Below are 56,854 nucleotides of genomic sequence, written 5' to 3'. Positions count from 1 at the left end.
TAGGTCTTGTCCACCGTGCGCTCCTTGAAGGCGCGCTTGAGCACGGAATACGCGGGCACGCTGGCCGCCACGATCATCACGCCGGAGGTGCCCACGTCTAAGCGCTGCACGATGCCTTGGCGCTCCGGGGGCCCTGCGTCCGGCAGGGTGAAGCCCATCGCCTGCAACCCGCCGACCACGTCCGGGCCCTCCCAGCCCAGCGTCGGGTGCGCTGCCACGCCCACCGGCTTGTCCACGGCGATGACGTCCGCGTCCTGGTAGAGAATCTCCAGGCCCTCCACCAGCTCGGTCACTGGCTGCGGGGCGCGCTTCGGCTCAGGCAGGGTGACTTCCAGCATCGCGCCTGCGGTGACGCGGTCGGATTTTTGGGCGGCAGCTCCGTCGACAAGCACATCGCCCTCCGCCGCCATCTCGGAGGCGACGGAGCGGGACACGCCGAAGAGCTTGGAAATCGCCGCGTCCACCCGCATGCCCTCAAGCCCCTCGGGCACGGGCAGGGCCCTGAACTCACCGCCCATCGTCGCCCCCTTTCAGCTCGCCCGTGAGCGCTGAGATGAAATACACCACCACGCCGACGGTGATCGCCGCATCGGCCAGGTTGAACACCGCGAAATTGCCCACAGAGATGTAGTCCACCACGTGCCCGAACCAGAAGCCCGGATCCCGGAACAGCCGATCGATCAGGTTGCCCAGTGCCCCGCCTGCGATCATCGCGACGCCGAGCGCCTCCCACTTCGAGGTCATGCGTGGTCCAAACCACAGCGCCCCCAGCACGAACGCCAGCTGAATCGCGGTGAACACCCACGTGAGGTTTTCCCCCATGGAAAACGCCGCGCCGGAGTTGAACAGCAGGTAGAAGCGGAACCAGTCCCCGATCACCGGCTGCGGCACGCCGGGCTCCAGCCAGTTCAGCATCAGCTGTTTGACTCCCTGATCCACCGCGCCGATAGCGAGCATGACGGCCACCACCAGTCCGAGGTATCGGGGGGTGCGTTGTGCTGTCGTGTCCTGCTTCATCGCCAAACCACTTTAGCCGGTCGCACACGGCCTGCCTGTATTCCGCTGCGCGGGCCAGGTAGCTTGAGAAGAATGTTCCGCACCCTCCGCAGTATCGCCGCCGCAGCCACCCTCACCCTCGCGCTCACCGCCTGCTCCTCCGCCGAGGACGATCCGATGGCAGGGGTGCCAGCATTTCCTCTCGACGCTCCTTCGGTCACCCTGGTCAACCCCGGCGAGAACCCGGAGGAAGTGCGCTACTCACCGGGCGAGGAGTGGGACACCGCCGTCGCAGTGTCCGCCGGCGTGGATCAGCACGTGGCCGTCCCCGGCGAAGCCGAGGTCGCGGACGCCCCCGCCGGCGGCGATGTGAACAAAACCACCTTGCCGCTGACCGCGACAGCCGGCGAGGCCCCCGCCCCGGGCGACGGCGAGGAGGACGCCGATTCCCGCATCGACTTCGTGGTCGGCTCCGGCAAGCACTCGGACTTGGACATCGGTCAGGACGTCGCCGCTTCCGAGGGGTTCCGCATGAGCTGGCGCACCGACGACACCGGCCGCATCTCCACCCTGAAACTGCTCGCTCCCGCCGACGCGCCGCAGCGCGGCCTCCAGCTTGTCGAGCCCACCCTGATCACCCTGATCAACAACTCCGTCGTCTTCCCCGACGAGCCCATCGGCCCCGGCGCGACCTGGACCGTGGAAAGCCGCGTCGCGGGAGACACCTCGATGACGCGCACCACCACCTACACCCTGCTCTCCCGCGAAGGCGACACACTGACGCTGGACACGAAAGTTGAGGAGCGCCCCCAGAACAACACCCTCACTATCGACGGCCCCGGCGAGCTCGAGGGCGAAAGCGTGCAGGTGGATTCCTCCCGCACCACCTCCGAGGGCCAGATCGTGGTGGACCTCCACCGCCCGCTGCCGGTGTCCGGCCAGACCGCCTGGACCACCCGCCTGATCTACGGCGGAGACGACAAAGCGCGGGTGGTCCAAGACATCACCCGCGCTGTGGAGTTTGGCGTTTAGAGGGCCGGCGCCTGTTCCGCCGGCGCCTGCTCTGCTGGAGCCTGCTCAGCCGGCGCTTCGGCCGGTGCCTCAGGGGCGGCCGGTGCACCGGTCTTGCACATGTCCGGCACCTGCTCCGGGGCGAGGGTGTTGCTGACCAGGAAGCAGGCCCAGCTCTGGGAGATCTTCCACTGGCCGCCTTCGTTGATGAACTCCACGTCCTCCGCCAGCTGGGACTCCGCGTTCGGGCGGGTGAAGTTCACGGTGGCCAGCACCGAGTTGGCGGTGTAGCCCGGCAGCACCGGGTCGACCACCTGGAAGTTCGCGCCGGATTCCTGCTGCGACTGCGTCATCAGGTCGAACAACTCCGGCGTGGTTTCGCCACCCTGCACGGTGTTCGCACGCTCGGCGATGGGCAGGTTCGGGTCAGCGGCGCGCTGCAGCACAGCGTTGAGCTCTTCCGCCGTCGGCATTTCGGCCACCGGCGCAGCCTCGGAGGAGGCCGCCTGGGATGCGGCGGTGGTTTCGGTCGTGTCCGAATCCTCGGAGCAGGCCGTCAAGCTCAGTGCGAGGCCAGCGACAGCTGCGGCTGCGACAAGTTTCGGTGCTTTCACGTGTTCTCCTTGCGTAGCGTAAATCTCTCGCTTCACGTTACTGCACACCCGCAACTTTCTGGCACTCTGTGTGCATGAACGTGTTAGTCATCTCAACCGGCGGCACGATCGCCTCCACCACAAACGACCGTGGCGCGCTCGTGCCCACGCTCACCGGCGACGAGCTCGTCGCCCGCTGCGGCACCACTCGCCAGGTGCGCGCCATCGATGTGGCCAGCCTCGACTCCTCGTCCATGGGCTTGGCTGAGATCGACATGCTGCGCGAAACCGTGCGCACTTCGCTTCTCGACGACTCCGCCTCCCTCGTCATCACCCACGGCACCGACTCCATGGCCGAGACCGCCCTCGCGCTGGACCTCGTCCACGCCGATCCCCGCCCCGTTGTGCTCACCGGCGCGATGCGCTCCGCCGACCACGCCTCCCCCGACGGCCCCGCCAACCTGCGCGGCGCGATCGAGGTGGCCGCCACCCGGCGCGACTGCGGCGTGCTCGTCCATTTCGCGGGCGAGACCCTCCCGGCGCGCGGGTTGATGAAGACGCAAACCACCGCCGAGCACGCCTTCACCCTCACCAGCGACACGCCCCTGCCCCGCCCCATGGCGGTGCCTGCCGCGCCGTTGGCCGGGTTGAACATCCCCATCATCCGCGCGTGGGCAGGCGCCGATGACGCCCTCATCCGCACACTCGGGCCCATCGACGGGCTCGTCTTAGAGGCCCTCGGCTCCGGCAATGTGTCTGCGTGCATGGGCAGCGCCGTCGCAAAGCTGCTGCGCCGCGGGGTGCCTGTGGTCGTCGCAACGTCGGTGCCCTACGGCGAGGTGTCGTTCGCCTACGGCGGCGCCGGCGGCGGCTCCACCCTCGGCGACCTGGGCGCGTTGCCCGCCGGCTACCTCAGCGCCGGGCAGGCCCGCATCGCGCTGGCCACCGCGCTGGCCACCGGCGTGGACCCGCGCTCACTGCTGTGAGAACCATTCCTCCCACGCCAACGAATCCAGCGGGTCAGCTTGCTGGAGCTGCGGATCATCCGCTCGAAGGCTTTTGATCCTGCCTGGCCCCGTCGCCCGCGTTTCAAACCGCACCGTCACCCACCCCTTGCCGGCCCCCTGGACCCAGCCGTGCCCGTAATCCGGGTGGTAGACGTCCTGCGTCGCGCGCCACACGCCGCGCTCCGGAGCGGTCTCCTGGTGCACCTCCGTGTCGAATTGCGTTTCGTGGTCGCTGACGCCGGTTTCATAGTCTGCCGACATCGGCGAAGGCTTCACAATCGCCTGATCCAACTCCGGAAACAGCACGTCCTGCAGCGTCTCCTCCAGGCCGGAGTACGACACACCCACCAGCCGAATCGGGCCCACCTCGTCGGGGTAGCGCACGATCCGGAACGCGGTGGCCAGCAGCGTCTCCGCGTCGTCGGTGGCGTACGGCAGCGTCGCCGAACGCGACTCGATGCGGAAGTCTGCCATCCGCAGCTTCACCGTCACGGTGCGTGCTCCGCGCCCATCCTTGCGCAGCCTGCGGTGTGATTCCGCAGCCGCTCGTTCCAACGCCGCGTCCACCTCCGGCGGGGTGGTCAAATCTTGCGGGTACGTGTGTTCCGAGGAGATCTGTTTCGACTCCGCCCTCGGCGCCACCGGCCGCTCATCCACCCCGCGCGCCAACCACCACAGCTGCCTGCCCACCGCGCCTCCGATGGCAATGTCCAGCTCTTTCTCGCTGAGGTTTGCTAGATCCCCGATCGTTTCAATCCCGGCACTAAGCAACTTCGACTCAGTCACAGGTCCCACACCCCACAACTCGCTGACCGGCATCGGGTGCAGGATCTCTAGTTGCCGGTCGTGCGGAATGACAAAGACCCCGTCCGGCTTCGCCCGGCCCGAGCCGATCTTGGCGTACTGCTTTCCTGGACCCGCGCCGATCGAACTGGGCAGGCCTGTTTCTTCCTTGATCGCCGCCCGCAGCTCGTTCGCCCATTGCTCCACGTCTTCCGGACTCGCCCCGATCAAGTTCTCCGGTTCCATGAACGCCTCGTCGATGGACAGCTGCTCCACCACGTCCACGTATCTGCCGATGATCTCGAACACCCGGCGCGACGCGACCGCGTAAACCGGCCTGCGCGGCGCCACCAGCACCGCTTTTGAACCCACCAGCCGTGCGGCCCGATGCGTCGGCATCGCCGAGTGCGCCCCGTACTTGCGCGCCTCGTAACTGGCGCCTGCGACCACGCCGCGGCCGGACACTCCCGCCACCAGCACGGGGCGCCCCTTGAGCGTTGGGCGGGTCAGCTGCTCGCACGATGCGTAGAACGCATCCATGTCGATGTGCAGCACCCAACGGTTCATGTCCACCACTGTGCACCACCGGTACCACCATGTTCCAATCCGATCACACGGCGAACGAATCTCCGGTGACATACTCCATCCGCCTCGGCAGTCCTCTGTTGCGCGAGACGAACCGGGCACCGTTTTTGAACGTGAAGAACAGGTCAGCTCCTTGGCGCTCGATGGCAATCACTCCGTGGCTCACCTGAGAGTGGCAGCTCGAGCACAGTGGGATCAGGTTGTCTAGATCAGTCATACCTCCGTGCTCCCACTCCTTTATGTGGTGCATTTCTATGAAGCGCCTATGCGAACATCCAGGCATGGCGCATTGATACCCCCAGACTGCCAACAGTGCCTGCACTTGGCCGTCGGTGGCGAACCGCCGCGAACGGCCAACGTGGATCGTCAGTCCCGTGTCATCCAGCAAGTGCAAACGCACCATCGCGTTGGCGAGGTAGCTGCGCACGTCCTCAGAACTGGCCGAGCGGTTTTCCGGCATCCAACATTGGCCAAACTGGTTGACCATGAGGTTGACCTGCACGCCTGGACTGCGAAGCGGACTCTTTGGGTTCGCGCGAACCATATCGATCATCGCCAACAACGCCCCGTAAACGTCCTGTTTTTCCGGAGGCCCGTACCGCGACACCGAACGCACGATGTCGTCCATGGTGATCTTCGTGCGCTTTCGCGGAGCGCGGTCTTGCTCTGATGGGACGGCGTCTTCGGCGGCAGCTGCGTCGTCGATAAGCTTCTGCACCTTCTCCGGATCCTGCAGATCATCTGGGTCCACATCCTCGAGACCGAAACTGGCAAGCTGGGCCACCTTTAACGCGGTCAGAAGCTTTTGGCCAGCTACCGCCGGAAGCCGCGCCTCGAAAGCAAGCATGCCGTCGTCGCACTCGCGGGCGCGCGCATACGGCTCAGTCGGGTCCTCCTCTTTGGGTCTTGCCCCGGCAAGCACAAGCTGGAGATCGGCAAACGACATGCTCAGCGCGAGTTGGACGTATTGCTCCTCGTTGCACTCCTCCAAATACTGGAGAAGGAAGCGAACCGTCGAATACGGCATCACCCCCGATTCAAATGCGTCGAACAAGAGCCTGAACTTTCTCAGCCCTCGCGCCACGCGCACGTACTCGAATGCCGTGGCCTGCGGGAGGTTGAGCTCGCTGCGCAACCACGTTGCCGTCGACTTCTCCCCGTACTGTTCCGCAAGCCCCTGCTCATCGAACTGCCCCACCGCATCGAGCATCCGCGCCCGGTGGTGGTTCGCCGACAATTGATTGCACTTGATCTGATCCTCGAGCACCTCTGCCGACAGGTCACTCGTTCGATCTTCTGTCCGTTCGTCCACCGCAATTGTCATGGTTGATCCCCTTACTCATGAGCATTGACACCTTTATAGAACGCTCGTGTGTTCGAGTCAAGGGTTTTGCGGAAAATGTCCATTGAAGTGGACAACGCATGCGGTTTCGCTTTCCCAGAAGTCGAACATAAAATCTATTCGCTATGCAGCTGCATAGTCAGCGCCCCACACAAACACCCCCAAAAAACTATGCAGCTGCATAGTGGGTGCCGACCCAGTATTGGCCAGAAAAACTATGCAGCTGCATAGTCAGCACCCCACACGAACGCCCCAAAAACTATGCCGCTGCATAGTGGGTGTCACCCCAATATTGGTTCGAAAAACTATGCAGCTGCATAGTGCGCATCATCGAACGACGGTGCGCCGCCCCCGCTGAGCAGCCAAAAAGGGGCCCCACTCTGCACGAGTGAGACCCCAGCCCGAGAGAACCTAGCTGTTCTTACGAACAGTGGCGGTCACACCATCGATGACGTCGTGACCCTCGACCGGCTCGGTGACCACGTCGAAGGATGTCGCCAGGGTTTCGGCCGCGATGTGGTCGGCGTGGGTGCGGGCCCACGCTTCCTTCTCTGCAGGCACGGCCAGCACCACAGCGATACGGTCGGAAACGTCGAAGCCCTCGCGCTTGCGGGCGTCCTGCAGCCCGCGGATCACGTCGGCAGCCCAGCCCTCAGCCTCGAGTTCCTCGGTGACCTCGGTGTCGAGGACGACCAGGCCGACGGTGCCGTCGGCGTCGACACGCGCGGTGCTCTCCGGGTTCTCCGCCACCAGACGCTCGGTGTAAAGCTCCGGGGTGAGCACGATGTCGCCGTCGACCACCACATCGTCGCCGCGGCGCTCGTAGTTGCCGGCCTTGACGTTCTTGATGGCGCGCTGCACGTCCCTACCCAGCGACGGGCCAGCCACCTTCGCGTTAACGACGACTTCGAAGGATCCGGCCGCGTCGACGTCGTCAGTCAAAGCGACGTCCTTCACGTTTACCTCGTCGCGGATGGTGGAGCGGAACGCCTCAAGCTTGGCCGAATCCGGCAGGGCGACGGTGAGCTTCGGCAGCGGCAGGCGGTTGCGCAGCTTGTTCGCCTTGCGCACTGACGACGCCGCAGAGCACACCGCACGGGTCGCATCCATGGCGGCGACCAGCTCGCCATCCGCCGGCAACTCGGAGGCCTGCGGGTAGTCCGTCAGATGCACCGAACGACCGCCGGTGAGCCCGCGCCAGATGACCTCGGAGACGTACGGCAGCAGCGGCGCCACTGCGCGGGAGACGACCTCCAGCACCGTGTAGAGCGTATTAAACGCCTCCGGGTGCGCCTCCTGGCCCTCCCAGAAACGGTCGCGGGAGCGGCGCACGTACCAGTTGGTCAGCGTGTCGGCGAAGCGACGCACCACGTCGCAGGCGTCGGCGATGCGGGTGTCGTCGAGCGCCTCGCCCACAGCTGCCACCATGTCGTGGGTCTTGGCCAGGATGTAGCGGTCGAGCACGTTATCCGAGCCCACGGACCACTGGGCATCCGACGACGAGTACAGCTGCAGGAACGTGTACGCGTTCCAGATCGGCAGCAGCGCTTGGCGCACGCCCTCGCGGATGCCCTGCTCGGTGACGATCAGGTTGCCACCTCGCAGGATCGGCGAGGACATGAGGAACCAGCGCATCGCGTCGGAGCCGTCGCGGTCGAAGACCTCCATCACGTTCGGGTAGTTGCCCTTGGACTTGGACATCTTCTGCCCGTCCGAGCCCAGCACGATGCCGTGGGCGACGACCTTCTTGTACGCCACACGGTCGAACAGTGCGGTGGACAGCACGTGCTGCACGTAGAACCAGCCGCGGGTTTGGCCGGAGTACTCCACAATGAAGTCCGCGGGCTGGCGGGTGTCGAACTCCTCACGGTTCTCAAACGGGTAGTGGTACTGCGCGAACGGCATAGAGCCGGACTCGAACCAGCAGTCCAGAACGTCCGGCACGCGGCGCATCATGGACTTGCCGGTCGGGTCGTCCGGGTTCGGGCGCACCAGCTCGTCGATGTGCGGGCGGTGCAGGGACTTCGGGCGGGTGCCGAAGTCGCGCTCCAACTCATCCAGGGAGCCGTAGACGTCCACGCGCGGGTAGTCCGGGTTGTCGGAAACCCACGCCGGCACAGGCGAACCCCAGTAGCGGGTGCGCGAGATGTTCCAGTCGCGAGCACCTTCGAGCCACTTGCCAAACTGGCCGTCGCGGATGTGCGACGGGATCCACTCGATTTCCTGGTTTAGCTCCACCATGCGGTCGCGGATGTCGGTGACCTTCACAAACCACGCCGGCAGCGCCATGTAGATCAGCGGCTCGCCGGAGCGCCAGGAGTGCGGGTAGGAGTGCACGATGGTCTGGTCGCGCACGACGCGGCCCTTGGCGCGCAGGTCGCGGATGATGTCGCGGTTCGCGTCGAAGACGAGCTTGCCCTCGTACTCCGGCACCAGCGAGGTGAACTTGCCGTCGGCGTCGACGGGGATAACCAGGTCGATGCCGTACTCCTGGCAGGTGAGCATATCGTCCTCACCGAAGGCGGGAGCCTGGTGCACAACGCCGGTGCCGTCCTCGGTGGTCACGTAGTCCGCGTTGAGGATCATGAACGCGTTGTCGTGGTCGCGGAAGTATTCGAAGACCGGCTCGTACTCCAGGCCCTCCAGTTGCGCGCCCTCAAAGGTAGCCACTACCTCGTACTCACCGAGCTCCTTCGCGTAGGCGCCCAGCAGGGTCGAGGCAAGAAGCAATTGCTTATCGACGAACCCTTCGGCCCCATCCGCACCGACCTTGACAAGCGAGTACTCCACCTCGGGGTGGACAGCCAGAGCCAGGTTGGACGGCAGGGTCCACGGGGTCGTGGTCCAGGCGATAGCTGCGGCGTCGTGAAGCTCAGGATGCTCGGCCCACGTCTTTTCCGCCGCGTAGCCTGCGCGTCCACCGGTGAACGGCAAGGTGACCGTGACGGTGGGGTCCTGGCGGTCACGGTAGGAATCGTCCAGGCGGGTCTCCTGGTTAGACAGCGGAGTGTGCTCGGCCCAGGAGTACGGCAGGACGCGGAAGCCCTGGTAGATCAGGCCCTTGTCGTAGAGCTCCTTGAACGCCCACATGACGGACTCCATGTACTCCGGGTCCATCGTCTTGTAGCCGTTTTCGAAGTCCACCCAGCGGGCCTGACGGGTGACGTAGTCCTCCCACTCGCCCGCGTAGTGCATGACGGACTTGGCGCAGTACTCGTTGAACTGCTCCAGGCCCATATCCTCGATCTGGGCCTTATCGGTGATGCCGAGCTGCTTTTCCGCCTCAAGCTCTGCGGGCAGGCCGTGGCAATCCCAGCCGAACACGCGCGGCACGTGGTAACCAGACATGGTGCGGAAACGCGGCACGATGTCCTTGACATAGCCGGTGAGGAGATGGCCGTAGTGAGGCATGCCGTTGGCGAACGGCGGGCCGTCGTTGAACACGTACTCCTCGCAGCCCTCGCGCTGCTCCAGGGACGCCTTGAACGTGCCGTCCGTGTTCCAATAATCAAGGACGACGCGTTCCATCTCCGGGAAGCGGTCGCTGCCGCCGGTCATGTCCACTTTGGGGTAAACGTTGCCAACCATGACATCACTCCTTCAGCCGTGCAGGGACGCATTGCTGCGCGGTACCACCCTGCTTGGGGCGCGCGATGCGCCCCCACTTCATTGCGGTGAAGGAAGTTACGTCTTCCGTGTGTGACGTCCGGGTCTATTAAGCACAAGCCGTTCTTCCGGATACGCTCCCCGGTGATGGCCGGATCGTTGCGTGTTACGAGTAACGCCCAGCATCCTACAGGGATGCTGAGCGTTTGTGAAGAGCCAGGAACTACTTCTCGTTCGGCGCGGTGCTGGAGCGCGACTCCAGCTCTTCCAGCTGGGATTCCAGCAGCGTCTTCAGGCGTGTGCGGTACTCGCGCTCGAAGGTGCGCAGCTCAGCGATGCGGTTCTCCAGCGCGGTCTGCTGCTGCTTCACCGTGTTCATGATCTCGGTGTGCTTGCGCTCGGCGTCAGCCTTGAGCTTGTTCGCCTGCTCCTCAGCCTGGCGGATCTGCGCCTCAGCACGGGAGTTTGCCTCGTTGGTGGTCTCCTCGGCCTTCTTCTGCGCGTCGGTGACCAGCTGCTTGGAGCGGGTCTCCGCGTCCTGCAGCTGGGTGCGGGAACGGGTCTGTGCGTCCTCGATCTGCTTCTTGGACTTGGACTCGGCCTCGGCGATCTCGCGCTCTGCAGCGGCACGAGCGTCTGCCAGCATGGAGGAAGCCTCGGCCTGCGCGTCGCTGGTCAGGCGGTCCGCCATCTCCTGCGCGAGGCCGAGCACCTTGGCCGCCTGCACGTGGGTGTCAGCGGAGACATCGCTGCGGGCCGGCTCGGACACGGCAGCGGCCGGAGCGGTCGCCTGCTTCGGAGCCTTCGCGGCCTCCTCAGCCTGCTTGCGGGCCTTGGCGGCCTCGTCCTTGGCGGAGCGGGCCTCAGCTTCAGCCTTCTCCTGCGCCTGCTTCGCGGAACGCAGCTGCGCCTCGAAGTCAGCGCGGACCTTCTGCTCCACCTCGCGGCGGATGGCAGCCTCGTCGACCTTCGCGGAATCATCGGAACGCTTCACCGGCGCTGCAGCAACTGCGTCCGTGCCGCCTTCCTCAAGACGGGAACGCAGCTCGTCGTTCTCATCCTGCAGCTGTGCAAGCGTGTCCTCGACGAGGTCGAGGAACTGGTCAACCTCGTCCTCGTTGTAGCCTCGCTTGCCAATCGGCGGCTTGCTGAAAGCGACATTGTGCACGTCAGCTGGTGTCAGCGGCATTTGCGTTCCCTTCGATAATCGTGTGAGTACTCGCTAGCGCGAAGCATTGTTTGCTGAATTGTAACGGTTTCGCTCGACGAGTGTAGCCCAGCCTAGCTGTAAAGCCGGGTTAAAGCTCAAGTAAAGCTACCGCAGTGCCGGATTAATCAGCACGGCGCCAACGAACATCTGGATGAGCATGAGGATGAAAAACAGGACAATGACACTCACATCCAGGCCCACCCCGCTACCGCCGAGCTTTAGCGGCGGGATGAGTTTGCGCAGCGCATTCACTGGCGGGTCCGTCATCCGGAAGATGGGCTCGGCCACCATGATGAACCAGTGCGGCGGGTCGAACTGCTTGGAAAACGCCTGCACCATCTCAATGATGATGCGCACGATAACCAATAGCGAGTACAGCCCCACAAGGGCGTAGATGATTGCTCCGAAAAGTGCCACGCCGAACCACCCTACCGGCTAGCGCAAGCCAGCAGCACGCTTGAGGTCGTCTTTCTCCAGGTTCGCGTTCTCCGGCACGATGGCGAACATCCGCTTGCGCGTCTCAACGCCGCGGGAGAGGTTGTGCATGCTGCCGCGCAGGGCGAAGCACAGGCCAGCGGCGAAGTCCACGATGCGCTTCGCGTCGGCGGTGTCCAGGTCGGTCAGGTCCATGACCACAGCGTCGCCGTCGCGGAACGGCTCGCCGATCTCCTTAGCGTCGTTGTAGTTGCGCGGCGCGGCGGTCACGATATGCGGAGTGGAGCGGTAGCTCGGGCGCACAGCGTCGCGGCCGTAATCGCGGGGGGCGGGGCGATCCATGCGGGATGGGCGCTCGGCGCGCGGGGTGCGGTCATACGCGGTAGAACCGGCGGTGTGTGAGTTGTACTGCGGATCGTCGTAGTACGCGTCGTCCTCGGCGTTTTCCACGGGGCCGAGGCCGAAAAAGTCTTTAGCACTGTCGAAGAAGGACATGCAGGCGGCTCCTTTTATGGGGTGATTCGCGGTGGATTTCAGACTACGGGCCGGGGCCCGAGCAGCGCTGTTCCGACACGCACGATATCGGATCCGCAGGCGATGGCGTCGGCGAAATCACCGCTCATACCTGCGGAAAGTCTCAAGTTACGGTTGAGCTTGGCGGCGTAGTCGTCCGTCAACGAGCGCGCCTGAGCAAACACCTCGCGCGGCTGCGAATCCAGCGGCGGCACGACCATGAAACCGGCCATTTCAAGGTGCTCGGACTCCTCCACAGCTTCCACGATTGCGGGCACATCGTCGAGGTGGGCGCCGCCGCGGGCAGAGTCGCCGTCGTAAGACAGCTGCACCATGCACGGCAGGATCTCGCCTGTACGGTCGCCGCGCTCGAGCGCGAGCGCCATGCCTCGCTCGAGCCCGTGGGCCAACTTGAGCGAATCCAGCGAGTGCACCTCGGAGGCCCAGCGCGCCACCGAGTTAGCCTTCTTGGATTGAATCTGGCCGATCATGGCGATGCCGCAGCGGCCTTCAAGCTCGGCTGCCTTGTCGCGGGCCTCCTGCTCGCGGTTCTCCCCCACCAGCGCAATGCCGAGCGAGGCGAGTTCTTCGATGCGCTCCACCGGGTGGAATTTCGTCACCGGCAACAACGCCACGCTGCCTTCTTCGCGGCCGGCGGCACGCTCCGCGTCGCGGATCTGTTGGCGGACAGTGTCAAGGTTTTTTGCGAGATCAGACATTAGGCATCCAAATTACGCCAGCCTGCCGCCCGGTTACACCTTCGCGGCGGTGGGAGAAGAAATCCTTGTCGGTGATGGTGTCGCGCGGGTCCGCGTCGATGTGGGTCACGCCCAGGCTGAGCAGCTGGCGAACCAGCCCGGCGCGCACGTCGATGCCAGGGGTGCCCTTCTTTGTGCGGGTGCGGGAGCCGGGCAAATGCTTCTCGACGTCTAAAGCCATCCCCTCCGGGACCTCATACGACTCCCCAGCGGCGGCCGGCCCCAGCAGTACTTGGATGCGCGAGGGCTCGGCGCCGAGTTCCACCATCGCCTCGACGGTGTTTTTCACGATCCCGTTGCGCGCGCCCATGCGCCCGGCGTGCGCCGCGCCGATGACGCCGGCGGTGTGGTCGGATAGCAAAACCGGGGTGCAATCCGCCACGAGCACGCACAGCGCCAGGTCTTTTTGCCTGGTGACAAGGGCGTCGGTGGCTTCCACGGGGGCGGCCGAAGGTCCGTCGACAAGTGTGACGGTGTTGGTGTGCAGCTGCTCCATCCACACGAAGCGCTCCTCGGGCAGGCCGAGCACTTGAGCGAGCCGGGCGCGGTTCGCTGCGACGTCAGCGGCGTCGTCGCCGACGTGGGCGCCTAGGTTGAACGAGTCGTAGGGGGCAGCAGAAACCCCGCCTGCACGGGAAGTGAACACCATGCGGACGGGGCGAGTGGAAAGATCTGGCATGTCTGCCAGCTTAACTAGCGCATGAAGTCCGGCACATCGACGTCATCGAAACCGCCGTCAAAGCCGCCGTCGCGGGGCTCGCGGGGCTCACGGTCGCGCTCGGTGAACAGGCCGCTGCGGGTGGACGGCTCGTAGCGGTGGCGCGGCTGGTACTCCTCCTTCTTGACCGGCTCGGCCTCGACGACCTTGGTGGATGTCTGCTCCGGCTGCGGCGCTTCCTGTTCCGCCGGTTCAGCCGTGCGGGCGTTGGCCTTCTCATCGAAACCGGTGGCAATGATGGTCACGCGGACCTCGTCGCCCAGGTTGTCGTCGATGATCGTGCCGAAGATGATGTTGGCGTCCTCGTCGGCCTTCTCCTCCACGATCGAGGCTGCGTTGTTGACCTCCATCAGGCCCAGGTCGGAGCCGCCGGCGACGGAGATAAGCACGCCCTTGGCGCCCTCCATGGTGGTTTCCAGCAGCGGGGAGTTGATGGCCTGCTCGGTAGCCGTCATCACGCGGTTGTCGCCGCGGGCGGAACCGACGCCCATCAGCGCGGAGCCAGCGTCGGCCATGACGGAGCGAACATCCGCGAAGTCGACGTTGATCATGCCCGGGATGGTGATGAGGTTGGTGATGCCCTGAACACCGTTGTAAAGCACCTCATCCGCCGCGCGGAAGGCCTCCATCATGGACAGCTCGGCGTCGCCCAGCTGCAGCAGACGGTCGTTCGGGATGACGATGACGGTGTCGCAGACTTCCTTGAGGTTCTCGATGCCCTCGAGCGCCTGCCGGGTGCGGCGCTTGCCTTCGAAGGTGAACGGGCGGGTGACCACGCCGATGGTCAGCGCGCCCATCTTCTTGGCAATGCCGGCTACCACCGGGGCGGCGCCGGTGCCGGTGCCGCCACCCTCGCCGGCGGTGACGAAGACCATGTCGGAGCCCTTCAGGGATTCCTCGATCTCTTGCTTGTGGTCCTCAGCGGAAGTGCGGCCTACCTCAGGGTTCGCGCCCGCGCCGAGGCCGCGGGTGGCCTCGCGCCCAATGTCGAGCTTCGTGTCGGCATCGGTGAACAGCAGTGCCTGGGAGTCCGTGTTGATGGCAACGAACTCAACGCCCTTCAGGCCTTCCTCGATCATGCGGTTGACGGCGTTGACGCCGCCGCCGCCGACACCGACGACGCGGATCATGGCGAGGTAGTTGGCGGGAGAGGTCATAGTGGTGGTCTCGCCTTTCACAAGTTGGTGTTTTTGAAGTTGCTTCCCATCTTGTGCGAAAGTGCGCGGTTTTTTGTTTTCTAGGTCGGCGTGTCACAACCCTAAACCTGTACTTTAGGGTTGTGACCTGCGGTTTTAGCGCGACGTGACCAGTTCCGGGTTGGAAATGTTGAATGTTTTTCCGTCCAGCTGCAGCACCGTCTCAAGCGCAAGCGCCTTGTTCCGGTTGTCCTCGGACGCACCCCACGTAACTGTCCTGTCGCCGTCGAGCTTGAGCACGAAACTGTGGTCCCCGTCGCGGGTCAGCTCGCGGACCTGTGGGCGGGCCACGTCCGTGATCGCGGAGGCGACCTCCACCGCCTTGGGCAGCTGCTCTTCGCTGATGCCGACGAGCTGCACTGCCCCGACCGGCGGCTGGGCCACGACGAAATCCTTGCCCTCGCTGTTGATCAGGTGCGGCTCTCCGCCCTGGTCGATCCAGGCCACCGGGGTGTGCTCCACCACCGTGACATTTACCGCGTTGGGCCAGTTGCGCTTCACCGTCACCGAGTCCACCCACGGGTTGGCGGCCACGTCCTGAGCGGCCCTGCGCACATCCACCCGCCCCATCGGGGTGCCCGGCTCCACGCCGGAAAGCGACGTCACCTCCTCGGCAGGCAGGTTCACCGCCCCCTCGACGTTGACGTCGTCGACGGGCATGGCCGGGGTAAACGGCAGCGCCGCCACAACCGCGAGCACAAGTGCGACGCAGCCGGCGACAATCGCGATGGCGCGGCGCGACATCCTACGCCTCCTGCAGGGCGGCGAGGATCTCGTCCGCAAGCATGGTCACGCTGCCCGCCCCCATGGTCAGCACCAGGTCGCCGGGTTTTACTAGCGACGCCACAGTCGCGGGCGCCACCGAGAAGTCCGGCTCCAGATGCACCGGCACGGTCATCTTCTCGGCGATGATCCGGGAGGTCACGCCCTCCACCGGTGTTTCACGGGCGGCGAAAATGTCCAGCAGCACGCATTCGTCGCTCAACGAAAGTGCTTCGGCGAACTCTTCGGCGAATTCCTGGGTGCGCGAGTACAGGTGGGGCTGGAAGCAGACCACCACGCGGGCGCCGCTGCCCTCGGCCTCAACCTTGTCGCGCGCGGCGGTGAGCACGGCGTCGACTTCCGTCGGGTGGTGCGCGTAGTCGTCGTAGACGCGGGTTCCGCCCACCTCGCCTTTGAACTCGAAACGGCGGCGCACGCCTGTGAACTCGCTCAGCCCTTGGGCGAGTTTCTCCGGGTCGGCGCCCACGAGCGCGCCCGCAAGCAGGGCGGCGGCGGAGTTGAGCACCATGTGGCGGCCCGGAATCGCCAGCGTGTACATCACGTCGCCGGAGATGTGGTCGGTGCGAAGCTGCGCCTCGACCACGGTGTGCTCGCCCTCCTGGCGCTCGTTGGTGACCACGGCGCCTGCCTGGATCTTCGGGTGGCGTGCGGCTGCCTCCGCGGTGCCGTATCCGGTAACCGTCAGCCCGCGCTCTAGGGCGCGTTCGCCGCAGGCGGCTGCGTTGTCGTCGTCAAGGCAGACAACCACGTGCTTGGCAATGTCCGCGAAGTCATCGAAAACCTGGAAGTACTTCTCGCGGGTGCCGTAGAAATCCAGGTGGTCCGGTTCAATGTTGGTGATCACCGCGACGTCCGGTGAGTAGCGCAGCAGCGAGGCGTCGGACTCGTCGGCCTCCGCCACGAACACGTTGCCGTGGCCGTGGTGCGCATTGGTGCCGGCCCGGTTGAGCTGGCCGCCGATGGCGAACGAGGGGTCCTCCCCCGCCGCCTGCAGCGCCACCACCGCCATCGAAGTCGTGGACGTCTTGCCGTGCGTGCCTGCGAGCAGCAGCTGGGTCGATCCCTCCATCAGCTCCGCGAGCAGGTCGGAGCGGCGCAGCAGCGGAATGCCTTCACGCTTGGCGCGCACCAGCTCCGGGTTGTCCTGCGGGATGGCGGCGAAGCTGGTCACCACTGCGGTGGGCAACTCGCCGGACAGCTCGAGGTTCGCCTCTTCGTGGCCGAGCGCGACCTTGGCGCCCTTGGCTTTCAGCGCGCGCACCGGGCGGGAGTCCTTGGCGTCGGAACCGGTCACGGTGGCGCCGCGGTCTAACAGGATGTGCGCCACGCCGGACATGCCGGACCCGCCGATGCCGATGAGGTGGACGCGGGAGAGATCTGTCATTTTGTGTCCTTTCCAGCAGCCGCGGCGATGCGCGCGGCAAGGTCCTCGGCAACACTGCCAGCTCCTGAATCCTTAAGCGCCGCGCGCATCGTCGCGCGTGCCTCTGGCGAAACCAGGGGCAGCAGCTTATCGACGAGCACGTCGCCGCTCAGCACCGCATCGTCGATACGCAGGGCCGCCCCGGCGTCGACGAGGTGGGCGGAGTTGAGCCCCTGCTCGCCGTTGCCGTGTGGCAGAGGGATGTAAATGGCGGGGATGCCGGCGGCGGAGTTTTCCGCGACCGTCATCGCGCCGGAGCGGCACACAACCACGTCGGCGACGGCGTAGGCAGCCTCCATGTCGTCGATGTAGGGCACGGCCGTGTAGTGGTCGTGTGCTGCGGGCGCGTCGTTTTTGCGGCCGTAGGCGTGCAGGATCTGAAACCCGGCGCCGGTGAGCCGCTCGACGGCCTCTGCCAGTGCAGCGTTAATGCTCACTGCGCCTTGGGAGCCGCCAGTGACCAGAATGGTCGGCCGGCCCTCCTGAAGGTTCCACGTGCGCAGGCCCAGCTCGCGCTTCGCGCCGTCCGGGTCCACGCCCACGCCGGGGCGCACCGGCACGCCGACGACCTCGCCGTCCATGCCGGAATTCGGCACCGCGTTGAACCCGGTGCCGCCAATTTTGACGCCCAACTTGTTGGCCATGCCGGCCAGCGCGTTGGTCTCCAGCACGAAAAACGGCAGGCCCAGCTGCTTCGCGGCCAGGTACGCCGGGCCGGAAACGTAGCCGCCGGTGCCGAAGACGACGGCAGCACCGCAGCGCTTCATCGCCTGCTTGGCTTGGCGCACGCTGCGCGCCAGCCTGAACGGCACGGATGCAAGCTTCCACGGCTTTTTGCGCGGGATCGGCACCGGGTCGATCAGGGAGAGCTCGAATCCGCGGGCCGGCACGATGGTGGTTTCAAGGCCGCGTTCGGTGCCGAGGGCGACAACGTTGGCCCCGTAGGCGTCGCGAAGCACCTCGGCGACTGCAAGGGCGGGCTCGATGTGGCCCGCGGTGCCGCCGCCTGCGATGACGACGCTGAAGTTCTGGGAAGTCATGGCTCTCCTAACGACGCGGGGTCCGGCGGTGCGGGGGCCTATGGTAAGCCGCGGCGACCGGCTGGGTCACCGGCGTGCCGTAGCGCTCGCGGCGCGGCGCGGCGGCTGGCGCCTGGCGTCGCTGTTTGAGCGCGCGAGGCTCGGCGATGAAGAAGATGCGGTCGAACACGGGGCGGCCGTAGTTCTGCATGGACGAGATCGCGTCCGGCTCGTGGCGCGCCACGGACGCCAGCACACCCATCGCGCCGAGGGTGAACACAGCCGAGGAACCGCCGGCGGACAGCATGGGCAACTGGATGCCGGTGACCGGCAGAAGGCCCACGACGTAGCCCATGTTGATGAATGCCTGGGAGACCACCGCTGCGGTCAGCGAGGCGGCCATGAGCGTCTGGTACTGGGTCTGTGCACGCAGCGCTGTGCGCATGCCGAAGAAGCCGAGTAGCGCAAACAATGCGATCACCAGGGCGCCGCCCCACAGGCCGAGTTCTTCGCCGATGACGGCGAAGATGAAGTCGTTGCGCGCCTCTGGCAGGTAGAACCACTTCGCGCGGGACTGGCCCAGACCGACGCCGAAGATGTGCCCGTCCGCCAGAGAGAGGAAGCCCTGGTGGGACTGGAACGCGACACCTCGGGTGTCGTCGAAGTGGCCGTGCAGCGCGTCGAAGTAGACGTGGAAGCGGTCGGAGCGGAAGCTACCTGAGAGGAAGATCACCACCAGCGCCACAACGCCCGAGGCGGCCACCACGCCGACGGCCTTCAGGGACACACCCGCAAACAGCAGGATGAACGCCACCACGATAGCGAAAGACAGCGCCATGCCCATATCGCCCTGCATGGCAATCAGCAGCACGCAGAGCAGGGAAACAGAGATAAACGCGGCAAACCCGTTGTCTGGGACGAACAGGCGGCGCGGGTCCTTGTTCGACAGAATCTTCGCACCCCACATGGCGATGGCCACGCGGGCAAACTCGGACGGCTGCAGTCGCAGCGGGCCGACGACCAGCCAGGACTGCGAGCCCACCTCGGCGCGGCCGGTGCCCAGCGGCGTGAGCACGGCGATGAGCAGCAGGACAGCGATGACCATCAACCAATTGCTCAGACCCCGGAGCCGCTCGGGCGGGGTCTTCAGCGCCGCCCAGAAAGCGATCAGACCGAGGATGACCATCGCGAACTGCCGCACGGCCAACGCCCACACGCTGGCGCTGGAGGCGAACGAGGTCGCCATGGACGAGCTCATCACCATGACCACGCCGAGGCCGGCGAGGAAGAGCACGATGCTGCGGATCATGGTGTAGTCGATCAACGGCCGGGAATCGAGCGCCTCCTGAATGCGCCTGACCCCTGCGCTGAGCTTCGATGGGGCGTCCGGCTGTGGTGCGCGTTGCCGGGGTGCGCGTTGAACCGTCATGCTGCCCTTTCGATTGGAACCGCGGAAGAAAACCTCAACCTTTAGTTGAGCTTACTTGTTGTGCGGGTTTTAGTGTCGCATTGCAGCGGCCGCGAATGCGTCGCCACGCGCAGACATGCCGGAAAACATGTCCAAGCTCGCCGCCGCGGGCGCCAAAAGCACGGTGTCGCCCGGCTGTGCCTGCGCGGCCGCCCACGCGACGACCTCGTCCATCGCCTGCGACGCATCCTGCGCATCGGAGACGAACACGGGCACCTCCGGTGCCACCTGCTGAAGCGAGGTGCGGATCAGCTCCCGGTCCACGCCCAGAAGCGCCACCGCGCGGAACTGCTTGGCGTGGGCCTTGACCACAGCGTCCACGGACGCGCCCTTGAGCTGCCCGCCTGCGACCCACACCACGGTGCCCGCGCCGGTGAGCGCCGAATCCGCCGCGTGCGGGTTGGTGGCCTTGGAGTTGTCCACCCAGTCCACCCCGCCGCCGGAGTGCACGAGCGTGCCGCGGTGGCCCGCCACCTGATATGCGTCCAGCGCGCGCTGAATGTGCTCGGGCGTGGCCCCCTGCGTCAGCGCCACCGCGGTGGCGGCCAGCGCGTCCAGCACACCGGCGGCACCGGCGGGCTCGATGCCGTCAGCCGATGCGACATCCACGGTCGCACCGCCAAGCTTTGCGACGATGCGTCCGCCCATCACACCAACCTGGCCGTTCGCCGGCTCGCCGAGCGTGAACCCGACGATGTCGTTGCGGCCCATGTCGGCGGCGATCCGCGCCACCTCGGTGTCGTCGACGCCCGCCACCGCAACAGGCGCCTTGAGCACCTTCGCCTTGGCCGCGGCGTACTCGGCGAAACTGCCGTGCCAGTCGATGTGGTCGTCCGCCAGGTTTAGCAGCACACCCGCATCCGGCACGAGCTGGGAGGACCAGTGCAATTGGAAGCTGGAAAGCTCCGCCACCAGCACATCCAAGCGCTCGGGCGCGAGCATCGCCTCCCCCACCGCGACACCGATGTTGCCGCAGGCGCCGGCTCGCAGGCCAGTGTCCTTGCCGGCCTCAATCATCATCTGCGCGAGCATGCCGGTTGTGGTGGTTTTGCCGTTCGTGCCAGTGACTACGAGCCAGGTGCGGGGCTTGCCGAACACTCCGGCGCGGTCCAGCCGGAAGCACAGCTCGACGTCGCCGATGACGTCGATGCCGGCGGATGCGGCGTCGACAAGCAAGGGCGTATCCGGCCGCCACCCGGGCGAGGTGACCACAAGCCCGACCTCATGGAAGCGAGCGCGCGCTTCATCGCCGGTGCAGGCGTCGTAGCCGGCAGCCACGGCGCGGGCGCGGCCGGCATCACTGTCGTCGACGACGGTGAAGCGGGCGCCGGCGCGCTCGAGAAGCTGCGCCGCCCCAAGGCCAGACACCCCGGCGCCAGCGACCAGGGTGTAGTCCGGCAAGATCGGCTGCGTCACAGGTTCGCCCCGTTCAGCCACTCGCCGTAGAACACGGCCAGGCCGAGCATGAACGCCATGGCGGAGATGATCCAGAACCTCACCACGACGGTCATCTCGTGCCAGCCGCCGTTTTCAAAGTGGTGGTGGAACGGCGCCATGCGGAACACGCGCTTGCCGGTGGTCTTGAACGACGCCACCTGAATGACCACCGAGAGTGCCTCGAGCACGAACAGCGCGCCGATGATGATCATCAGCAACTCCGTGCGCGAGCCCACGGACAGGCCAGCGACCAGGCCGCCAAGCGCGAGCGAGCCGGTATCGCCCATGAAGATTTTCGCCGGGGCGGCGTTCCACCAGAGGAAGCCCACGCAGGCGCCGAAGCCTGCGGACGCCAGGATGGCCAGATCCAGCGGGTCGCGCACGCTGTAGCAGCCGGCGGCCGCCACGGACTCGCACGAGTTGCGGAACTGCCAGAAGGTGATGCCCACGTACGCCGCCATCACCAGCGCGGTGGTGCCGGAGGCGAGCCCGTCCAGGCCGTCGGTGAGGTTCACCGCGTTCGACCACGCGGCCAGCAGAATGTAGATGAAAATAAGGAAGAAGATAGTGCCGACGGTCCCGCCGCCGAAGGTCAGATCGATCGTTTCAATGTCGCGCACGAAGCTTAAAAACTGCGACCCCGGGGTCAGCCCGTTCTCGTCCGGGAAGCGCAGGATGAGCCAGCCGAAGATGAGTGAGATGGCGAGCTGCGCCACCAGCTTCGCGGTCTTATTCAGGCCCAGGTTGCGCGACATGAACAGCTTGATGCCGTCGTCCGCGAAGCCGACCAGACCCAGGGACAGGGTGAGAAACAGCACGATCAGACCGGTGGCTGTGAACGCTGCGTGGCCTGTGACCAGGGCGACGAGGCTGCCACCGAGGTAGCCCATGGTGATGCCGACGAGGATGGCAATGCCGCCCATCGTCGGGGTGCCGCGTTTGCGGGCATGGGACGCCGGACCATCCTCGCGGATCTCCTGGCCCATGGCCCGCCGGTTGAAGTACCGGATGAGCGCAGGGGTGAGGAAGATCGAAACCAAAAAGCTGATGATTCCGGCGCAGATAACTTGAACCATGGAAGTTGTACCTTGCTATTTCTCTACGTCGAGTGTCTACCTAAGCGTATGCCCTTGCAGGAGTGCCTCCGCCACCACCCATAGCCGGGCGGCGTTGGAAGCCTTGACCAGCACAACATCCCGATCGTCGCGCTCTCGCCAATTCTCCTCCCCTGCCGGCGCGGACGCCAACAGCCCGCGCACGGCCTGCGCGGCTTCGTCGGTGTCGGCGACGGCGGTGGTGTGAATGCCTCTGTCTCCGGCGCGCTGAATCAGCGCGGCCATCGCGTCAGACTTGCCGACGGCCACAAGGTGGGTCACCCGGTAGCGAGCCAACTCGTCCGCGAGCAGCGCATGCTCCTGCGTGGCGCCCGCGCCAAGCTCGCTCATCTCGCCGAGCACGGCCACCGAGCGCACGCCCGGGCGGGCAGCGGCGGTATAGCCCAGCGCAGCGATGGCCGCGCGCATGGATTCGGGGTTGGCGTTGTAGGCGTCGTTGATCACGGTCACGCCATCGGCGCGCGTGTTGACGTCCATGCGGTTGACGGACACCGAACTGGCCGCAGAAAGCGCCTCAGCCACGGTGGCCGCGTCCATGCCCAGCTCCGTGCCCACGGCCGCCGCGGCGAGCGCGTTGCCCACCTGGTGCGCGCCGAACACGCCGAGCGTCACTCGCTGCGGCTCTCCGTCCGGGGTGTGCATAGTAAAGGACGCACGAGCGACCGCGTCGAGTTCGACGCCCGTGGCGTAGTAGTCCGCGGACGTGTTGCCGGATTCGGAGAAGGTGACCACGCGCGCGTCCGTGCGGTCGGCCATGCCGGCGACGAGCTCGTCGTCCGCGTTGAGCACTGCGACGCCGCGCTCAGGCAGCGCCTCCACCAGCTCCCCCTTCGCCTTTGCGATGTTTTCGCGGGAGCCGAACTCGCCGATGTGCGCGGAACCGACGTTGAGCACCACACCGATCTTCGGCGGTGCGATGGCGGCCAGGTGCGCGATGTGGCCGACGCCGCGTGCCGACATCTCCGCGACCAAAAAATCTGTGTCTTCGGTGCAGCGCAGCACCGTGTACGGGTGGCCGATCTCGTTGTTGAAGCTGCCCGGGGGCGCCACCGTCTCGCCAGCGCGCGAAAGCACAGCCGCGATGAGGTCCTTCGTCGACGTCTTGCCCGCAGACCCCGTCACACCGACGATGGTCAGCCCGTGCGCGGCCGTCAGCTCTCGCGCGACAGCGGACGCCAGCTTGGACATGCCGGCCACCACGCCCGCCGCGGAGCCGTCCGGGTCGTTCGCCGCCAGGTCCGAGTTGTCGCCTTCGCGGGGCGGCAGCTTCTCGACGACCACCGAAGGCCTGCCCACCTCCTTCGTCGTCAACGACGCGGCGGCGCCAGCCTCGGCGGCCTTGTCCACGAAGTCGTGCCCGTCCACGTTCGCGCCCGGGAAGGCGACGAAGAGTCCGCCGGGGCCGATTTTGCGCGAATCGAACTCCACAAACCCGGTGACGTGCGTGTCCGGGTCTGCTTCCGGGCTCAAGCGCCCGCCGGTGATCTCGGCGATGCGCGCCAGCGTTATGTCGATCATGCTCGAGATTGCCTTTCTGTGATTGCCCTGCGCATCTCTTCGCGGTCGTCGAAGTGCAGTTTCTCGGTGCCCACGAGCTGGCCAACTTCGTGGCCCTTGCCCACCACGATCACGGCGTCGCCTGGTTGTGCCCACTCGACGAGCGCGTCGATGGACTTGCCGCGGGGGCTGACCTCCACAATTTCAGCGTCGGTGCCGGCTTCGCGCGCGCCTGCGAGCACTGCCGCGCGGATGGCGGCGGGGTCCTCGGTGCGCGGGTTGTCGTCGGTGACCACCACGAAGTCTGCTCCCTTGGCGGCCTCGGCCCCCATCAGCGGACGCTTGGAGGAATCCCGGTCGCCGCCCGCACCGACGGCCACGCCGATACGGCCTTCAACCTGTCCGCGCAGGGTAGCCAGCACCGCGCCGATGGCGGCCGGCTTGTGGGCGTAGTCCACGACGGCGACGAAGGGCTGCCCTTCGTCGATGCGCTCCATGCGCCCCGGCACTGCTGCTTGCTCTAGACCGTGCAAAAACGGTGCAAGTTCCACGCCAGCGGTTGTCGCGACCGCCGCTGCCAGTGCCGCGTTGGCCACGTTGAACGCGCCCGGCATAGGCAGGGTGAACTCGTAAGTGTCGTCGGCGGTGAGCTGGATGCGTTGGCGGCCTTGGTCGTCGATACGCACAAGCTCCGCGGTCACATCGGCGTCGCCCGTGGTGGCGACGGTGACCGGTGTCTCGGCGAGTTCGGCCATGCGCTGGCCCCACTCGTCATCGACGCAGACGACGCTGCGCTTGGCGCGCATCTCGCGTCCCGGTTCGAAGAACAGCGCCTTCGCCTGGAAGTAATCCTCCATGGTCGGGTGGAAATCCAGGTGGTCCTGCGAAAGGTTCGTAAACGCCGCGACGTCGAAGTCCGAACCGGTGACGCGGCCCAGCATCAGCGCGTGCGAGGAGACCTCCATGACCACGTGCGTGACGCCCTCATCACGCATCTGCGCGAACAGCCGCTGCAGCATCGGCGCCTCGGGCGTGGTCAGTTCCGTGGCCACGTCGCGGCCCATGATCTTCGTGCCGGTGGTGCCGATCAGCCCCACCTTGCAGCCGGCAGCGGTCAACCCCTTTTCCAGCATGTACGTGGTGGTGGTTTTGCCGGAGGTGCCGGTCACACCGAGGAGCGTGAAGCTTTGCGACGGATGCCCGTACACCTCAGACGCCACATGCCCCAAGATGGCTCGCACGTCCTCGACCACCAGCACCGGGCGGCGGTCGGCCGTCTGCTGGATAATCGCCAGGCCGGCTTCGTCGGTAAGTATGGCCCCGGCGGCGGAGTCGAACGCGTAAGTCGCGCCGTGCACCCGGGTGCCGGGCAGCGCGGCGAACAGGCCACCGGGCTCGACGTTCTGTGAATCCAGACCCACGAACGTCACCGGCGCATCCGAGCTCGGCGGGTTAACAATGCGCGCGCCAGCGATGTCGGCGAGTTGCTGCAAGCTTGTCATGTCTTTCAAACCTCCATCTGTCTACTGGCCCTGCAACGGGTACGGCTCTGCCGGCGGGCTCAGCGGCACGTTCTCACGGTTGAGCAGCCAGCCCGAAATCTGCTTGAAAATCGGAGCCGCGGACTGCCCACCGTTGCCGCCCTCGAGCACGCCGCGCTGCGGCTCGTCCAGCATGACGGCCACGACGAAGCGCGGGTCGTCCGCCGGGGCGACACCGGCGAAGGTGATCCAGTAGGCGCTGTTGGAGTACGCGCCGGTGTCCGGGTTGACCTTCTGCGCGGTGCCGGTCTTGCCGGAGAACTGGTAGCCCTCCAGGTTGTTGCCCTGGGCCGTGCCGTTGTTGACGCCGGCCGGGTCCTCCTGGAACGCGGCGCGGAACATGTCCAGCGTGGTGCGCGCGGCCTCCTCGCTGATCACGCGGGTGCGCTGCGGCTCCTCCTGCGCAATCTCCTCCCCATCCGGGCCGGTGATCTTGTGGATGATGCGCGGCTGGATGCGCTCGCCCTCATTCGCGATGGTCTGGAACACACCGGCCATCTGCAGCGTGGTCCAGCTCATGCCCTGGCCGATGGGCAGGTTGGCAAACGTGCCGCCGGACCACTGTTCCAGCACAGGAAGCAGGCCCGCGGACTCGTTGGGCAGCTCAATGCCGGTGCCTTGGCCGATGCCGAAGCGGTTCAAGTAATCCCAAAACCGCTCCTCCCCCAGGCGCTGGGCCAGCTGGAGCGTGCCCACGTTGGAGGATTTACCGAAGATGCCGGCGGTGGTGTACGGCAATACACCGTGTTCCCACGCGTCGCGCACCGTAACGCCCGCCATGTCGATGGAGCCCGGGACTTGGTGCACCTCGAACGGGTCAGTCAGACCCTGGTCGATCGCCGCGGCCGCGGTGATCACCTTTGCCACGGAGCCGGGCTCGAAGGGGTGCGACACGCTCGGGTTTTCAAAATCCTTGCCCTGCTTCACCTGCTGGTCCACGTTGCCGTTCGGGTTGATCGTGCCGGTGTTGGCCATTGCCAGCACCTCGCCCGTGTGGGCGTCCAGCACAACGGCCTGGGCTTCCTTGGCCAGGGAGTTGGCCTTGGCCTGCTCCAGGGTCTGCTGGACGTAGGTCTGCAGGTCCAGGTCGATGGTCAGCTCGATCTGGGCGCCGCCGACGGCCGGGACAACGTCGCGAAGCGAGCCCGGAATCGACTGTCCGTTCGCGGACACGTCCTCGGTGGAGCGGCCGTCGATGCCTGTCAGGTCCGCGTCGCGGGACGCTTCCATGCCGAACTGGCCCTGGCCGTCCATGGAAACCTTGCCGATGATGTTCTCGCCGACCGCGCCATTCGGGTACTGGCGGATGTCCTGGTGGTCCGCCGCGATGCCGTGGAAGGCTTCTGCGACCGTGGCGGCCACATCCGGGTCGACGTTGCGCACCAGCACCTCGTAGCTGGAATCCGCGTGCAGCTTGTCCAGGATCTCCTTGGCGCTGACCTGGCCGACCTTGGTCGTCGGCTCGCCGGTGGCGGTGTTTGCAGGTGCGTCACGCACCACCTCTCCGTCGCCGATCATCCCCGGGATCTCGTTCGCCATCGTGCGCAACACGTCCTCGACGCGGGCATCCACCTGGGCTGCGATCTCCTCCGCGGACAGCCCGTCCACACGCATCTCAAGCTCCTGCTGCTCCTTGAGCTCCTTGCGCAGTTGCACAGGGGAGACGGTCAGCGAGCGGGCTTGCATGGTGTAGGCCATCTTGTTGCCGTCGCGGTCTAAGATCTCGCCACGGCGCGCACGGTCCACATAGGTGCGGCTGCGCTGGGCGTTGGCCTGCTCACGTAGTTCGTCGCCGATAATCACCTGCACCCAGAACAGGCGGCCAATGAGCAGGGCCGCCACCGCCAAAAAGGCGATGCCGAGCCAGTACACACGCTTACCCGTAATCTGCTTCTGTGAAGCCTGCGCAGGGTTCGTCCCCTTTTTCCCTGGTCCTACCTGCGCGTTCGCGCTAGCACGTGGCACTGCTCACCTCCCATGTCCACTGACTGGTACCCGCCGTTAACGTCGACAACCATCATGCCCCGCCCCCGGGCAGATACCTAGGTGCGCCACGCCAGCTGTCAGGGCCGGGCCGCAACGTTTGCCTGGTACGGCGCAAGATTGTCAATACGCGGAGCGTTCGCGGTGCGGCCCGGACGCTGCGTCAGCGCGTCCTCGAGCTCCTTCGTCGCACGGTCGTCGGAGGATGCGCGGGAAGCGGGGCGGCCATCGCCGTTGACGTCCACCAGCTTGGAGGCAGACTCCGGGTTATACGGACGCTGCTCCTCAGCGTGGCCCTCTTCATTGACCGCTACAACACCCGGCTCGCCAGCCAGCACCATGCCCATGGAATCCGCGCGCTGCGCAAGGGCCGCCGAGGAACGACGGTCCTCCAGATCTCGGTTGAGGGACTCAACCTCGTTGACCAGCTGCTGCTCCTTGGCCTGCAGCTTTTGGATTGCGAAGGTCTGCGTGGTGGCGATGCCGGAGAGGATCATCGCCGCGGCGATGCCGATGACCAGCAGCGGCAACGCGATCTGGGACAGTGACGAGAACTTCGAGCGCGCCCGTGTGGTGGCCACGCGGCGTCCGCGGACGGACACCACCTGGTTGGACCCCAAACGGCCGCGGGACCGCGGGTGCTCCACATGTGGCTTCACGCCAGGCATGGTGCGGCGGGCTGTGCGGGTCTGGTTACGTGTCAGCGTTGCCGATCGCGTTGCTCGTGCGGCCATGGTGTCCGTCCTTTGTCGGGCTTAGAGGGTGGGTTGGGGTGGGCTGAGTTTTTCAATGCAACGCACCCTCACGGGCGCGGCGCGGGGGTTGCGTTCGATTTCGTCTGCCGGGGCTTTCTCCGCGCCGCGGGTGACGGTGCGGAACTCCGGTTCGGTGCCCGGCAGATCCATCGGCAGACCAGCCGGGGTCTTCGATGTGGTGAGCTCGTTGAACGCGGCTTTGACAATCTTGTCTTCCAGGGACTGGTAGCTCATGAACACCGCGCGCCCGCCGACACCAAGCAGGTCGGTGATCACGGGCACGACGTTTTCCACTGCCTCGAGCTCGCGGTTGACCTCGATGCGCAGCGCCTGAAACGTGCGCTTGGCGGGGTGGCCGCCGGTGCGCCGGGTCGCCGCCGGGATGGTGGCGTACAGCAGCTCCACCAAACGCGCAGCGCGATCGAAGGGCTCGCGCTCACGCTCTGCGATGACGGCGGATGCGATCTTGCCGGCGAAACGTTCTTCGCCGTACGTCTTCAAAATCCGGGCCAGATCGCCGTGGCTGTAGGTGTTGAGCACCTCGGCCGCGGTGATGCCCTGCGTCTGGTCCATGCGCATGTCTAGCGGGGCGTCGCCGCGGTAGGAAAAGCCGCGTTCCTGTTGGTCCAGCTGCATGGAGGACACCCCCAGGTCGAACAGGGCGCCCGCGATGCCGTGCTCGCGGGCGGTGTCGAAGATCTCGCCGTCGTTGTTCGCCACCGCCTCGTCGACATGGTCGAAGCGGGACTGCACTGCGGTGAAGCGGTCGCCGAAGGGAGCCAAGCGTTCCGACGCCTGACGCAACGCGTTCGGATCCCTGTCCACACCGATAACGCGGGCGTTTGGAAACACGTTGAGGAAGTGCTCTGTGTGGCCGCCGGCGCCGAGCGTGCCGTCGATAAGCACTGCATTTGCCCCGAAAGCCTCGACGCTGGGTGCGAGCAGTTCAGCCATGCGGTCGCGCATGACGGGGACGTGACCGTGCGGGTCGTCAGCGAGCGTGAAGTCCGCCATGCCATGCCCTCCGTGTCCCTCGTAGTGTCCCTAGCTCGTGCGGTGTGTCAGCGTTATCAGCGCGGGGAGCGCATAGGGCCCTGCCCGGGGCGGCTGTTCTGATGTCGGGGAAGTACACCAGAACGCTTCACGCCCCGGACAGAGTCCGTACACGCTCTCCGTAGTCGATGCCTGCTGCCGGGTAGTCAGCCCTACAGCAGACCGGAGAGAATGTCGTCGTCATCCGCCGCAGAGAACGCGGCTTCAGTCTCTTCTTGATACTTGTTCCAGGACTCGAGGTCCCAGATCTCGAGAAAATCCACCGAACCGATGACCACGCACTCCTTGGAAAGGTTTGCGTAATCGCGGTGCGCCGGAGACAGGGTGATTCGCCCAGACCCGTCGAGCGTTTGCTCATCCGCACTGGCAGCCAGGTTGCGGATAAATGCGCGCGCCTTTGGGTTTGTGCGGGATGCCGCTGCGGCCTTGCGGGCGCGGGCGGCGAACTCATCGCGCGGGTACACCGCTAACGAGTGATCCTGCCCCTTGGTCACCATCAGCCCGTCCGCGAGGTCCTCACGGAACTTCGCGGGGAGCGTTAAGCGACCTTTGTCGTCGAGCTTGGGAGTGTAGGTTCCCAGAAACATCCGGCGACCTACCTTCCTTCACTTTCAGACGTTGGCTGTGAAATTTTCTCGGCTTCGTTCCGTACCGCGCACGTAGTCAAGATGCGCGCCACGTCACTCCGCTGAGCCCCACTTTAACCCACTTTCCCCCACAAACGCCACACCTCAGCGGGTATTTGTTCCTGCACGTCCTGTTATTGCAGTTCAAAGGATATTTTTCGCCGTGGGGAGTTTACCCGTAATGGTGCGCACCATCGCCCACACACGCCACCTACAACATCGTTATCCCCACAAGTCACGTGCCAGATGGGGCGCCGATCCCCCGCTTTCGACACCTTTGGGGCGCCAGTGGGGAGAAGTGGGGGATCTGGGGAAAGCACGAAAAAACGCCTTCCCGTTTTGCTGGGAAGGCGTTTTCTGTGCGCGAAGCTTAAGTCTTACTGACGGTCCTCAAAACGCCGACGGAAGCTCTCCTCCATGCTTGCGCTGCGCTGGGTGCGCGGCTTCGCCGGCCGCGACGCACGTGCAGACGAGGACGGCTGGTGCGTCGGGGTGCGCAGTGCCATGATGCCGCCGAAGAGCATGACGGCGAAGCCGATGATGCTCAGCACAATCGTCCAGGTGCTCAGGCTCGCCAGTGCCACGCCGCCGAGCAGCAGCACGAGACCTAAGACAATCAGCGCGACGCTGCGCATGGTCAATTGGCCGGTCTTGGGCGCGGAACCGAAGCCAGATTCAGTCACGACACTGCTGCCGAACTTCGGGTCGTCCGCGAAGAGAGACTGCTCAATTTCGCGCAACGCCCGCATTTCCTGCTCAGATAGAGACACTGCTCACTCTCCAGATACCGATGGCGGACTGACGTTATCCGTATAACGGCCATGGTACGCAGATTGTTCCCGTGCCCCACATCCATCCCGCTAAGCGACCATCGGCATCTCCCCTGCCCGGGTAGACAGATAGAACTCCTCCGCGTCCGAAAGCAGCCGGTGCACCACAGCCGCGCCCGGATCAGTTTCAATGCCGGATGCCACCCTGCCGCGTTGCGTCGAATAGCGCTTGAACACAGTGGCCCAATGCACCCCATCTTCGCCCGTGAGCGCCAGTTTGTCCCACGCGCTTGTGGGAAGGCGCTTGCGCTTGCGCACGATCGGCGAGCTCACGTTACGCGCCCCGGCAACCCGCAGCGCCGCGCGATAAGCGTTTTCCATTGCCACGTCGTGGCGGCCCGCCTCGAAGTCATCGTGCGCCAGACCGATCAGCTCCTCGGCGGCCGCCAGGAATTGATCGGCCTTACCTATACGCGCGCCCCGCCCGTACACCGCACCGGTTGTTGCTGAAACTACGCTTCCCATCATTGTGTCCTCCTGCGGAAACATCGCTTTTGTCCAAGTGATGGGCCCACCCTAAAACACCCGTTCGACACCACCCGGCGCCCATGGGAACACGCGTTCGAACCAATCTTTGGGTTCTTGCCACGCCGAGCACCCGCAAGTGATTCCATAGAGGAGTGACTGCAACCATCCAGCGCCTCACGGCAGCCGAGTTCCTCATGCTCACCCCGACGCTCGTAGACATCTATATAGAGGCCATGGGGTACCCGAGGACCATGCGCCGACAACGCATCCAGGTGTGGAAAGGCGAGGTGCGCTCCCCCGGATTCACCGCGGTCGCAGCGATCGATACAGGCCAAGTCGTGGGCATCGCCTACGGCTTCATCGGCACCCGCGAGCGCTGGTGGGACCGTCAGCTCGTGCGCGCGATGAACGCCAACGGCGGGATCACAGACCAGGACCGGGGCATGCTGCGCAGCTACTTCGAGGTCGCCGAGGTGCACGTCTCCCCCGCCTTGCAAGGCAAAGGCCTGGGCTCCCGCCTGCTCACGGAACTGCTACGGGAGGCACCGACACGCTGGGCGCTGCTGTCCACGCCAGAAATTGCAGGCGAGGCGAACAACGCTTTCGGGCTCTACCGCAAATTCGGGTTCACGGACGTGGCGCGCAATTATCTCTACGAGGGGGATAAACGCCCGTTTGCCATCCTCGCCCTCGAACTGCCCAACCGCACTGAGTAGTGTTGCGGGAAGAGGAAAAATTCAGGCACAAGGAGCGTGGGCGTGACAGATCTTGGGCTCAAGGACGTACCGGCACAGGTAGGTCAGCAACTGGAAGCGTTTTTTAACGAGCGCGCAGCTGCTATCGAGACCATTGGTGAGCCTGTCGCCCAGGCGGTCAGCCACCTGCGGCGCTTCGTCCTCGGCGGCGGCAAGCGTGTGCGCCCCACCTACGGCTGGGCAGGCTTCGTCGGCGCGGGCGGCTTAGACGGCGCCGAGGACCCCGAGGCGGTGCTTCGCGCAATGAGCTCGCTGGAGCTGATTCAGGCGTGCGCGCTGGTGCACGACGACATCATCGACGCCTCCGACACCCGGCGCGGCAACCCCACGGTGCACCGCGCGATCGAGGCGGAGCACCGCAGCGAAGGCCTGCTCGGCTCCGCGGAGGAGTACGGCGTAAACGCCGCGATTTTGCTCGGCGACCTCGCCCTTGCCTGGGCCGAGGACATGTGGCGCTACTCCGGGGTCTCCCAGGACGCGCTCGCTCGCGCCGCGGAGCCGTGGGTGGGCATGCGCACCGAGGTCATCGGCGGCCAGTTGCTAGACATCATGCTGGAGAGCCTGGGCAGCGAGTCGGTGGAGATGGCCAACCGCGTCAACCGGTTCAAAACCGCGGCCTACACGATCGAGCGCCCCCTCCACTTGGGCGCGGCGCTTGCGGGTGCGGGCGAGCCGCTTATCGACGCATTCCGTGGCTACGGCCGCGACATCGGCATCGCCTTCCAGCTCCGGGACGACCTGCTCGGCGTGTTCGGCGACCCGGCGGTCACCGGCAAACCAGCAGGCGACGACATCCGCGAGGGCAAGCGCACGGAGCTGTTCGCCACCGCCCTTGAACTGCTCGACCAAGCCAACCCGGCAGCAGCGCAGGAACTGCGCGACGGGATTGGCAAGACGGAGGATGAGGCGGAGCTGCGTCGATTAGCTGAGCTCATTCGCTCCAGCGGCGCAGAAGACGCTGTGGAGGCGCGCATTGAGGAACTCACCACCTCTGGCCTGGGCTTTTTAGACGGCGCCGGCATTGACGACGCCACCGTGGAAGCGCTCACCGGGCTCGCGCACAAGGCCACCGACCGGCGGATGTGATGCGTCCGCAGAATTTGGGCCTAGCCGCCTGCGCGCTGATTGCCGTGGGGTCCTTCGGCGCCGGCGCGACCCGCTACCGCGGCGGCCTGCTGCGCGCCGCCGGCCTCGAGCACCTGTCCTACGGCCACGGCCGCGCGCTGATGGACGTGCTGCTTACCGCCGGCATTTTCGGCCTGGTGGTGGCGTGGGTGCTGCTGTGGAAGACCCGTCCCGGCCTGACGCAGGTGCGCCGCAGCGTGTGCTGGTGGGCAGGCATCCTCGCGGTGTCTGCGCCGATCCTGTCGCGGGACGTGTACTCATACCTCATGCAGGGCGCGATGCTTCGCGACGGCTTCGACCCCTACTCCGAAGGCGCCGCCGTCAACCCGGGCCCGTACCTGTGGGAGGTCTCCCACGACTGGCGCAACACCACCACCCCGTACGGGCCGCTCCACCTCGGCGTGGGCAAGGCGGTGACGTGGCTGGTAGGCGAGAACGTCACGTTAGGCCTGGTGGTCTACCGGCTGATCTCGTTGGCCGGGTTCGCGCTGATCGTGTGGGCCCTGCCGCGGATTGCCAAGCAGATCGGCGGCGACCCCGCCCTTGCACTGTGGCTGGGTGCGGCCAACCCGGTGATGCTGCTGCACCTCATCGGCGGCATGCACAACGAGGCCGTCATGGTCGGTCTGGTCAGCGTGGGGCTGTTGTGGTGCCTGCGCAGCCGCTGGTGCACCCCCGGCATCGCGCTGATTGCGCTGGCGGTGTCGCTGAAAGCCACCGCGGCGGTGGCCCTGCCGTTCGTGGTGTGGCTGATGGTCAAGCGCCGCAGCGCAACCACCCTCGGCGCCGCCGGCATGCTTGTGGCCTGCGGCGCGTGGGCGCTCGCCGTCAACGTCGCGGTGATCCAGCTGGTCACGTGGACATCCGGCACCACCTGGGGGTGGCTCGAAGAGATCACCGGCAACTCGAAGGTGATCAATCCGCTCGCCGGCCCCACCCTCGCCGCCGAACTGATCACCCCGGTGCTCCAGCTTTTCGACGACACGTTCCGCTACAACACCGCCCTCGCCTGGACCCGCACGATCTTCTCCGTGCTCATGCTCGTGGGCCTGGCAGTGGTGTGGTGGATCTTCCGCCCCCGCCGCGGCGAGGCCTACGAGCGGCGCGCCGTCACCGGCACCACCGCCGCCTACGCAGTGGCGTTTGCCACCAACGCTGTGACGCTGCCCTGGTACTACGCCTCCGTCATCTCGCTGGCAGGCGCGTTTAAGCCGCCTGCTTGGGTGGTGCGGGTGACCGTCGGGGCGTCGATAGTCGTGGCACTGGCGTTCCAAGGCAGCGGCAACCACCGCCTCTACGACATGTGGTTTCTCGCCCTCGCTGCCATCGCCGCCGTCGTGGCGGTGGAGTGGCTGTTCCGGGGCCCGGCTAAAACGCCATCGCCTGCGCGCGGCGGATCACTTCGCGCGCCTTCTGGCCGTGCAGCGCGTCCACAGGACGCCCCGGCAGAGACTCATCCGGCGTGAACAAAAACGCGAGGATCTCGTCGGCGTCGTAGCCGCCGTCGGAAAGCACGGTGATCGCGCCGGAGACGAACTTGCTCAAGCCGTCCTCGCTGAGCAGACGCGCCGGCACGACCTTCTTACCGTCCTTGACGTAGTGCACCAGCTTCTTCGCACCGATGTAGTCGTGCACCTTGGTCACCGGCACGCCCAGCCTCTCGGCGACATCCGGGAACGGCAGCAGGGTTTCGTCGATAAGCAATTGCTCAAGATTCGTTTGTGCGCTCACGGTCCGCGATTCTACTCTGGTGCACATGGCAACCTTGCGCGCAGGCACGACTCTGGACGGGCGTTACGTTGTCGACCGCCCAATCGCACGCGGTGGCATGGCAACCGTATACCGCTGCGTCGACGCACGCCTCGGGCGCGAAGTGGCAGCGAAAGTCATGCACGAACAGTACGTGCACGACGAGGTCTTCCGCGAACGCTTCCGCCGCGAAGCCCGCGCAATGGCCCAGCTCAGCCACCCAAATCTGGTCAACGTCTACGACTTCTCCGCATCCGGCGGGGAAGTGTTTTTGATCATGGAACTGATCACCGGCGGCACCCTGCGCGAACTGCTCGCCGAACGCGGCCCCATGCCCCCGCACGCCGCCGCGTCCGTGATGCGCGGCATGCTCACCGGGCTCGCTGTCGCGCACGCCAAAGGCATGGTCCACCGCGATATCAAACCGGACAACGTACTCATCGACGCCTCCAGCCGCGTCAAACTCTCCGACTTCGGCCTCGTGCGTGCCGCCGCCGAAACCGCCCAATCCACCGATCAAATCGTCGGCACCGTCGCCTACCTCTCGCCCGAACAGGTCGACGGCGGCGCACTGACCGCAGCCTCCGACGTCTACTCCGCCGGCATCGTGCTCTTCGAGCTACTCACCGGCCGCACCCCCTTCGGCGGCGAGACTCCCCTGGCCCACGCCTACGCCCGGTTGCACGATGATGTGCCCGCGCCTTCGTCGCTGATCGCGGGGGTGCCAAAGCTTTTCGACGAGCTCGTGGCCACCGCCACCGCCCGCAACCCACACGACCGGTTCCACGACGCCGCAGAATTTTTGGCGGCGCTGGACGACGTGGCTGGCGAGCTGCGGCTGCCCGCCTACACCGTGCCCGCCCCACGCAACTCCGCCGCGCACCGAGCTGCCGAACACCCGACCAATTTCGGGCTGGCCGCCGGGGTTGGCGATGGTGCTGGCGGTGCTGGCCCGAGTGCTCAGAGTGCTGCCCACCAACGTCTTTTCCCCGGCGACGACGCCCCCACCCGCGTCGCCGCCTCCCCCGCCAGGCCCGCCCAGCCAGCACCCGGCCCGGCGCGCGGCCAGTGGCCCGCGGCGGGTCCCGTACCTGGCCCGGCCGCTGTTCAGAGGCCTGCTCCGAGACAGCTCTCCCCTAACGGCCCGGATGTTCCTTCCACCCGCGAGCCCGCTTCCCAGCGTCCCGCCGTTAAACCAGTGTCGAACCGTTCCCCATTCGCCGTGGCTCTTTACACCGTGTTCGTGATAATCGCGATCGCCGCCGTGGTGCTGGGAGCTTGGTGGTTCGGCTCCGGCATGTACGGCGAAATCCCCGAGATCATCGTGCCCAAGGCCTAGCCGGGCGACTTCCACTATGCAGCTGCATAGTGTTACTGGTTGAAGACCAACTATTGGTGCCAGCCGAATAGTCCGCAATGCAGAGCCCGCACCCAACAACCCATTACTATGCAGCTGCATAGCACTACTGGGCGCGGTCCAATTATTGGCACCCCCCAATCAGTCCGCAATGCGGAGTCCGCAAGTGGCGCCCCATCGCTATGCGGCTGCATAGTGGGTGCAGGCCAATCATTGGCGCCGGCCGAGTTGTCCGCAACGCGGAGTCCGCAAGTGGCGCTCTTTTGTACGAATCGACAAAACACCCCGCCCCCCCATCTCCCCACCTGGGGAAATGCCGGAGCGTTGTCGATTCGTACAAAACCTACCGGCCCCGAAGACACCGAAAGCCCCGGAGACCGGTGGAGTTCACAAGCGGGCCGGAACTAGTAGCGCAGCATCTCCGCGACGAGGAAGGACAGTTCGAGAGCCTGCTCGGTGTTGAGTCGGGGGTCGCAAGCAGACTCGTAGCGGCCCGGCAGGTCGACATCGGTGATGTCCTGGGCGCCACCGAGGCATTCGGTGACGTTCTCGCCGGTGAGCTCGATGTGGATGCCGCCCGGGTGGGTGCCCAGTTCGCGGTGGACCTCGAAGAAGCCCTGCACCTCGTCGATGATTTTGTCGAAGTGGCGGGTCTTGTAGCCGTTCGAGGAGGTGAAGGTGTTGCCGTGCATCGGGTCGGACTGCCAGACCACTTTGTGGCCGGAAGCCTCGACGGCCTTGACGATGCCCGGTAGCACCTCGCGGACCTTGTCCTGGCCCATGCGGATGACCATGGTCAACCGGCCCGGCACGCGTTCCGGATCGAGCTTATCGGCGTAGGCGACGGCCTCCTCGGGCGTGGTGGTCGGGCCGAGCTTGATACCAATCGGATTAGAGATCAGGGCGGCGAAGTTGACGTGAAAGTCGTCGATGCCGCGGGTGCGCTCGCCGATCCAGAGCTGGTGGGCGGACAGGTCGTAGAGCCTGGTGTCGCCGTTGGAGTCGGTGGCCAGGCGCAGCATGGCGCGCTCGTAATCCACCAGCAGCGCCTCGTGGGAGGCGTAGACGTTGGAGGTGCGCAGGTTGTCGTCGCGCACGCCGCAGGCGTCCATGAAGGCCAGAGACCGGGAGATCTCGCGGCCGAGCGCTTCGTAGCGCGCCCCCGCTGGGGAGTTGGTCACGAACTCGCGGTTCCAGTCGTTGATGTGGTGCAGGTCGGCGGTGCCGGACGCGGTCAGGGCGCGGACCAGGTTCATCGCCGCGGACGAGTTGGCGTAGGCGCGGACCATGCGGGCCGGGTCGTGGCGGCGGGCCTCCTCGGTCGGCTCAACGCCGTTGACGATGTCGCCGCGGTAGTTGGGCAGGCCGTTGGCATCCAGGTCTGAGGAGCGCGGCTTGGCGTACTGGCCGGCGATGCGGGCCAGTTTCACCACCGGCATAGACGCGCCGTAGGTCAGCACCGCGGCCATCTGCAGCAGGGTGCGAACGTTGGCGCGGATGTGGGGCTCGGTGTTGGACTCGAAGGTCTCGGCGCAGTCGCCGCCCTGCAGCATGAACGCCTTGCCGTTGGCGACGTCCGCGAGCTGGGTCTTCAGCTCCTCCACCTCGGGCCCGAGCACAACAGGGGGCACAGACTCGAGGATCTTGCGCACATACTGCGCCTGGTTGGGGTCCCAGGAGGGTTGCTGCTTCGCGTCGCGGGAGAGTGCGTCCTGGAACTGCTCGTTCAGGTCGCCCGGCAGCGGGGGCAGGTCCGGCAGTACGTCTTTGGGGATGTCGATTGTCCAACTCACCTATTTAGTAGTAGCACGAATCCCCTCGCACTACAACCGTTTTCACCTGCATTTTCCCAATATATGAAGAACGTATCTCACTATTTGGACACGGAGCCGGATGCGTCGATAGGCAATGCCTCCATGCACACGCGGAATTTACGCAGGTTGTGGCGCGCATCCACGAGCGCGTCGTGGTTGCCATCCGGTACCTTGGGCAGCCGCGGGCGCCCCGCCATCTGCCAGTACTGCTTCAGCTCGCGTGTGTAGCGCGGCAGGTCCTTTGGCAATCCGGCCATGTCGCCCCAGAGCTGGGCGAACACGACGTGATCGTAGGCGCCGACCCAAGCCCACAGCTCCGGCTTGCCGCGGCCGGCGGTGAGAAACGCGCGGGCCTCGTCGCGGATCTGCTGCAGCGGCTTCCACGCCGGGTGCGACGCGCGCGGCAGCTTGTTCAGCACGTTCTCCCGCACCCATTCATTCGCGTTGGAGGCGTTGAACTCCGTGCTCACGGCGTAATATTCGCGTCCGTCTTCGGCGACGATGCCGATGGAGACGAGCTCGATGGTGGAGCCGTCCTCGATAAATTCAGTGTCGTAGAAATACCGCATCTACTTGCGCTGCTCCGACCGGATGTCGTCGAGAAGCTCGCGTCTCGACGGCCCCTTCGGCCCGCCGCCGCGGCGGGGCCAGAACATCACCGCGGCCACCGCCAGCACGGCAAGCGGCCCGGCCAGTTTCGGGTACCAACCGGCCTCGGAGGCGACGAGGTAGATCGCTACCACAACCGCCACCAGCGCAAAACGGATAATCAGGGGTTTATTCACTGGCGTGCCTCCTCCGGGTACTCCCCCGTCTCAGCCAAGGACTTCTTCACGTCAGAGGCGTAGACATCCACGTAGTCCTCCCCCACCATGTCCGCGAGTCGGCGCATGCAGTAGTCCGTGAACGGCCGCATGACCTCGCGCGAGTCGGGGTCGAAGCCATTCTCGGCGGCCCAGGCGTGCGGGTGGATCTGTTCAGAGACCTTGATGCGCACCTTCACCGGCCGCGGGATTGTGGTGCCGATCGGGTTGGCTTCCCCGGAGCCGATCATGCCGATGAGCACGATGGGCGCGCCAGTGGCCATGGCCACGCGCGCCATGCCGGTGCGGCCTTTGTACACGCGCCCGTCCGGGGACCGGGTGCCCTCCGGGTAGATGCCGAACAGGTCCCCCTTGGCCAGGACGCTTTCCGCCGCGTTCTGCAGCGCGTCGCCGGCGTCCTTGGCTCCGCGGTCCACGGGGATTTGGCCCACCGAAGAGAAGAAGAATTTCTGGATGCGCCCGGACAGGCCCGGCGAGGTGAAGTACTCCTTCTTGGCGGGGAAGGTGATCTGGCGCTTCACCAGAAGCGGCAGGTAGAACGAATCCAGCACGGCCTGGTGGTTGGACACCAAAATCGCGGCGCCTTCGTCCGGGATGTTCTCCGCACCCTCGATGGTGGGGCGGTTCCAGACAAGCAGCGGCGGCCCGAGAATAACCTTGAACAGGGAATACCACTTGTTGTTCATCGTTTACTCGCCTTCTACAGCAGTTCACGGGCCAGATCAGCGACCCCGATCATACCTGCCCGGGATCCCAGCTCAGCACACAGGATCTCCGGTTGCGGGCGGTAGCCAGCGCCGACGATGTTGGCCTCCATGGACGCGCGGGCGTCGTCCAGGTACAGGTCCGCGTCCTCGCTCACACCGCCGCCGAGGACGATGTGCGCGGGGTCCAGCACGTCGGCGACGATTGCCAGCCCTCGGCCCAGCCAGGTGGAGAAGCTGTCCAGAGCGGCTTGCCCCAGGGGGTCGCCGGCGCGGGCTGCGGCCATGATGTCGTGTCCGCTCGCCCGCTTCTCGACGACCGCCCGGTACACCAACGAATCCCGAAAACTCCCCTTGGTGGCGATTTCAATCGCACAGTCCACCAGCGACGTGCCCGAGGCGTAGCGTTCCAAGCACCCCTGCTTGCCGCAGGAGCACACGCGACCGCCGGGCACGACGGTGATGTGGCCGAACTCGGGCGCGGTGCCGAACGCGCCACGGTAGATCTCACCGTGGTGCATCAGTGTCGCACCGATGCCGGTGCCGACGGCGAAGAACACCCAGGTGTCGAGCTCGCGTCCCGCGCCGTAGCGGTACTCGCCCCAGGCCGCGGAGTTCGCGTCGTGCTCCAGGCGAACCGGCAGGCCCAGCGCCTGCTCGAGATCGCGGCGCACAGGTTGGTCGTCGCGCCAGGCCAGGTGCGGTGCGAAGCGCACCATCTCGCAGTCCGGGTCCAAAAATCCCGCCACGGCTACACCTACCGCCCCGATGTCGTGGGATGCGCGCAGCTCGTCGACCATTTTCACGATTGTGCGGGTAAGCCCCTCCGTGTCGTGCGGCGTGTGGGTGCCGAGCGAATCGACGATCACCCCGTCAGCGTCCACCACTGCTGCGCGTGCGTTCGTGCCGCCGATGTCGAATCCGACGGTCATCGGTGAGTGAGCAACCATGGAAACGCAGTCTAGTCCCGCCGCGTTTCAGCGCTGCATAGTGCAGCCAGCCGCGCCCCGAGCACGTCCCAGGAGAAGTGCTCGGACACATGCGTGCGTCCGGCTCGGCCCATGCGTGTGCGCCTTTGGTCGTCGAGAAGCAGCTGCGAAATCGCCCTGGCGACGGCACCGGCGTCGCCGCCGTCCACCACCACCCCAGTCTCCGTGGTGACTGTCTCGGGTGCGCCGCCGGACTCGCCCGCGACGACAGGCACGCCGCACGCCTGCGCTTCCAGGTAGACGATGCCCAAGCCCTCGACGTCGAGACCGCCCAGGCGGGTGCGCGCGGGCATGGCGAATACGTCCGCGGCCGCGACGATGTCGCGCAACCGCTCTCCCGGCACCGCGCCTGTGAATGCGACACCCTCGCCCGCCATCGCCCGCAACTTCCGCTCGTACGGCCCGGAGCCGACGATGACCAACCGCGCGCCTTTTGCTTGTCGACGAACCTCCGGCCACCCCCGAATCAGCACATCTTGCCCCTTCCTGGCCACCAGCCGCGAGGAGCAGACCACCAACGGGGCGTCGCCGACCCCGAGACTCTGGCGAGTGGCGGCGCGCTGGGACGCGCTGGCGGGGCGGAAGAACTCGGTGTCGACGCCAGACGGCAACGCCACGAACCGGGGTCGAGTGCCGAGTGCCGTCAGCCGCCGCCGGGTGTAATCGGAGATGTAGGTGATAGTGCCGGCGCTGCGGCCGATGATGCCCAAGGCTCGGCGGGCGACGGGCAGCATGCCCCAGCCGACTTCGTGTCCATGGGTGGTGGCGATGACGTTGCTGGCTCCCGCGCGCTTCGCGGCCGCGCCCATCAGCGCCAGCGGTGCCGCGGCGCCGAACCACACCGTTCCAATGCCGTGCACCCGGATCAGGCGCTGCATCTCCCGCGCCGTGGCCGGGGTGGGAAGCATGACGCGGCGCGGCCAGCGCACGACTGTGTAGGGCACGGAGGCATCCCACTGGTGTGCAGCCTCGGCGTCCTGCGTCGAGGCGAACACCACGAGGCTTTCCGGGCCTACACGGTTTGCAAGTTCTGTGGCGAAGTCCCGCAGATACGACTGAATCCCGCCCACGGTCGGCGGGAAGTCGTTGGTGACCAGCAGCGTCCTAATAGCGGACTGCACCTTGGACCGGCATGGAGTTCAGCGGCACCACCTGGATCGGGATGCCGTAGTCCGAGGAATGGACCACCATGCCGTTGCCGACGTACATGCCGACGTGCGTCACACCCGGGTAGTAACCGATGATGTCGCCGGGCTGCAGGGCGTCCATGGACACCGGAGTGCCGCCTGCGAGCTGCGCCTGCGAGGTGCGCGGGATGCCAATGCCGTTCTGGGCGTAGGCCCACACCATTAGACCCGAGCAGTCGAACGCGTCCGGGCCGGCAGAGCCCCAGCCGTACGGCTTACCCAACTGCGCCATGGCAGCGCCGACAATGCCGGAGTCCACGCCCGGAAGGGACGCGGAGTCCACCGGGTTGTCCTTGTTCATCCAACGCTGGCGGTCCGCCTCGCTCAGGCTGTCCACGCGGCGCTCGATGTCGGCGACGCGCAGCTCGAGCTCCTCGCGCTCCCCCTCGAGCTTCTTGCGCTTGCCGTCGAGTTCGTTGCGGGCGTGCTGCGCCTCAGCCACCGCAATGCTGGCCACACTTGCGCGCTCGCCGGCAGCGCGGTTGGCGTCCTCCAGCTCCGTCAGCGCGCGCTGCGAGTTGCGCCCGAGAGCAGCCAGGTACGCCGAGCGGTCGATCGCCTCTTGCGGATTACCGGAATCCAGAGTGGTCAAAATCGCGTCAGACTTCGGGATACGGTAGCGCGACTGCGCGATGTCGCCGACATTCTTCCGCTGCGCATCGGAGACGCCGCGGAGAGACTCCAGCTGCGACTTGGCCTCAGCCGCGCGCGCATTCGCCGACCGCAGCTTCGCCTCGGACTGGGCGATCTCGTCTTCCAGCTCCTTGATCTCCTCTGATTTCGCCGTAGCGTCGTGGGAGACGGACTCCATTTCCTCGATCAACGCGTCGACGTCGTCCGCGTGCGCAATGGGAGACACCGTTGTGGCGATGACGCCGCCAGCGACGGCGGCCGCAAATACAGCGCGGGGACGGTTGGAGTGCAGCGAGTGTTTACCCACGTTGGATACCTCTTTAGATTTCGGCGAGAACGACCAAACTATAGCTGTTCTAAAGGCCGCGGCCAAGCAAAATGCTCAACGTGTGATTTGAGTGATTACTGAGGTAAAAGAGAAAAATGCCCCGTCCGCACAATGCGCGACGGGGCAAAAAGTCTGCTGTTAGAAGCGGACCACAGAGTGGATCGGCATCATGTGCAGATCGCGGTAGCCAACAGGGATACCGGAGTTCAGCGCGTCGATGATCTGGCCGTTGCCGGCGTAGATAGCGACGTGGGACGCGCCACCGTAGTAGGCAACGATGTCGCCCGGCTGAATGTCGCTCAGAGCGACCTGCTGGCCGGCGGAAGCCTGAGCCTGGGAGGTACGCGGGATGGACTTGCCAGCCTGAGCGTAAACCCAGGAGGTGAAGCCGGAGCAGTCGAAGGCGTTCGGGCCGGAAGCGCCGTAGACGTACGGGGAGCCGATCTTAGACTGCGCGATAGAAACGATGCGCTCACCAATGGACGGCTCCGGAGCCGGTGCCGGAGCGGCAACGGGTGCGGAGTAGGTCTGCTGGACCGGAGCCGGAGCTGCCGGACGGACCTGCTGCTCAACGTTTGCGAGGAACTGGCTGAATCCCGGGACGTTGTCGACGCCCGGCATTGCCTTCACGGAAGCGATAGCGTTCTGCGCGTTGCCGCTTGCAGGTGCGCCTGCGAGCGACGGGATCCAGGCGTCGATGCCCGGAATGGAAGTGATACCCGGGACATTCTCAATGCCCGGAATCTGGGCGGAAACCGGAGTGTTGGGAACACGGACCTCTGCTGCGGAGGCTGCGGCCGGCGCGACCAGTGCAGCGCCTGCTGCGACGGCTACGGTAGCCGCTGCTGCGCGTGCTGCGGTGTTGTTCTGGCGACGGTGCTTTGCCACGATAGTTTTCTCCATATCTTCTCTTCGCCAACCGGGTTAGCTGTCGGGCGGGGTGCTGAGAAATGGCCTTGCGCCCCAAGGAAGCGTCTGACTCCCCTTTGGTTCCCCGGTCCCCGTGGCGCGCGTTCCGCGGGTGCGGACCGCCGCTTCGGGTTACGGCTCATATGTTGTTTTCGGTACATGCTGCCAACGGCTGTTGTCGCAATGTCTCGAACAGGTTACGAAACGGCAACAACGGTGTCCACCCGCCACGCCGTTACAGTTCCGTTACCAATAAAAAATGCGTGTGACGCGTCCGCATCTCAGCTTCTTTCATCTGACGCTCAGGCATCCTAAAATGCCGCATTTACCCCTACTACGCTGCACGTTTTCCCCATCACGGCGCCGACCATACCAGCGCCCAGAACTTGCACGCTGACACAACCTGAAAATCTCTGTGATCTTTGTCACATGGCCGTGTTTACGGGTTTGTAACCAAGAAAAAGCCCCTTCCCCGGAGCCGGGAAAGGGGCTAAATCGCGACCGCTAATGCGTTAGATCTACTCCGCGTTCTCGTTGGTGGCGTCGCGGTCGGAGCGGTCCTTCGTGGCCTCGAGCGCGCGCAGCGTCTCGACGGCCTCGTGGTGCTTCTGCTCCTCTGCGTCGCGCACACGCTCGGTGACGCCGAGCTCTGCCGGGGAGAACTTGCCGATGGTGTCGGAGTCCGCGAAGCCGAGCTGGTTCATCTGCTTCGGCACGCGGGCACCGGCGTACTCCAGCGGCACCGGGTGGCCGTGCTCGTCCACCGGACCCAGCGGCTGGTGGATCTCCACGAACGCACCGTTAGGCAGGCGCTTGATCACGCCGGTCTCGATGCCGTGCTCCAGAACCTCGCGGTCGGAGCGCTGCAGGCCGATGCACAGGCGGTAGGTGATGAAGAAGGCCAGCGGCGGCAGCACGATCAGGCCGATGCGGCCGACCCAGGTCATCGCGTTGAGCGAGATCTGGAAGAAGTGAGCCACGTGGTCGTTACCACCGGAGATGGTCAGCAGCAGGAAGAAGGTCAGGCCCATGACGCCGACACCGGTGCGTACAGGAACGTCGCGCGGACGCTGCAGCAGGTTGTGGTGAGCGGTGTCGCCGGTGACCTTCTGCTCGATGAACGGGTAGGTGATCAGCAGGACAACCATCAGGCCACAGAGCAGGGCCACCCAGAATGCGCCCGGGATGGTGTAGTTGCCCAGGTAGAGCTCCCACGCCGGCATGACACGGGCAGCGCCGTCAGTCCACAGCATGTAGACGTCCGGCTGGGAACCTGCAGAGACCTGCGACGGGTTGTACGGGCCGATGTTCCAGATGCCGTTGATGGTGGTCAGACCAGCCATTGCGGCCAGAACTGCGAACACGACCATCATGTAGCCAATTGCCTCGGTGGCGAACACCGGCATGATGCGCACGCCGACAACGTTGTTCTCGGTGCGGCCCGGGCCCGGGAACTGGGTGTGCTTCTGGAACCAGACAAGTGCGAGGTGAGCCGCAACCAGGGCGAGGATGATGCCCGGCAGGATCAGCACGTGGAGGATGTAGAAGCGATCCAGCATCAGGTCCGACGGGAAGTCGCCGCCGAAGATCGCCCAGTGCATCCAGGTGCCGATGATCGGCAGGCCCAGAATGATGGCGGACATGATTCGCAGACCGACGCCGGAGAGCAGATCGTCCGGCAGGGAGTAGCCCATGAAGCCCTCGATCATGCCCAGCAGCACGAGGGTGACACCGATAAGCCAGTTGGCCTCACGCGGGCGACGGAACGCGCCGGTGAAGAACACGCGCATCATGTGGGCGAACATCGCCATCATGAACATCAGTGCGGCCCAGTGGTGCATCTGGCGGACAAACAGGCCGCCGCGCACGTCGAAGGAAATATCCAGCGCGGTTGCGTACGCGCGGGACATCTCGACGCCGTTGAGCGGCAGGTACGCACCGTCGTAGATGACCTTGGTGATAGACGGGTCAAAGAACAGTGCCAGGTAGATACCGGTCAGCAGCAGGATGATGAAGCTGTACAGCGCCATCTCGCCGAGCATGAAGGACCAGTGGGTCGGGAAGACCTTGTTCAGCTGCGGGCGCAGCACGCCCGAGATTGTGTAGCGCGAATCAACGTTGTCCGCGACTTGCTCAAGTTTAGTGCTCATTAGGACTGACGCTCCCAGAATGCCGGGCCGACGGGCTCAATGAAGTTCCCGTTGGCGATGAGGTAACCGTCTTCGTCAACAGTCACAGGCAGCTGCGGCAGCGCACGGGCGGCCGGGCCGAAGACCGGCTTGCCGTACTGCAGAGCATCGAACTGCGACTGGTGGCACGGGCACAGGATGCGGTTGGTCTGAGCCTCGTACAGCGAGGTCGGGCAACCGATGTGCGTGCAGATCTTGGAGTAGGCGTAGTAGTCGCCGTAGTGGAAGTCCTCCTGGCCCTCACGCTCGATCGCCTTCTTCGCGTCCTGAGAACGCAGACGGATGAGCATGACAGCGTTGCGCGGACCGTGGAGGGAGTGCATGTGGTGCTCGTAGACGTCGCGCTCCGGGTCGAAGTCCTTGCCGTCGTTGACGTCCTCCGGGTAGAGCGGGAACACCGTCTCCATTGCACCGGCCGCGAGGTCCTCCGGGCGCATACGCACCAGGCGGGAAACACCAGCGGTGGTGTAGTGGGAACCGGTCACGCCCTCGTGCAGCTCGGCGATCGCGCCGGTGTCGCGGCCGAGGTAGACCTTCACGCCCTTGTCCTGGATGGTCCAGCCGTGGGTCCACAGGGTGCCGTCGCCGTGGTAATCCAGCTCGTGGCGGACCTTCCACGGGTTCTTGATCATGCCACCGAGCGGGGCGATGACCATCAGACCGGCCAGAACACCCGCGGTGCCAAGCAGACCCTTCAGCGCCGAGCGGCGGCCCAGGGTCGAGGTCTCCCACGCGTCGTTCAGCAGCGCGGTGGTGGTGCGGCGGTCCAGCTCGCTGGAGCGGCCGTCGTGGCGACGCTGCACCGCGATCTCTTCCGGCACGAACTTCTTCACGTACTGAATGATCGCGACGCCGAGGCCGCAGAACGCCAGAGCAGCGGTCAGGCCGAGCAGCGGCGTGTAAAGGGTGTAGATAAACAGACCCTCATCGCCGTGGAACTTCGGCTCCCACGGCCAGAACAGGTAAACGCCGAGGAAGGCCAACGCGGAGATGATCGAAATGGTCAGCCAGATGCCGATGCCGGTGGCAGCGGACTTCTCGCGCGGGTCGCCCTCGACCGGGTAGCGCTCCTTGCGGTACGCCACCGTGACGTCGTCGAGCTCGGTGCCCAGGGCGGCCAGCTCCGCATTGCTCATACGGTCCAGCTCTTCCTTCGTGTAATTCTTCTTCACATCACTCATGAGCGAGATCCAATCCACATAGCAGCGGCAGCGACCAGGGTCACGCCGATGATCCACATCGCCATACCTTCAGAAACCGGTCCAAGGCCACCGAGGGCGTAGCCACCCGGGGACGGGGTTTCCTTGGTGGACTTGATGAAGGCGATGATGTCCTTCTTCTCGTCAGCAGAGAGCTGGCGGTCAGAGAACTTCGGCATGTTCTGCGGGCCGGTGAGCATGGCCTGGTAGATCTCCTGCTCGTTGGCCGGATCCAGCACCGGTGCGTACTTACCGGACGACAGTGCGCCACCGCGGCCGGTGAAGCTGTGGCAGGACGCGCAGTTCAGACGGAACAGCTCGCCACCGCGGGCAACGTCTGCTTCCTGGATCTTGCCGTCGTAGTCCTTGCCGCGCAGCTCTTCCATGGCCAGCGAGCCGTCCTCGTTGTACACCAGCTCCGGGCCACCGCCGTTCGCCGCAACGTAGGCGGCGAGGGCAAGTGCCTGCTCTTCGGTGTAGCGCGGACGCTTGCGCTCAGCCTGAGCGTCGTTGGACATCATCGGCATACGGCCGGAGTTGACCTGGAAGTACACGGCGCCTTCGCCGGTACCGATGAGCGACGGACCACGGTCCTCGACGCCCTGCAGGTTCGCGCCGTGACAGGTGATGCAGGCGACGTCGTAGAGGTCCTTGCCCTCCTGGATCAGCGCCTGATCATCACGGGCCGCCGTCGCCACCTGTGCGTTCGGGGTGAGAGCAGATGCGAGCAGACCCGCACCAGTCAACCCCAGCGTCAGGGCCGCTGCGCCAGCGAGCGTGCGCTGCGTCTTGCGTCCCTGGCGCTTCTTCTTGGGTGTGTTTTCCATTGTGTTCCCTTTATCGACTTTTCAGAACTTTTCCGCTCCCCAGGCAATCGCCTGGAAGTGCACTACTGAACGAGGTAGATGGTGATGAACACGCCGATCCAGATGGCATCGACGAAGTGCCAGTAGTAGGAAACCGCCATTGCGGCGGTTGCCTGAGCCGGGGTGAACTTCGACTTGGCCACGCGCAGCAGCACCACGATGAACGCGATGATGCCGGCGGTCACGTGGGCCATGTGGAAGCCGGTGATGATGTACACCACCGAACCGAAAACGGAGGACTGCGGCGTTACGCCAGCCAGTACCAACTCGCTCCACTCGAAGGCCACCAGGCCAAGGAAGATGACGCCCAGCACAACGGTCACAGTGAACCACTTGCGCAGGCCGAACACGTCACCCCTCTCGGCGGCGAAAACGCCGAACTGGGAGGTGAAGGAGGACGCGATCAGCACGGCGGTGATGATGCCGCCGAACAAAACGTTGATGTGATCGGTCTGGGTGCTCCAGTCACCATTAGCGAGGCCGTTTGCACGCGACGTGAAGTACATCGCGAACAAACCGGCAAAGAACATGAGCTCTTGGGCGAGGAACGCAATCGTGCCCACGCTGACCATGTTCGGACGGTTCAGCGCTGGGACGCGATTCTGCGGCGTCGCCATATCTTGGTTTGTCATTGCGGTCGTCACGGGTGAGATTATCCCCTATTTCGTCCTGATATTCATCTCACCCACCCCCGAATTTTCCCTGTGAAGTCGCGCGCAACCAGCGCCTTTTGGATACACACGTATGACGGAAAAACTTTTTTATTTTTACGGGAACTTTTCTGCCCCAAATCCGACTAGATCAATGCTGGTCATCGCGTCAGGCGGCAATCCCCCTCCCCCCACCGAGCAGTTTCGGCACAAATTTCCGCCCATTTTTCGGCGGGCGGTAAAGTTCCCGAGTGTGCCTGATCTCACACCCGTAGCGGTCCGCCTCAACGGGCTAAATGGGGGACAAACTTTCGGATGACCGCGCCAAAAACCGCACCTTAACAACAGAAAAATCCCCCGTCGCGACTACTAGCGGCGGGGGAATTCTCGTTTCAGCGTCTAGTGCTTCTCGCGCGGAATACCGTACTGCAGGCTCAGCATGGTGGTGGCCCAAATCAGGAACACTGCACCAAGGGCGAGCAGCCACAGTTGCCAGAAGGCGATGCCCAGGCCGAGCACGCAGATGGCGACGGACATCGTGAACGGCCAGATGGAGCTCGGGGAGAAGAAGCCGAGCACGCCAGCGCCGTCCTCAATCTCCGCCTCTTCCCAGTCCTCCGGAACAATATCCATGCGACGCTCGGTGATGTCGAGGTAGCCGGCGAGCATGAAGGACATGACAGCAGCCAGCACGAGGCCAACAGCGCCGACCCACTCCACGCCGAAGAGGTACGCGTCCTCACCGATCCAAGCGGTGGCGAGGATGTAGAACACGGCCATCAAAGCAAGGAAGGTGCCGATGGCGTAGAAAACCTTTGATCCAGTTCCCATGGCTTCGCTCTCTCTTTCTTAAACGTTCGCGTTCGGGTCGACAGAGTTGTTGCCGTCGCGGGTGTCAGTGCGGCCCGAGACGAACGGACGGGTGGAGGTGGCGTACGGGTCCTCGCCGATGGACTTCAGTGCCTCGGAGTTCGGGGCACCCGGGTTGTCGCGGCGGAACTGGATGTACTGCTCGAACTTCTCCGGGCTCACGGCGCGGACCTCGAAGTTCATCATTGCGTGGTAGGTACCGCACATCTCGGCGCAGCGGCCGACGAAGGCGCCCTCTTCCTCAATGCGCTCGATCTGGAACGCGCGCTGCTGCTGGTTGTTCTCCGGGTGCGCGTAGACGTCGCGCTTGAACAGGAACTCCGGAACCCAGAACGCGTGGTTCACGTCGCCGGACGCGAGGCGGAACTCAATCGCCGTGTCGGTCGGCAGCACCAGCACCGGCACCTCTTCGGTGGAGCCGATGGTCTCGATCTTGTTGAAGTTGAGGTAGGACTGGTCGCCCATGGACGTGCCGTGGATCGGGTTCGCGTTGTGCATGTCCTCCGGGTCATACTTGGTCTCCTCGGCGAGCGCCTGACGCTCGGCATCCAGACCGTCGTAGTCCTGGCCGTCCGCGGTCAGGTCGCCGGCAACGTTGGCGTAGCCGAACTTCCAGTTCCACTGGTAGCCGGTGACGTCCACAGTCACCTTCGGGTCCTTGTCCAGGGCGGTGGTCTTCGTCTGCGCCTGCACGGTGAAGAAGAACAGCACCATCACGATGATGATCGGCAGGACGGTCAGCCCCAGCTCGAGGCCCACGTTGTACTGCGTCTGGCGCGGGAACTCGCCGGCGCCGCTCTTTGCGCGGGCCTTAGAGTTCCAGCGGACGATGGCCATGATGAACAGCCCCCACATGATGATGCCGATAATCCAGGCGGCAACCCAGGTCCAGACCCAGAAGTTGTACATCTGGGTGCCCTCCGGGGTGACCGGGTCCGGCCAGCCCATGTCGAGGATGTTTGCGACCGCCTCCGGCGCAGCGACGTCACAGCCAGCGAGCCCGAAGCTGCCAAGCAGGAGTGCTGCCGCGACGCCGGCCTTCTTGGCGAAACCGCGGTTTACTTCCTTATCCACGTGTGTCTGCCTTCCTGTCCACACTAAAAACACTGAATGCTCATGTTCGTGACAGAACATTCCTACGGGGTCAGAATAGTTCATCCGGCCTGGCCCGTCGGAATCTTGAAAGTGGGGGCTGCGGTGGGGGCCGGGAGCTCGTCGATAAGCAAGTGCTTAGCGACGATAATGCTCCGCCAAGCAAACGCGACCGCGAAAAAGTTCATCCTTAAGTTGGCCCCCTTATGGGGCACGGCGAAAGTTGGGCGGTTCCGGTTCACGAAAACGTGGTGCAAAACCTTATTGTTGAGGGGACTTCCCGCCGCGTGAAAACGGCGCACCTTATATATACGGAGAGGTTTGAGTATGTGTGGCCTTCTTGCCCTGCTAACCGCGGACGCAAACGCAGCCAAGTTCGTTGATTCTGTCGAGCGCGCCCTGCCGTGCATGTACCACCGCGGCCCAGATGCGGCCGGCACCTGGAACGACGACTCGGCCGTGTTCGGGTTCAACCGCCTGGCCATCATCGACCTCGAGCATTCCCACCAGCCGCTGCGTTGGGGCCCGGCAGACAACCCGGAGCGCTACGCGCTGACCTTCAACGGCGAGATTTACAACTACATCGAGCTGCGTGAAGAACTGCAGGCCGCCGGCCACACTTTCAACACTTCCGGCGACGGCGAGCCGATTGTGGTGGGCTTCCACCACTGGGGTGCGAACGTGGTGGAGCACCTGCGCGGCATGTTCGCCTTTGTCATCTGGGATACCGAGACGCAGACGATGTTCGCGGCGCGCGACCAGTTCGGTATCAAGCCGCTCTTCTACGCCACCACCGACAAGGGCACGGTCTTCGCCTCCGAGAAGAAGTCCATCCTGGAGATGGCGCCGGAGCTCGGTCTAGGCCTGGATCTTGACCGTCGTGCGATCGAGCACTACGTGGACCTGCAGTACGTGCCCGAGCCGGAAAGCCTGCACAAGGAGATCCGCCGCGTCGAGTCCGGCTGCACCGTCACCTTGAAGCCGGGCGGAAAGGTGCACTCGGACCGCTACTTCAAGCCGCACTTCAAATCCCAGCCAGTGCCGAAGGGCAAGGAGCAGGATCTCTACGACCGCATCGCGCGTGCGCTGGAGAACTCCGTGGAAAAGCACATGCGTGCCGATGTCACCGTGGGCTCCTTCCTCTCCGGCGGCATCGACTCCACCGCAATTGCCACCCTGGCGAAGCGCCACAACCCGAACCTGCTCACCTTCACCACCGGTTTTGAGCGCGAGGGCTACTCCGAGGTGGACGTGGCCGCCGAATCCGCCGAGGCGATCGGTGTGGAGCACATCGTAAAGATTGTCTCCCCCGAGGAGTACGCGGACGCCATCCCGAAGATCATGTGGTACCTGGACGACCCGGTGGCGGACCCGTCCCTGGTGCCGCTGTTCTTCGTCGCCCAGGAGGCCCGCAAGCACGTCAAGGTGGTGCTCTCCGGCGAGGGCGCCGACGAGCTGTTCGGCGGCTACACCATTTACAAGGAGCCGCTGTCGCTCGCGCCGTTTGAGAAGCTTCCGGGTGCACTGAACAAGGGCCTGAACCGTTTGAGCCGCGTGCTGCCGGAGGGGATGAAGGGCAAGAGCCTGCTCGAGCGCGGCACCACCCCGATCGAGGACCGCTACTACGGCAACGCCCGCTCCTTCAACTTCGACCAGCTCAGCCGCGTGCTGCCGTGGGCGAAGCGCGAATGGGACCACCGCGAGGTCACCGCCCCGATCTACGCCGCCTCCACCGAGATGGACCCCGTGGCACGCATGCAGAACCTGGACCTGTTTACCTGGATGCGCGGCGACATCCTGGTCAAGGCCGACAAGATGAACATGGCCAACTCGCTGGAGCTGCGCGTTCCTTTCTTGGACAAGGAGGTCTTCGAGGTCGCCCAGACCATCCCGTTTGACCAGAAGATCGCCAAGGGCACCACCAAGTACGCACTGCGCAAGGCAATGGAGCAGATCGTGCCGCCGCACGTTTTGCACCGCAAGAAGCTGGGCTTCCCGGTGCCGATGCGCCACTGGCTGGCTGGCGACGAGCTCTACGGCTGGGCGCAGGACACCATCCGCGAGTCCGAGACCGACGACATCTTCGCTAAGGACCAAGTCCTGGAGATGCTCAAGGAGCACCGCGACGGTGTCTCCGACCACTCCCGCCGCCTGTGGACGGTGCTGGCGTTCATGGTCTGGCACGGCATCTTTGTCGAGCACCGCATCGACCCGCAGATCGAGCACAAGGACTACCCGGTCCAGCTCTAGGTAGCGCCAGCACTACCTCAGACGTAGTGCCAGGGGTGTGGTGCTGCGACCCGAGTGCGGGTTGGATGAGATGCATGTCAACAGCACGCAAAGTTCTCCTCACGGTCGGCGGCCTCATGGTCGCGCTTATTCTCGCAGCGGTTGCCGCCTTGTATGTCTACGGCCCCACTGCCACCGCCATGTACACGGGCACCGCTCGGTTCTTTGGCACGGACACCCCGAAGCGCTACACCTCTACGGTGCTCGACCTCGCCAGCCAGGGCATCTACGCAGACTCTGCGGAGTTTGCTGAGGCCAGCGCTGCCGCTCGAGAGGAAGCGAAGCACGCCGAGACGCTCGAGGACATCCGTCCCGCACTCGATAAGGCGGTGCACGCCGCCGGAGGCAAGCACTCCAAAATGCTCGCACCGGCCACTGGCGACGATGACGAGGTTGCCGCAACAGAGGCCGCCAGCGTGGCGGTCAGAGGCGGCGTCGCGGTTGCGACGGTGCCTGGAGTCGACCGCCACGCTGACATCCAGGCATACGCGGACACTCTCACCAGCGGCCTGATCCAGGCCCGGGACGATGGGGCTTGTGGGGCTATCGTGGACCTGCGCGGCAACTACGGTGGCGATATGGGCCCAATGCTCGCTGGGCTCTCACCTCTACTTCCAGACGGTGAGGTGCTCGAATTTGTCGCAGCAGGCGGCTCGATGCCGGTCAGCGTCAGCGGTAACGCGGTCAACGGCGGAGGAAGCGCTCTTGAAACCGCGGGTGGCAAATGGGATGCGCCTACCGCTGTGCTTGTGGACGAACACACCGCCTCGTCCGGTGAAGCAACGATGTTGTCGTTCCGCGGCTTGGAACGCTCGCGCAGCTTCGGGGCCCCGACAGCCGGCTACGCCTCAGCCAACATGGTCTACGACTTCCCCGATGGGAGCAGCCTGATGCTCACCATTGCGAAGGACCGCGCCCGGACCGGCGAAACGTTCGCGGAAGATCCCATCCACCCCGATGCCGGGGGCGGTGAAGCAGAGGCGCTGGCGTGGCTCGCCGAGGAGCACGGCTGCCGGTAGCTGCACGAAAAAGCTCCGCACTGTGTGACGGTGCGGAGCTTTAGTCGTCGATAAGCAAAAAGTGCTTAGTTGAAGCTGTCGCCGCAAGCGCAGGCGGAACCGGCGTTCGGGTTATCGATGGTGAAGCCCTGCTGCTCGATGGTGTCCGCGAAATCGATGGTGGCACCCATGAGGTACGGCACGCTCATCTTGTCCACGACCAGGCGCACGCCGCCGACCTCGTCGGCCTTGTCGCCGTCCAGGTCACGGTCGTCGAAGTAGAGCTGGTAGCGCAGGCCAGCGCAGCCGCCCGGCTGAACAGCGATACGCAGGGACAGGTCGTTGCGACCCTCCTGGTCAAGCAGCGCCTTCGCCTTCGCTGCGGCGGCCTCGGTCAGATTCACGCCGGTGGTAGAGGTGGGGGCAGTCATTGCAGTCTCCTTCGTGCGTCGACTTCAAGCTTCGATTTGGAGTGTGCGCCCATGCTACGCGCCACTCGCTACAGACTGTGCAACCGCCCGCCCCGCCGGTCTATTCCACTTGGGCTCGCGCGCCTTGTAGCCTAAAGAGCGTGAAACTTCCCTGGCAGAAATCCGAGCACAACGCCGACGCAGCGAGCGCGGCGGGCTCCACGAAGGTTGAAATGCCCGACGCGAAGCCTGAAGCAGAGCAGGCGGAGAAGAAGCTCCCCAAGGGCTACACCCCGCCGAAGGGCCGCCCGACGCCGAAGCGCATCGACCAAGAGATCAAGCGCGGCGTGGTGCGCGACCCCAACGCCGCCACCCCGGCGCAGATCCGTCAGCGCGAAAAAGAGCTGAAGAAGACCATGTCCAAGGAGGAGTGGAAGGCGCACAAGAAGAAGGTGCGGGAGGAAAACCGCGCCCGCAACCGCGAGATCCAAGCCCGCATCGACGCCGGCGACGAGCGCTACCTCACCGAACGCGACCGCGGCGAGGTCCGCGGGTTTGTGCGCGACTGGGTGGACTCCAAGCGCTTCTTCAACAACTACGTCATGCCGGCCGCCCTCGTGCTGCTGCTGATCATGCTGATTGGCACCTGGCTGCCGCGCGTGTCCGCCGTGCTGTCGCTGCTCAGCCTGCTGTTCATGCTGACTATCTTCATCGAGGGTGTCATCATCGGCATTCGGGCCAACCGCGCCGTACGCGAGAAGTTCCCGGAGGCAAACACAGGCTTCGGCCTGGGCATGTACGCCTTCTCCCGCGCCACCCAGCCGCGCAACTGGCGCACCCCGAAGCCGCGCGTGGCCGTGGGAGCAAAGGTCTAGGCCATGCAGTTTCCGCCGGTTGAAGCCCCAAAGCAGTCCCACGGCCACGGCGTCGCCGACGCGTTGGCGGGCTCTGCCGCAGGGCTGGCGCTGGGCAGGCTCGGCTCGCTGGCGTCCTGGACCGCCTCCGTGCAAGGCAAGGACATCCCCGCCCCGTTCGCCCGCCCGCGCGTTGTGGTGGTGGCGGGCAAGCACGGCGTCGCCGCGCGCGAGGTGTCCGCGTGGACGCAGGACGCGGGCGACGCCCAGGCGCAGCAGCTGCGCGCAGGCGGCGGCCCGGCCCACGCCGCGGCGCGTCTGGCGGGTGCGACGGTGCGGTTCATCGACGACTACCTCGACGCGCCCACCGGCACCATCGACGTGGAGGCCGCCACCTCCCCCGAGGTGTTCGACGCCGCGCTTGCCGCCGGCGCGGAGGTGGCCGACAACGAGATCGACTCGGGCGCGGACCTGATCATCCCCGGCGACATCGGGGTAGGCAACACCACCGTCGCGGCGGCCGTGTACGGCGTGTTCACCCGAACTGAGCCGGTCAAGGCAATCGGCCGCGGCTCCGGCATCAACGACAAGGTGTGGAAGGTCAAAGTCGCCGCGGTGCGCGACGCGATGTTCCGCGTGCGCGGCTTCCGTGAGGACACTGAGCGCGTCTGCGCCGAACTCACCGGTCCGGACTTCGCCTTCCTGGTGGGCCTGATCGCCCAATCGGCAGCGCGGCGCACCCCGGTGCTGCTCGGCGAGGCCTACCCCACCCTCGCCGCCTACGTGGCCGAGCGTCTCGCCCCCGGCACGAAGGACTGGCTCATCGCCGGCCAGTCCACCGCGGAACCGGCCCACACCGGCTGCCTGGAGGCCCTCGGCCTCACGCCGGTATTGGCGCTGGAAATGAAAACGGGCCAGGGCGCAGGGGCCCTGGCCGCGCTCGGACAGCTCAACCTCGCCGCGGAGTTGGCGGGTGAGGTGCTGGCCGAAGGGGCGTCGACAAGCAATTAGCCCTCAATGAGCACGGTGTTCCAGCCGTGGATGTCTTCCACCTCGCCGGTCTGGATGCCACGCAGGCGCTCGCGCATGGCCATGGTGATCTCTCCGGCCTCGTTGTTGTTCACCGTGAATTCGCCCTCGTTGGATTTCACGGTGCCGACCGGAGTGATCACGGCTGCGGTGCCGCACGCCAAGGTCTCGGTGATCGTGCCGTCTTCCACGCCGGAGCGCCACTGCTCGACGGTGATCCGGCGCTCCTCCGCCTCGTAACCTAAGTCCTTCGCCACCTGCAGCAGCGACTTGCGGGTGATGCCCGGCAGCAACGAACCAGTCAGCTCAGGGGTGATGATCTTCGCGTTCTCGCCCGAGCCCTCGACGAATATGAGGTTCATACCGCCCATCTCCTCGATGTACTTGCGCTCAATCGCATCCAGCCAGACCACCTGGTCGCAGCCCTTCTCCGCCGCCTGCTGCTGCGCGAGCAGGGACGCGGCGTAGTTGCCAGCGAACTTCGCGTCACCGGTGCCGCCGGGGGCTGCGCGAACGTAATCCTCGGAGATCCACACACTGACCGGCTTGACGCCGCCGGAGAAGTACGCGCCGGCCGGGGAGGCGATGATATAGAAGCTGTAGCTCGACGACGGCTTCACACCCAGCGTCTTTTCCGTGCCGATCATGAACGGACGCAGGTACAGCGACGCCTCGCCGCCGGCCTCTGGGACCCAGTCCTTATCAATGTCCACGATCTGGCGCACCGCCTCTAAGAAGATCTCCTCCGGCAGCTCCGGCATCGCCATGCGCTCGGCGGAGTTGTTCAGGCGCTTCGCGTTCTGCTCCGGGCGGAACGCGGTGATGCTGCCGTCAGTGTGGCGGTAGGCCTTCAGCCCCTCGAAGATGGCCTGGCCATAGTGGAAAACGTTGGAGGCCGGGTCCAGCGAGATCGGCTCATAAGCGCGCACCTGCGCGTTGTGCCAGCCCTCGTCCTCGGTCCACTCGATGGAGACCATGTGGTCCGTGAACTCCTGGCCAAAAGCCGGGTCTGCCAGGATCTTCGCGCGCTCCGCATCGGGGGTGGGATGCTCAGTGGGGGTGATTGTGAATTCGATCTCAGACATGGGGCCCAGGGTACTCCCTATTTCAGTACGCTCACAGGGTGTAATTGCCCGCACAACGAAAGGAATCCATGGCCTTCGACATCAGCCTCCCCGCCCGCGGCACGACGGTGCGCACAACCCTCGGCGAAAGCGCTCCGTCCGGCGCAGCGCTGCTCATCCCCGTCGCTCACGGCGAGGACGGCATCGAGGTTCCCGTCA

55 protein-coding genes and 1 riboswitch (2 of these 56 running past the window's edge) are annotated in these 56,854 nt (G+C 65.3%); of the genes, 11 read left to right on the top strand and 44 right to left on the bottom strand.

Annotated features, from left to right (window positions below; genetic code table 11):
- Both NUW87_RS05795 and lspA read right to left on the bottom strand, forming a co-directional pair.
- Window positions 1-518, bottom strand: partial view of an RluA family pseudouridine synthase gene (locus NUW87_RS05795; protein WP_269027657.1) — the 5' portion only. 412 nt of this gene lie to the left of the window's left edge; the window shows 518 of its 930 coding nt (coding positions 1-518); the start codon lies at window positions 516-518; the stop codon falls past the left edge of the window.
- Complete coding sequence (lspA, locus tag NUW87_RS05790; RefSeq protein ID WP_269027656.1) at window positions 508-1,017, bottom strand: signal peptidase II; 510 nt, start codon at window positions 1,015-1,017, stop codon at window positions 508-510. Before lspA ends, NUW87_RS05795 begins: the two co-directional genes overlap by 11 nt.
- A gap of 72 nt (window positions 1,018-1,089) precedes the next feature.
- On the opposite strand from lspA, the gene NUW87_RS05785 reads away from it, so the two are divergent.
- Complete coding sequence (locus NUW87_RS05785) at window positions 1,090-2,028, top strand: DUF6263 family protein (RefSeq protein WP_269027655.1); 939 nt, start codon at window positions 1,090-1,092, stop codon at window positions 2,026-2,028.
- Here NUW87_RS05785 and NUW87_RS05780 read toward each other — a convergent pair.
- Window positions 2,025-2,621, bottom strand: a complete 597-nt coding sequence (locus NUW87_RS05780; protein WP_269027654.1) for a WKL family lipoprotein — start codon at window positions 2,619-2,621, stop codon at window positions 2,025-2,027. The genes NUW87_RS05785 and NUW87_RS05780 overlap by 4 nt on opposite strands.
- A gap of 74 nt (window positions 2,622-2,695) precedes the next feature.
- On the opposite strand from NUW87_RS05780, the gene NUW87_RS05775 reads away from it, so the two are divergent.
- Window positions 2,696-3,586, top strand: a complete 891-nt coding sequence (locus NUW87_RS05775) for an asparaginase (RefSeq protein ID WP_269027653.1) — start codon at window positions 2,696-2,698, stop codon at window positions 3,584-3,586.
- On the opposite strand, the gene NUW87_RS05770 is transcribed toward NUW87_RS05775, so the two are convergent.
- From NUW87_RS05770 to NUW87_RS05660, 23 genes are all read right to left on the bottom strand, one after another.
- Window positions 3,575-4,957 carry a DNA polymerase IV gene (locus NUW87_RS05770; protein ID WP_269027652.1) on the bottom strand — a complete coding sequence of 461 codons (1,383 nt, stop codon included), beginning with the start codon at window positions 4,955-4,957 and terminating at the stop codon, window positions 3,575-3,577. The genes NUW87_RS05775 and NUW87_RS05770 overlap by 12 nt on opposite strands.
- 43 nt (window positions 4,958-5,000) lie before the next feature.
- Entirely contained in the window at window positions 5,001-6,299 is a 1,299-nt protein-coding gene (locus NUW87_RS05765; RefSeq protein WP_070844751.1) for an HNH endonuclease signature motif containing protein, read from the bottom strand.
- A gap of 429 nt (window positions 6,300-6,728) precedes the next feature.
- The gene (gene ileS, locus NUW87_RS05760) at window positions 6,729-9,905 is read right to left on the bottom strand and encodes an isoleucine--tRNA ligase (RefSeq protein WP_269027651.1); all 3,177 of its coding nucleotides are present in this window, start codon (window positions 9,903-9,905) and stop codon (window positions 6,729-6,731) included.
- Window positions 9,906-10,146: 241 nt separating this feature from the next.
- Complete coding sequence (locus NUW87_RS05755) at window positions 10,147-11,112, bottom strand: DivIVA domain-containing protein (protein WP_070844749.1); 966 nt, start codon at window positions 11,110-11,112, stop codon at window positions 10,147-10,149.
- A 126-nt stretch (window positions 11,113-11,238) separates the two neighbouring features.
- On the bottom strand, window positions 11,239-11,550 hold the full coding sequence (locus NUW87_RS05750) for a YggT family protein (protein WP_239217235.1): 312 nt from the start codon (window positions 11,548-11,550) through the stop codon (window positions 11,239-11,241).
- 18 nt (window positions 11,551-11,568) lie between these two features.
- Window positions 11,569-12,063 (bottom strand): cell division protein SepF, encoded by a 495-nt coding sequence (locus NUW87_RS05745; protein ID WP_239217236.1) that lies wholly within the window; start codon window positions 12,061-12,063, stop codon window positions 11,569-11,571.
- Between the two features lie 38 nt (window positions 12,064-12,101).
- Window positions 12,102-12,800: a YggS family pyridoxal phosphate-dependent enzyme gene (locus NUW87_RS05740; protein ID WP_269027650.1), complete on the bottom strand. Its 699-nt coding sequence runs from the start codon at window positions 12,798-12,800 to the stop codon at window positions 12,102-12,104.
- Window positions 12,793-13,518, bottom strand: a complete 726-nt coding sequence (gene pgeF, locus NUW87_RS05735) for a peptidoglycan editing factor PgeF (RefSeq protein WP_269027649.1) — start codon at window positions 13,516-13,518, stop codon at window positions 12,793-12,795. Before pgeF ends, NUW87_RS05740 begins: the two co-directional genes overlap by 8 nt.
- Window positions 13,519-13,532: 14 nt before the next feature.
- The gene (gene ftsZ, locus NUW87_RS05730) at window positions 13,533-14,714 is read right to left on the bottom strand and encodes a cell division protein FtsZ (RefSeq protein ID WP_269027648.1); all 1,182 of its coding nucleotides are present in this window, start codon (window positions 14,712-14,714) and stop codon (window positions 13,533-13,535) included.
- Between the two features lie 135 nt (window positions 14,715-14,849).
- Window positions 14,850-15,497, bottom strand: coding sequence for a cell division protein FtsQ/DivIB (locus NUW87_RS05725; RefSeq protein WP_239217240.1), 648 nt, complete (start codon window positions 15,495-15,497; stop codon window positions 14,850-14,852).
- Window position 15,498: 1 nt separating this feature from the next.
- On the bottom strand, window positions 15,499-16,920 hold the full coding sequence (gene murC / locus NUW87_RS05720; protein ID WP_239217241.1) for a UDP-N-acetylmuramate--L-alanine ligase: 1,422 nt from the start codon (window positions 16,918-16,920) through the stop codon (window positions 15,499-15,501).
- A complete protein-coding gene (gene murG / locus NUW87_RS05715; RefSeq protein ID WP_269027647.1) occupies window positions 16,917-17,999 on the bottom strand; it encodes an undecaprenyldiphospho-muramoylpentapeptide beta-N-acetylglucosaminyltransferase in 1,083 nt (360 codons plus the stop codon). Before murG ends, murC begins: the two co-directional genes overlap by 4 nt.
- Window positions 18,000-18,006: 7 nt before the next feature.
- Window positions 18,007-19,407, bottom strand: a complete 1,401-nt coding sequence (locus tag NUW87_RS05710; protein WP_269027646.1) for an FtsW/RodA/SpoVE family cell cycle protein — start codon at window positions 19,405-19,407, stop codon at window positions 18,007-18,009.
- Between the two features lie 69 nt (window positions 19,408-19,476).
- Window positions 19,477-20,862 carry a UDP-N-acetylmuramoyl-L-alanine--D-glutamate ligase gene (murD, locus tag NUW87_RS05705; RefSeq protein WP_269027645.1) on the bottom strand — a complete coding sequence of 462 codons (1,386 nt, stop codon included), beginning with the start codon at window positions 20,860-20,862 and terminating at the stop codon, window positions 19,477-19,479.
- Entirely contained in the window at window positions 20,859-21,959 is a 1,101-nt protein-coding gene (mraY, locus tag NUW87_RS05700) for a phospho-N-acetylmuramoyl-pentapeptide-transferase (RefSeq protein ID WP_239217245.1), read from the bottom strand. Before mraY ends, murD begins: the two co-directional genes overlap by 4 nt.
- A 36-nt stretch (window positions 21,960-21,995) precedes the next feature.
- The gene (locus NUW87_RS05695) at window positions 21,996-23,516 is read right to left on the bottom strand and encodes a UDP-N-acetylmuramoyl-tripeptide--D-alanyl-D-alanine ligase (protein WP_239217246.1); all 1,521 of its coding nucleotides are present in this window, start codon (window positions 23,514-23,516) and stop codon (window positions 21,996-21,998) included.
- The gene (locus tag NUW87_RS05690) at window positions 23,513-24,997 is read right to left on the bottom strand and encodes a UDP-N-acetylmuramoyl-L-alanyl-D-glutamate--2,6-diaminopimelate ligase (RefSeq protein ID WP_269027644.1); all 1,485 of its coding nucleotides are present in this window, start codon (window positions 24,995-24,997) and stop codon (window positions 23,513-23,515) included. Before NUW87_RS05690 ends, NUW87_RS05695 begins: the two co-directional genes overlap by 4 nt.
- Window positions 24,998-25,018: 21 nt before the next feature.
- Entirely contained in the window at window positions 25,019-26,908 is a 1,890-nt protein-coding gene (locus NUW87_RS05685) for a peptidoglycan D,D-transpeptidase FtsI family protein (protein ID WP_269027643.1), read from the bottom strand.
- Window positions 26,909-27,099: 191 nt separating this feature from the next.
- Window positions 27,100-27,753, bottom strand: a complete 654-nt coding sequence (gene ftsL, locus NUW87_RS05680; protein ID WP_269027642.1) for a cell division protein FtsL — start codon at window positions 27,751-27,753, stop codon at window positions 27,100-27,102.
- Window positions 27,754-27,774: 21 nt separating this feature from the next.
- The gene (gene rsmH, locus NUW87_RS05675; RefSeq protein ID WP_269027641.1) at window positions 27,775-28,788 is read right to left on the bottom strand and encodes a 16S rRNA (cytosine(1402)-N(4))-methyltransferase RsmH; all 1,014 of its coding nucleotides are present in this window, start codon (window positions 28,786-28,788) and stop codon (window positions 27,775-27,777) included.
- Window positions 28,789-28,979: 191 nt separating this feature from the next.
- Entirely contained in the window at window positions 28,980-29,414 is a 435-nt protein-coding gene (mraZ, locus tag NUW87_RS05670) for a division/cell wall cluster transcriptional repressor MraZ (protein WP_034998527.1), read from the bottom strand.
- A gap of 416 nt (window positions 29,415-29,830) precedes the next feature.
- On the bottom strand, window positions 29,831-30,223 hold the full coding sequence (locus tag NUW87_RS05665; RefSeq protein ID WP_063938808.1) for a DUF3040 domain-containing protein: 393 nt from the start codon (window positions 30,221-30,223) through the stop codon (window positions 29,831-29,833).
- 90 nt (window positions 30,224-30,313) lie between these two features.
- Window positions 30,314-30,751 (bottom strand): SAV_6107 family HEPN domain-containing protein, encoded by a 438-nt coding sequence (locus NUW87_RS05660; protein ID WP_269027640.1) that lies wholly within the window; start codon window positions 30,749-30,751, stop codon window positions 30,314-30,316.
- A 152-nt stretch (window positions 30,752-30,903) separates the two neighbouring features.
- Here NUW87_RS05660 and NUW87_RS05655 point away from each other — a divergent pair, with 152 nt between their 5' ends.
- Genes NUW87_RS05655 through NUW87_RS05645 form a run of 3 tightly spaced genes read left to right on the top strand, consistent with a single transcriptional unit; the run spans window position 30,904 to window position 34,097 of the window.
- Window positions 30,904-31,467, top strand: coding sequence for a GNAT family N-acetyltransferase (locus NUW87_RS05655; RefSeq protein WP_269027639.1), 564 nt, complete (start codon window positions 30,904-30,906; stop codon window positions 31,465-31,467).
- A gap of 42 nt (window positions 31,468-31,509) precedes the next feature.
- The gene (locus NUW87_RS05650) at window positions 31,510-32,592 is read left to right on the top strand and encodes a polyprenyl synthetase family protein (RefSeq protein ID WP_336296914.1); all 1,083 of its coding nucleotides are present in this window, start codon (window positions 31,510-31,512) and stop codon (window positions 32,590-32,592) included.
- Complete coding sequence (locus NUW87_RS05645) at window positions 32,592-34,097, top strand: alpha-(1->6)-mannopyranosyltransferase A (protein ID WP_269027638.1); 1,506 nt, start codon at window positions 32,592-32,594, stop codon at window positions 34,095-34,097. The genes NUW87_RS05650 and NUW87_RS05645 overlap by 1 nt, the downstream gene beginning before the upstream one ends.
- Here NUW87_RS05645 and NUW87_RS05640 read toward each other — a convergent pair.
- A complete protein-coding gene (locus NUW87_RS05640; RefSeq protein ID WP_239217254.1) occupies window positions 34,000-34,389 on the bottom strand; it encodes an Rv2175c family DNA-binding protein in 390 nt (129 codons plus the stop codon). The two genes, NUW87_RS05645 and NUW87_RS05640, sit on opposite strands and share 98 nt — an antisense overlap.
- Here NUW87_RS05640 and NUW87_RS05635 point away from each other — a divergent pair.
- Window positions 34,388-35,719 carry a protein kinase domain-containing protein gene (locus tag NUW87_RS05635; RefSeq protein ID WP_269027637.1) on the top strand — a complete coding sequence of 444 codons (1,332 nt, stop codon included), beginning with the start codon at window positions 34,388-34,390 and terminating at the stop codon, window positions 35,717-35,719. The two genes, NUW87_RS05640 and NUW87_RS05635, sit on opposite strands and share 2 nt — an antisense overlap.
- A 422-nt stretch (window positions 35,720-36,141) precedes the next feature.
- Here NUW87_RS05635 and NUW87_RS05630 read toward each other — a convergent pair whose 3' ends face one another.
- From NUW87_RS05630 to NUW87_RS05560, 15 genes are all read right to left on the bottom strand, one after another.
- Window positions 36,142-37,530, bottom strand: coding sequence for a class II 3-deoxy-7-phosphoheptulonate synthase (locus NUW87_RS05630; protein ID WP_239219937.1), 1,389 nt, complete (start codon window positions 37,528-37,530; stop codon window positions 36,142-36,144).
- Window positions 37,531-37,610: 80 nt separating this feature from the next.
- Window positions 37,611-38,120, bottom strand: a complete 510-nt coding sequence (locus tag NUW87_RS05625; protein WP_239219939.1) for a polyadenylate-specific 3'-exoribonuclease AS — start codon at window positions 38,118-38,120, stop codon at window positions 37,611-37,613.
- Window positions 38,121-38,336, bottom strand: coding sequence for a hypothetical protein (locus NUW87_RS05620; protein ID WP_034998511.1), 216 nt, complete (start codon window positions 38,334-38,336; stop codon window positions 38,121-38,123).
- Window positions 38,333-39,061, bottom strand: a complete 729-nt coding sequence (locus tag NUW87_RS05615) for a lysophospholipid acyltransferase family protein (RefSeq protein WP_239219941.1) — start codon at window positions 39,059-39,061, stop codon at window positions 38,333-38,335. Before NUW87_RS05615 ends, NUW87_RS05620 begins: the two co-directional genes overlap by 4 nt.
- A 14-nt stretch (window positions 39,062-39,075) precedes the next feature.
- Complete coding sequence (locus NUW87_RS05610; RefSeq protein WP_239219943.1) at window positions 39,076-40,029, bottom strand: ROK family protein; 954 nt, start codon at window positions 40,027-40,029, stop codon at window positions 39,076-39,078.
- 11 nt (window positions 40,030-40,040) lie between these two features.
- Window positions 40,041-41,189 carry a glycosyltransferase family 4 protein gene (locus tag NUW87_RS05605; RefSeq protein WP_269027636.1) on the bottom strand — a complete coding sequence of 383 codons (1,149 nt, stop codon included), beginning with the start codon at window positions 41,187-41,189 and terminating at the stop codon, window positions 40,041-40,043.
- Window positions 41,173-42,195: a C40 family peptidase gene (locus tag NUW87_RS05600; protein ID WP_269027635.1), complete on the bottom strand. Its 1,023-nt coding sequence runs from the start codon at window positions 42,193-42,195 to the stop codon at window positions 41,173-41,175. Before NUW87_RS05600 ends, NUW87_RS05605 begins: the two co-directional genes overlap by 17 nt.
- A 159-nt stretch (window positions 42,196-42,354) precedes the next feature.
- On the bottom strand, window positions 42,355-43,104 hold the full coding sequence (locus NUW87_RS05595) for a C40 family peptidase (protein ID WP_269027634.1): 750 nt from the start codon (window positions 43,102-43,104) through the stop codon (window positions 42,355-42,357).
- Between the two features lie 13 nt (window positions 43,105-43,117).
- Window positions 43,118-43,246: riboswitch (cyclic di-AMP (ydaO/yuaA leader) on the bottom strand.
- A gap of 397 nt (window positions 43,247-43,643) precedes the next feature.
- The gene (gene qcrB, locus NUW87_RS05590; RefSeq protein ID WP_239219949.1) at window positions 43,644-45,275 is read right to left on the bottom strand and encodes a cytochrome bc1 complex cytochrome b subunit; all 1,632 of its coding nucleotides are present in this window, start codon (window positions 45,273-45,275) and stop codon (window positions 43,644-43,646) included.
- Entirely contained in the window at window positions 45,275-46,495 is a 1,221-nt protein-coding gene (gene qcrA / locus NUW87_RS05585) for a cytochrome bc1 complex Rieske iron-sulfur subunit (RefSeq protein ID WP_239219951.1), read from the bottom strand. Before qcrA ends, qcrB begins: the two co-directional genes overlap by 1 nt.
- Complete coding sequence (gene qcrC / locus NUW87_RS05580) at window positions 46,492-47,340, bottom strand: cytochrome bc1 complex diheme cytochrome c subunit (protein ID WP_239219953.1); 849 nt, start codon at window positions 47,338-47,340, stop codon at window positions 46,492-46,494. The genes qcrA and qcrC overlap by 4 nt, the downstream gene beginning before the upstream one ends.
- A gap of 62 nt (window positions 47,341-47,402) precedes the next feature.
- Window positions 47,403-48,023, bottom strand: a complete 621-nt coding sequence (gene ctaE / locus NUW87_RS05575; RefSeq protein WP_239219955.1) for an aa3-type cytochrome oxidase subunit III — start codon at window positions 48,021-48,023, stop codon at window positions 47,403-47,405.
- A gap of 405 nt (window positions 48,024-48,428) precedes the next feature.
- Window positions 48,429-48,860 (bottom strand): aa3-type cytochrome oxidase subunit IV, encoded by a 432-nt coding sequence (gene ctaF, locus NUW87_RS05570; RefSeq protein ID WP_269027633.1) that lies wholly within the window; start codon window positions 48,858-48,860, stop codon window positions 48,429-48,431.
- Between the two features lie 18 nt (window positions 48,861-48,878).
- On the bottom strand, window positions 48,879-49,973 hold the full coding sequence (gene ctaC, locus NUW87_RS05565; protein ID WP_269027632.1) for an aa3-type cytochrome oxidase subunit II: 1,095 nt from the start codon (window positions 49,971-49,973) through the stop codon (window positions 48,879-48,881).
- Between the two features lie 80 nt (window positions 49,974-50,053).
- Entirely contained in the window at window positions 50,054-50,179 is a 126-nt protein-coding gene (locus NUW87_RS05560; RefSeq protein WP_269027631.1) for a hypothetical protein, read from the bottom strand.
- Window positions 50,180-50,318: 139 nt separating this feature from the next.
- Between NUW87_RS05560 and asnB the strand changes: the two genes are divergently transcribed.
- Window positions 50,319-52,241, top strand: a complete 1,923-nt coding sequence (asnB, locus tag NUW87_RS05555; protein ID WP_269027630.1) for an asparagine synthase (glutamine-hydrolyzing) — start codon at window positions 50,319-50,321, stop codon at window positions 52,239-52,241.
- A 74-nt stretch (window positions 52,242-52,315) separates the two neighbouring features.
- On the top strand, window positions 52,316-53,299 hold the full coding sequence (locus NUW87_RS05550) for a S41 family peptidase (RefSeq protein WP_269027629.1): 984 nt from the start codon (window positions 52,316-52,318) through the stop codon (window positions 53,297-53,299).
- Window positions 53,300-53,364: 65 nt separating this feature from the next.
- Here NUW87_RS05550 and NUW87_RS05545 read toward each other — a convergent pair whose 3' ends face one another.
- The gene (locus NUW87_RS05545; protein WP_034998489.1) at window positions 53,365-53,709 is read right to left on the bottom strand and encodes a HesB/IscA family protein; all 345 of its coding nucleotides are present in this window, start codon (window positions 53,707-53,709) and stop codon (window positions 53,365-53,367) included.
- Window positions 53,710-53,849: 140 nt separating this feature from the next.
- Here NUW87_RS05545 and NUW87_RS05540 point away from each other — a divergent pair, with 140 nt between their 5' ends.
- Both NUW87_RS05540 and NUW87_RS05535 read left to right on the top strand, forming a co-directional pair.
- Window positions 53,850-54,563 carry a DUF3043 domain-containing protein gene (locus NUW87_RS05540; RefSeq protein ID WP_269027628.1) on the top strand — a complete coding sequence of 238 codons (714 nt, stop codon included), beginning with the start codon at window positions 53,850-53,852 and terminating at the stop codon, window positions 54,561-54,563.
- Window positions 54,564-54,566: 3 nt separating this feature from the next.
- Window positions 54,567-55,553, top strand: a complete 987-nt coding sequence (locus NUW87_RS05535; protein WP_269027627.1) for a nicotinate-nucleotide--dimethylbenzimidazole phosphoribosyltransferase — start codon at window positions 54,567-54,569, stop codon at window positions 55,551-55,553.
- Here NUW87_RS05535 and NUW87_RS05530 read toward each other — a convergent pair.
- Window positions 55,550-56,656, bottom strand: a complete 1,107-nt coding sequence (locus tag NUW87_RS05530) for a branched-chain amino acid aminotransferase (protein ID WP_269027626.1) — start codon at window positions 56,654-56,656, stop codon at window positions 55,550-55,552. The genes NUW87_RS05535 and NUW87_RS05530 overlap by 4 nt on opposite strands.
- Window positions 56,657-56,724: 68 nt before the next feature.
- Between NUW87_RS05530 and NUW87_RS05525 the strand changes: the two genes are divergently transcribed.
- On the top strand, window positions 56,725-56,854 hold the beginning of the coding sequence (locus NUW87_RS05525; RefSeq protein ID WP_269027625.1) for a leucyl aminopeptidase. Its footprint extends 1,358 nt past the window's final position; the window shows 130 of its 1,488 coding nt (coding positions 1-130); the start codon lies at window positions 56,725-56,727; the stop codon falls past the right edge of the window.

It is taken from the genome of Corynebacterium pilbarense (assembly GCF_026930265.1).
GTDB classification, from domain to species: Bacteria; Actinomycetota; Actinomycetes; order Mycobacteriales; family Mycobacteriaceae; genus Corynebacterium; species Corynebacterium pilbarense.
This window is presented reverse-complemented; position numbering and strand designations above follow the sequence as displayed.

Bases quoted from the DNA above. Each gene is read 5' to 3' on its own strand.
- lspA (WP_269027656.1), bottom strand. From the start codon at position 1,017: ATGAAGCAGGACACGACAGCACAACGCACCCCCCGATACCTCGGACTG.
- NUW87_RS05785 (WP_269027655.1), top strand. From the start codon at position 1,090: ATGTTCCGCACCCTCCGCAGTATCGCCGCCGCAGCCACCCTCACCCTC.
- NUW87_RS05775 (WP_269027653.1), top strand. From the start codon at position 2,696: ATGAACGTGTTAGTCATCTCAACCGGCGGCACGATCGCCTCCACCACA.
- NUW87_RS05770 (WP_269027652.1), bottom strand. From the start codon at position 4,957: ATGAACCGTTGGGTGCTGCACATCGACATGGATGCGTTCTACGCATCG.
- NUW87_RS05765 (WP_070844751.1), bottom strand. From the start codon at position 6,299: ATGACAATTGCGGTGGACGAACGGACAGAAGATCGAACGAGTGACCTG.
- ileS (WP_269027651.1), bottom strand. From the start codon at position 9,905: ATGGTTGGCAACGTTTACCCCAAAGTGGACATGACCGGCGGCAGCGAC.
- NUW87_RS05755 (WP_070844749.1), bottom strand. From the start codon at position 11,112: ATGCCGCTGACACCAGCTGACGTGCACAATGTCGCTTTCAGCAAGCCG.
- NUW87_RS05745 (WP_239217236.1), bottom strand. From the start codon at position 12,063: ATGTCCTTCTTCGACAGTGCTAAAGACTTTTTCGGCCTCGGCCCCGTG.
- NUW87_RS05740 (WP_269027650.1), bottom strand. From the start codon at position 12,800: ATGTCTGATCTCGCAAAAAACCTTGACACTGTCCGCCAACAGATCCGC.
- pgeF (WP_269027649.1), bottom strand. From the start codon at position 13,518: ATGCCAGATCTTTCCACTCGCCCCGTCCGCATGGTGTTCACTTCCCGT.
- ftsZ (WP_269027648.1), bottom strand. From the start codon at position 14,714: ATGACCTCTCCCGCCAACTACCTCGCCATGATCCGCGTCGTCGGTGTC.
- NUW87_RS05725 (WP_239217240.1), bottom strand. From the start codon at position 15,497: ATGTCGCGCCGCGCCATCGCGATTGTCGCCGGCTGCGTCGCACTTGTG.
- murC (WP_239217241.1), bottom strand. From the start codon at position 16,920: ATGACAGATCTCTCCCGCGTCCACCTCATCGGCATCGGCGGGTCCGGC.
- murG (WP_269027647.1), bottom strand. From the start codon at position 17,999: ATGACTTCCCAGAACTTCAGCGTCGTCATCGCAGGCGGCGGCACCGCG.
- NUW87_RS05710 (WP_269027646.1), bottom strand. From the start codon at position 19,407: ATGACGGTTCAACGCGCACCCCGGCAACGCGCACCACAGCCGGACGCC.
- mraY (WP_239217245.1), bottom strand. From the start codon at position 21,959: ATGGTTCAAGTTATCTGCGCCGGAATCATCAGCTTTTTGGTTTCGATC.
- NUW87_RS05695 (WP_239217246.1), bottom strand. From the start codon at position 23,516: ATGATCGACATAACGCTGGCGCGCATCGCCGAGATCACCGGCGGGCGC.
- NUW87_RS05690 (WP_269027644.1), bottom strand. From the start codon at position 24,997: ATGACAAGCTTGCAGCAACTCGCCGACATCGCTGGCGCGCGCATTGTT.
- ftsL (WP_269027642.1), bottom strand. From the start codon at position 27,753: ATGGCCGCACGAGCAACGCGATCGGCAACGCTGACACGTAACCAGACC.
- rsmH (WP_269027641.1), bottom strand. From the start codon at position 28,788: ATGGCGGACTTCACGCTCGCTGACGACCCGCACGGTCACGTCCCCGTC.
- mraZ (WP_034998527.1), bottom strand. From the start codon at position 29,414: ATGTTTCTGGGAACCTACACTCCCAAGCTCGACGACAAAGGTCGCTTA.
- NUW87_RS05660 (WP_269027640.1), bottom strand. From the start codon at position 30,751: ATGATGGGAAGCGTAGTTTCAGCAACAACCGGTGCGGTGTACGGGCGG.
- NUW87_RS05645 (WP_269027638.1), top strand. From the start codon at position 32,592: ATGCGTCCGCAGAATTTGGGCCTAGCCGCCTGCGCGCTGATTGCCGTG.
- NUW87_RS05635 (WP_269027637.1), top strand. From the start codon at position 34,388: ATGGCAACCTTGCGCGCAGGCACGACTCTGGACGGGCGTTACGTTGTC.
- NUW87_RS05640 (WP_239217254.1), bottom strand. From the start codon at position 34,389: ATGTGCACCAGAGTAGAATCGCGGACCGTGAGCGCACAAACGAATCTT.
- NUW87_RS05625 (WP_239219939.1), bottom strand. From the start codon at position 38,120: ATGCGGTATTTCTACGACACTGAATTTATCGAGGACGGCTCCACCATC.
- NUW87_RS05615 (WP_239219941.1), bottom strand. From the start codon at position 39,061: ATGAACAACAAGTGGTATTCCCTGTTCAAGGTTATTCTCGGGCCGCCG.
- NUW87_RS05610 (WP_239219943.1), bottom strand. From the start codon at position 40,029: ATGGTTGCTCACTCACCGATGACCGTCGGATTCGACATCGGCGGCACG.
- qcrB (WP_239219949.1), bottom strand. From the start codon at position 45,275: ATGAGCACTAAACTTGAGCAAGTCGCGGACAACGTTGATTCGCGCTAC.
- qcrA (WP_239219951.1), bottom strand. From the start codon at position 46,495: ATGAGTGATGTGAAGAAGAATTACACGAAGGAAGAGCTGGACCGTATG.
- qcrC (WP_239219953.1), bottom strand. From the start codon at position 47,340: ATGGAAAACACACCCAAGAAGAAGCGCCAGGGACGCAAGACGCAGCGC.
- ctaF (WP_269027633.1), bottom strand. From the start codon at position 48,860: ATGGGAACTGGATCAAAGGTTTTCTACGCCATCGGCACCTTCCTTGCT.
- NUW87_RS05560 (WP_269027631.1), bottom strand. From the start codon at position 50,179: ATGAACTTTTTCGCGGTCGCGTTTGCTTGGCGGAGCATTATCGTCGCT.
- asnB (WP_269027630.1), top strand. From the start codon at position 50,319: ATGTGTGGCCTTCTTGCCCTGCTAACCGCGGACGCAAACGCAGCCAAG.
- NUW87_RS05550 (WP_269027629.1), top strand. From the start codon at position 52,316: ATGTCAACAGCACGCAAAGTTCTCCTCACGGTCGGCGGCCTCATGGTC.
- NUW87_RS05545 (WP_034998489.1), bottom strand. From the start codon at position 53,709: ATGACTGCCCCCACCTCTACCACCGGCGTGAATCTGACCGAGGCCGCC.
- NUW87_RS05535 (WP_269027627.1), top strand. From the start codon at position 54,567: ATGCAGTTTCCGCCGGTTGAAGCCCCAAAGCAGTCCCACGGCCACGGC.
- NUW87_RS05530 (WP_269027626.1), bottom strand. From the start codon at position 56,656: ATGTCTGAGATCGAATTCACAATCACCCCCACTGAGCATCCCACCCCC.